Source organism: Microcoleus sp. T2B6 (assembly GCF_036700475.1).
Classification (GTDB): Bacteria; Cyanobacteriota; Cyanobacteriia; order Cyanobacteriales; family Microcoleaceae; genus Microcoleus.
On record NZ_JAUBOZ010000057.1, the window covers coordinates 1 to 49,791 of the forward strand.

General features: G+C 44.1%; 42 protein-coding genes. 28 read left to right on the forward strand and 14 right to left on the reverse strand.

What is annotated here, in order from left to right:
• Positions 1 to 515: 515 nt before the first annotated feature.
• From QUA00_RS22395 to QUA00_RS22405, 3 genes are all read left to right on the forward strand, one after another.
• The gene (locus QUA00_RS22395; RefSeq protein ID WP_333261801.1) at positions 516 to 1,268 is read left to right on the forward strand and encodes a transposase; all 753 of its coding nucleotides are present in this window, start codon (positions 516 to 518) and stop codon (positions 1,266 to 1,268) included.
• Between the two features lie 88 nt (positions 1,269 to 1,356).
• The gene (locus QUA00_RS22400) at positions 1,357 to 1,674 is read left to right on the forward strand and encodes a zinc ribbon domain-containing protein (protein WP_333411191.1); all 318 of its coding nucleotides are present in this window, start codon (positions 1,357 to 1,359) and stop codon (positions 1,672 to 1,674) included.
• A gap of 347 nt (positions 1,675 to 2,021) precedes the next feature.
• Positions 2,022 to 2,576 carry a hypothetical protein gene (locus tag QUA00_RS22405; protein WP_333147405.1) on the forward strand — a complete coding sequence of 185 codons (555 nt, stop codon included), beginning with the start codon at positions 2,022 to 2,024 and terminating at the stop codon, positions 2,574 to 2,576.
• A gap of 28 nt (positions 2,577 to 2,604) precedes the next feature.
• Here the strand turns inward: QUA00_RS22405 and QUA00_RS22410 are convergent, their stop codons facing one another.
• The gene (locus tag QUA00_RS22410; protein ID WP_333147403.1) at positions 2,605 to 3,762 is read right to left on the reverse strand and encodes a transposase; all 1,158 of its coding nucleotides are present in this window, start codon (positions 3,760 to 3,762) and stop codon (positions 2,605 to 2,607) included.
• Between the two features lie 84 nt (positions 3,763 to 3,846).
• Positions 3,847 to 4,098, reverse strand: coding sequence for a hypothetical protein (locus tag QUA00_RS22415; RefSeq protein ID WP_333147401.1), 252 nt, complete (start codon positions 4,096 to 4,098; stop codon positions 3,847 to 3,849).
• A gap of 232 nt (positions 4,099 to 4,330) precedes the next feature.
• Between QUA00_RS22415 and QUA00_RS22420 the strand changes: the two genes are divergently transcribed.
• Entirely contained in the window at positions 4,331 to 5,161 is an 831-nt protein-coding gene (locus tag QUA00_RS22420; protein WP_172186670.1) for a ParA family protein, read from the forward strand.
• A 111-nt stretch (positions 5,162 to 5,272) separates the two neighbouring features.
• A complete protein-coding gene (locus QUA00_RS22425; RefSeq protein ID WP_333411167.1) occupies positions 5,273 to 6,418 on the forward strand; it encodes a ParB/RepB/Spo0J family partition protein in 1,146 nt (381 codons plus the stop codon).
• A 334-nt stretch (positions 6,419 to 6,752) separates the two neighbouring features.
• Here QUA00_RS22425 and QUA00_RS22430 read toward each other — a convergent pair whose 3' ends face one another.
• The 3 genes from QUA00_RS22430 to QUA00_RS22440 all read right to left on the reverse strand — a co-directional run bounded on the left by QUA00_RS22430 (position 6,753) and on the right by QUA00_RS22440 (position 8,377).
• The gene (locus tag QUA00_RS22430; RefSeq protein ID WP_190655503.1) at positions 6,753 to 7,442 is read right to left on the reverse strand and encodes a hypothetical protein; all 690 of its coding nucleotides are present in this window, start codon (positions 7,440 to 7,442) and stop codon (positions 6,753 to 6,755) included.
• Between the two features lie 165 nt (positions 7,443 to 7,607).
• A complete protein-coding gene (locus QUA00_RS22435; protein ID WP_015179643.1) occupies positions 7,608 to 7,943 on the reverse strand; it encodes a XisI protein in 336 nt (111 codons plus the stop codon).
• Positions 7,931 to 8,377 carry a XisH family protein gene (locus tag QUA00_RS22440; RefSeq protein ID WP_015179644.1) on the reverse strand — a complete coding sequence of 149 codons (447 nt, stop codon included), beginning with the start codon at positions 8,375 to 8,377 and terminating at the stop codon, positions 7,931 to 7,933. Before QUA00_RS22440 ends, QUA00_RS22435 begins: the two co-directional genes overlap by 13 nt.
• Positions 8,378 to 8,669: 292 nt before the next feature.
• Between QUA00_RS22440 and QUA00_RS22445 the strand changes: the two genes are divergently transcribed.
• Together QUA00_RS22445 and QUA00_RS22450 are read left to right on the forward strand one after the other, a co-directional pair.
• Complete coding sequence (locus QUA00_RS22445; protein ID WP_445305758.1) at positions 8,670 to 9,644, forward strand: IS630 family transposase; 975 nt, start codon at positions 8,670 to 8,672, stop codon at positions 9,642 to 9,644.
• Between the two features lie 123 nt (positions 9,645 to 9,767).
• Positions 9,768 to 10,517 carry an HIRAN domain-containing protein gene (locus QUA00_RS22450; RefSeq protein ID WP_015179645.1) on the forward strand — a complete coding sequence of 250 codons (750 nt, stop codon included), beginning with the start codon at positions 9,768 to 9,770 and terminating at the stop codon, positions 10,515 to 10,517.
• 276 nt (positions 10,518 to 10,793) lie between these two features.
• Here QUA00_RS22450 and QUA00_RS22455 read toward each other — a convergent pair whose 3' ends face one another.
• Positions 10,794 to 11,078, reverse strand: coding sequence for a hypothetical protein (locus QUA00_RS22455; protein ID WP_333411168.1), 285 nt, complete (start codon positions 11,076 to 11,078; stop codon positions 10,794 to 10,796).
• Positions 11,079 to 12,369: 1,291 nt separating this feature from the next.
• Between QUA00_RS22455 and ltrA (QUA00_RS22460) the strand changes: the two genes are divergently transcribed.
• The 6 genes from ltrA (QUA00_RS22460) to QUA00_RS22485 all read left to right on the forward strand — a co-directional run bounded on the left by ltrA (QUA00_RS22460) (position 12,370) and on the right by QUA00_RS22485 (position 22,098).
• Complete coding sequence (ltrA, locus tag QUA00_RS22460; RefSeq protein WP_333411169.1) at positions 12,370 to 14,139, forward strand: group II intron reverse transcriptase/maturase; 1,770 nt, start codon at positions 12,370 to 12,372, stop codon at positions 14,137 to 14,139.
• Positions 14,140 to 14,500: 361 nt separating this feature from the next.
• Positions 14,501 to 15,106: a Uma2 family endonuclease gene (locus QUA00_RS22465; protein WP_333411170.1), complete on the forward strand. Its 606-nt coding sequence runs from the start codon at positions 14,501 to 14,503 to the stop codon at positions 15,104 to 15,106.
• Positions 15,107 to 15,169: 63 nt separating this feature from the next.
• Positions 15,170 to 16,513 (forward strand): helix-turn-helix transcriptional regulator, encoded by a 1,344-nt coding sequence (locus QUA00_RS22470; protein WP_333304838.1) that lies wholly within the window; start codon positions 15,170 to 15,172, stop codon positions 16,511 to 16,513.
• A 1,135-nt stretch (positions 16,514 to 17,648) separates the two neighbouring features.
• On the forward strand, positions 17,649 to 19,268 hold the full coding sequence (locus tag QUA00_RS22475) for a hypothetical protein (protein ID WP_333411171.1): 1,620 nt from the start codon (positions 17,649 to 17,651) through the stop codon (positions 19,266 to 19,268).
• A gap of 116 nt (positions 19,269 to 19,384) precedes the next feature.
• Entirely contained in the window at positions 19,385 to 20,737 is a 1,353-nt protein-coding gene (gene dnaB / locus QUA00_RS22480) for a replicative DNA helicase (RefSeq protein ID WP_333411172.1), read from the forward strand.
• A gap of 161 nt (positions 20,738 to 20,898) precedes the next feature.
• Complete coding sequence (locus QUA00_RS22485; RefSeq protein ID WP_333411173.1) at positions 20,899 to 22,098, forward strand: transposase; 1,200 nt, start codon at positions 20,899 to 20,901, stop codon at positions 22,096 to 22,098.
• Between the two features lie 35 nt (positions 22,099 to 22,133).
• On the opposite strand, the gene QUA00_RS22490 is transcribed toward QUA00_RS22485, so the two are convergent.
• Together QUA00_RS22490 and QUA00_RS22495 are read right to left on the reverse strand one after the other, a co-directional pair.
• Positions 22,134 to 22,709, reverse strand: coding sequence for a site-specific integrase (locus QUA00_RS22490; RefSeq protein WP_333411174.1), 576 nt, complete (start codon positions 22,707 to 22,709; stop codon positions 22,134 to 22,136).
• 43 nt (positions 22,710 to 22,752) lie between these two features.
• A complete protein-coding gene (locus QUA00_RS22495; protein ID WP_333411175.1) occupies positions 22,753 to 22,935 on the reverse strand; it encodes a hypothetical protein in 183 nt (60 codons plus the stop codon).
• 415 nt (positions 22,936 to 23,350) lie between these two features.
• Between QUA00_RS22495 and QUA00_RS22500 the strand changes: the two genes are divergently transcribed.
• Together QUA00_RS22500 and QUA00_RS36900 are read left to right on the forward strand one after the other, a co-directional pair.
• On the forward strand, positions 23,351 to 23,560 hold the full coding sequence (locus QUA00_RS22500; protein ID WP_332946630.1) for a hypothetical protein: 210 nt from the start codon (positions 23,351 to 23,353) through the stop codon (positions 23,558 to 23,560).
• Positions 23,533 to 23,790, forward strand: coding sequence for a helix-turn-helix domain-containing protein (locus QUA00_RS36900; RefSeq protein WP_445252098.1), 258 nt, complete (start codon positions 23,533 to 23,535; stop codon positions 23,788 to 23,790). The genes QUA00_RS22500 and QUA00_RS36900 overlap by 28 nt, the downstream gene beginning before the upstream one ends.
• A 246-nt stretch (positions 23,791 to 24,036) precedes the next feature.
• Here QUA00_RS36900 and QUA00_RS22505 read toward each other — a convergent pair whose 3' ends face one another.
• Positions 24,037 to 24,480 (reverse strand): hypothetical protein, encoded by a 444-nt coding sequence (locus tag QUA00_RS22505; RefSeq protein ID WP_333411176.1) that lies wholly within the window; start codon positions 24,478 to 24,480, stop codon positions 24,037 to 24,039.
• A gap of 435 nt (positions 24,481 to 24,915) precedes the next feature.
• Between QUA00_RS22505 and QUA00_RS36905 the strand changes: the two genes are divergently transcribed.
• From QUA00_RS36905 to QUA00_RS22530, 6 genes are all read left to right on the forward strand, one after another.
• Positions 24,916 to 25,017, forward strand: a complete 102-nt coding sequence (locus QUA00_RS36905; protein ID WP_445305757.1) for a transposase — start codon at positions 24,916 to 24,918, stop codon at positions 25,015 to 25,017.
• Between the two features lie 430 nt (positions 25,018 to 25,447).
• Entirely contained in the window at positions 25,448 to 27,187 is a 1,740-nt protein-coding gene (locus QUA00_RS22510) for a helix-turn-helix transcriptional regulator (protein WP_333411177.1), read from the forward strand.
• 530 nt (positions 27,188 to 27,717) lie between these two features.
• Positions 27,718 to 31,158 (forward strand): plasmid replication protein, CyRepA1 family, encoded by a 3,441-nt coding sequence (locus QUA00_RS22515; RefSeq protein WP_333411178.1) that lies wholly within the window; start codon positions 27,718 to 27,720, stop codon positions 31,156 to 31,158.
• A gap of 729 nt (positions 31,159 to 31,887) precedes the next feature.
• Positions 31,888 to 32,238 (forward strand): hypothetical protein, encoded by a 351-nt coding sequence (locus QUA00_RS22520; RefSeq protein ID WP_333147495.1) that lies wholly within the window; start codon positions 31,888 to 31,890, stop codon positions 32,236 to 32,238.
• A gap of 10 nt (positions 32,239 to 32,248) precedes the next feature.
• Entirely contained in the window at positions 32,249 to 32,524 is a 276-nt protein-coding gene (locus QUA00_RS22525; RefSeq protein WP_333411179.1) for a helix-turn-helix domain-containing protein, read from the forward strand.
• A 937-nt stretch (positions 32,525 to 33,461) separates the two neighbouring features.
• On the forward strand, positions 33,462 to 34,571 hold the full coding sequence (locus QUA00_RS22530) for a hypothetical protein (protein ID WP_333411180.1): 1,110 nt from the start codon (positions 33,462 to 33,464) through the stop codon (positions 34,569 to 34,571).
• Positions 34,572 to 34,674: 103 nt separating this feature from the next.
• On the opposite strand, the gene ltrA (QUA00_RS22535) is transcribed toward QUA00_RS22530, so the two are convergent.
• Together ltrA (QUA00_RS22535) and QUA00_RS22540 are read right to left on the reverse strand one after the other, a co-directional pair.
• Positions 34,675 to 36,390 carry a group II intron reverse transcriptase/maturase gene (gene ltrA / locus QUA00_RS22535; protein ID WP_333411181.1) on the reverse strand — a complete coding sequence of 572 codons (1,716 nt, stop codon included), beginning with the start codon at positions 36,388 to 36,390 and terminating at the stop codon, positions 34,675 to 34,677.
• A 601-nt stretch (positions 36,391 to 36,991) separates the two neighbouring features.
• Positions 36,992 to 38,371 carry a transposase gene (locus tag QUA00_RS22540; RefSeq protein ID WP_333411182.1) on the reverse strand — a complete coding sequence of 460 codons (1,380 nt, stop codon included), beginning with the start codon at positions 38,369 to 38,371 and terminating at the stop codon, positions 36,992 to 36,994.
• 659 nt (positions 38,372 to 39,030) lie between these two features.
• On the opposite strand from QUA00_RS22540, the gene QUA00_RS22545 reads away from it, so the two are divergent.
• The 4 genes from QUA00_RS22545 (at position 39,031) to holA (ending at position 45,102) form a co-directional block, all read left to right on the forward strand.
• Positions 39,031 to 40,458 (forward strand): DEAD/DEAH box helicase, encoded by a 1,428-nt coding sequence (locus tag QUA00_RS22545; protein WP_333147735.1) that lies wholly within the window; start codon positions 39,031 to 39,033, stop codon positions 40,456 to 40,458.
• A 405-nt stretch (positions 40,459 to 40,863) separates the two neighbouring features.
• Positions 40,864 to 42,369: a DNA polymerase III subunit beta gene (gene dnaN, locus QUA00_RS22550; RefSeq protein WP_333411183.1), complete on the forward strand. Its 1,506-nt coding sequence runs from the start codon at positions 40,864 to 40,866 to the stop codon at positions 42,367 to 42,369.
• Positions 42,370 to 42,733: 364 nt separating this feature from the next.
• Positions 42,734 to 44,149 (forward strand): DNA polymerase III subunit gamma/tau, encoded by a 1,416-nt coding sequence (gene dnaX / locus QUA00_RS22555; protein WP_333411184.1) that lies wholly within the window; start codon positions 42,734 to 42,736, stop codon positions 44,147 to 44,149.
• On the forward strand, positions 44,146 to 45,102 hold the full coding sequence (holA, locus tag QUA00_RS22560; RefSeq protein WP_333411185.1) for a DNA polymerase III subunit delta: 957 nt from the start codon (positions 44,146 to 44,148) through the stop codon (positions 45,100 to 45,102). The genes dnaX and holA overlap by 4 nt, the downstream gene beginning before the upstream one ends.
• 253 nt (positions 45,103 to 45,355) lie before the next feature.
• Here holA and QUA00_RS22565 read toward each other — a convergent pair whose 3' ends face one another.
• Both QUA00_RS22565 and QUA00_RS22570 read right to left on the reverse strand, forming a co-directional pair.
• Positions 45,356 to 45,553, reverse strand: coding sequence for a hypothetical protein (locus QUA00_RS22565; protein ID WP_333411186.1), 198 nt, complete (start codon positions 45,551 to 45,553; stop codon positions 45,356 to 45,358).
• A 3-nt stretch (positions 45,554 to 45,556) separates the two neighbouring features.
• Complete coding sequence (locus tag QUA00_RS22570; protein ID WP_015179671.1) at positions 45,557 to 45,682, reverse strand: hypothetical protein; 126 nt, start codon at positions 45,680 to 45,682, stop codon at positions 45,557 to 45,559.
• A 140-nt stretch (positions 45,683 to 45,822) separates the two neighbouring features.
• Between QUA00_RS22570 and QUA00_RS22575 the strand changes: the two genes are divergently transcribed.
• Positions 45,823 to 46,269, forward strand: coding sequence for a DUF6932 family protein (locus QUA00_RS22575; RefSeq protein WP_333411187.1), 447 nt, complete (start codon positions 45,823 to 45,825; stop codon positions 46,267 to 46,269).
• On the forward strand, positions 46,266 to 46,799 hold the full coding sequence (locus QUA00_RS22580) for a helix-turn-helix transcriptional regulator (protein ID WP_333411188.1): 534 nt from the start codon (positions 46,266 to 46,268) through the stop codon (positions 46,797 to 46,799). The genes QUA00_RS22575 and QUA00_RS22580 overlap by 4 nt, the downstream gene beginning before the upstream one ends.
• A gap of 334 nt (positions 46,800 to 47,133) precedes the next feature.
• On the opposite strand, the gene QUA00_RS22585 is transcribed toward QUA00_RS22580, so the two are convergent.
• Entirely contained in the window at positions 47,134 to 47,736 is a 603-nt protein-coding gene (locus tag QUA00_RS22585; protein ID WP_333411189.1) for a hypothetical protein, read from the reverse strand.
• A gap of 640 nt (positions 47,737 to 48,376) precedes the next feature.
• Here QUA00_RS22585 and QUA00_RS22590 point away from each other — a divergent pair.
• A partial coding sequence (locus QUA00_RS22590; RefSeq protein ID WP_333411190.1) for a DEAD/DEAH box helicase occupies positions 48,377 to 49,791 on the forward strand: 1,415 nt, incomplete at its 3' end.

Here is a 49,791-nt window from a genome sequence, read left to right on the forward strand (position 1 = left end):
AAACAAAATGGTACACCGCATATTTGTCTATAAGTGTATCATTTTGTCTATTTATTCGCTACCTAGGGACTAGCTCCATGCTATCGGCTGTACCTGTCTGTACGTAACGACAGATGCGGGTTCGATCCGCAGTAGCAAGGAGCGCGGATTTGGTCTGGGTGGAATGTGGCAGCGGGTCGAGCAGATTAGCGCTCAGCTAAAGCCGCAGGAGCCTCACGCTGTACCCTATACGGGTCAGCGTTGAGAGGAATGCGGGTCAAAGAGGGGGGTTCAACACCCCCTTCTTTGACAATTTCTTTTGTAATGTTCGTAGGAATTCTCTAAACACATCGCTTTGGGTTCGAGATGTTAACTCGCAATACTTGACCAGAACCTCTTTTTCTTCTGAAGTAAGCCTAAACGTTGTTGTTTCTGTTTGTTTCACGATTGTATTTACATTAAATATGCAGTACAATTGTCTCATGAAACTAGCCTACCAGTTCAAACTACTGCCAACGTCCGACCAAAGACGCCGTATGAGCAAATGGCTCGATATGCTACGGCATCAATACAATTTTTTGTTGGCAGACAGATTTGATTGGTTTGAAATGAACAGGTGTTCAGTTAATGCCTGTCCACTGGTATGCAGTATTGCATCCCCAAGGGAACATCCTGAGTATTACGGACAGAAACGCTCACTTGTGTCTCTCAAGACAGAAAGAGAATGGTACAAAGATATCCATGCCGATGTCTTGCAGGACATGGTGAAGCGAGTAGACCTGGCATTTGCTCGTTTTATCAAAGGTGATATCAATGGTAAGCGGAGCGGGAAGCCTCGATTTAAAGGCAAAAACCGCTATCGCACTTTCGCTTATCAGCGAGTGAAGTCTGACTGCATCCAAGGGAATCGAATTGAACTTCCCAAGCTAGGAAAAATCAAATTCATTCAACATCGCCCTATTCCTGACAGTTTTGTCATTAAGAGAGCATTGGTTACTCTCAAAGCAGATGGTTGGTATGCGACACTGACTCTAGAAGATGCATCAGTCCCTGACACTCCTACTATTGGCATTGAACCGACTGAAACTAACAGTATTGGCGTTGACGCGGGATTGGAATATTTTGCCGTCTGCTCAGACGGCACGATGGTAGAACCTCCTAAATTTTATCGGCAAGCCGAAGAGAAATTAGCCAAACTGCAAACCAAAAGAGAGCTAAGAAAAAAAGGTTCTACTGCACGTCGCAAACTTGGGTCACGCATTGCATGCGTTACATCAACAGGTAGCTAGACAACGCAAACAATGGCATTTTGAGCTTGCAGGTGAGTTGGTCAACAAGGCTGAGGTTATCTTTGTAGAAGACCTTAAAGTTTCCAATATGGCAAAACGCAACAAACCCAAGCAAGATGAATCGGGTAAGTTTTTGCCTAATGGTCAATCCGCAAAGTCCGGGTTGAACAAGAGTTTTGCTGATGCGGGGATAGCTGGGTTCTTGAACGAAATCCTTCCGTACAAGGCCCAAAGAGCTGGGCGGTTGGTCGTGAAAGTTAATCCTGCTGGAACATCTCAACATTGTGCAATGTGCCTCAACAGAGTTTCAAAGGAGTTAAGTGATAGGTGGCATGAATGCTCTTGTGGTACATCCATGCCTCGTGACCTGAACTCTGGAATTCTAATAAAGAAAGTGGGGCCCTAGCGTTCGCCTCACTATAAAACGCGAATCCGGGAATTCTCGGAGGAGAAGCCCACACTCTAGTCTTTGATTGAGTGTGGGAGTACGTCACTTGGAGATTCAGAGCGAACTGGGAGGGGGAACAAAGGTTATTATTGTTGTATCTGTTAGGATTATCCCAATTTAGTAAAAACAGGAGTGCGAGCCGGAGTTCTCTTTCGCGAGATAGAAATGCAAGCGAGCAGGATGCTTGCACTCCTAAAAAACGCTCTTAGGTTAAAACACTGACTGAGAAAATTCAGGTAAATGGCAATGTGTTTATCTAAATCTAAATATAAAATTAGAGCGACGGAGTGAAAGGTGCAACTATTATGTCTTATAGCGAATTTTCCCTAGATGATATTAAGCATAAACTCGGCTTAACAATTAGAGAAGTATCTGAAGTCTTTACGGCTGTAGAACCGATCGCACCCAGTCAGCTTTTAAAGGAAACCTTAGCCGAAAATATTCCCTTAGCCTTGGGAATTGACACGGAAAAAGCGCGATCGGAGATGATAGTCGCTCCGGTATTGATTGAACTCCGCAGGCGGTGCGATCGTCAAATCAGCCTCTTTTCCGGTACGGAATTTAATATTGATCGAGTCAAAGGACTGAATGGCATTTGTGACTTTATGATTAGTCATTCACCAGAACAATTATCTTTAAATGCTCCCGTGTTTACACTTGTCGAAGCCAAGAATGACAATATCAAATCGGGAATTGCCCAGTGCATTGCAGAAATGTTGGCAGCCCAGATTTTTAATATTCAAAAAGATAACAGCATTTCCTGTGTTTATGGTGCAGTGACAACAGGCAGTATCTGGAGGTTCATGAAACTAGAAGATAGGACGGTTTATAGTAAACTACCCGCTACCAACCGCGTATAGCGGTATAGTGGGGGCTTTCAATAGCCCGCTATGCATCACCGCTCAAAGAACAGCAAAGCCCCGAACCTTCAGGCTGGTTTACAACAACCCCAAGAGCCGAAATATTTTTCGCCCCGTTATAATCTGCATCGCCAACATAGCCACAATGTCCACAAACAAACTGCTTACCTTGCCGATAAGATTCACCCCGAACCGGGTGGATATGGTTGCAGTTATGGCAAGTCTGCGACGTGTATCTAGGGTCGATCAACAAGATTTTTACGCCATATTTTATCGCTTTGTAAATCAAGAATTGCCGCAATTGGAAGAACGCCCAACTATTACTCAACCTCCGCTCTTTTTTGCTGCGAGGAAGGCTATTGGTTCGCTCTCTGATTCCGGTCAAATCTTCCAAAGCAATAGCTTGGCTACTCGACTTAGCCCTAGTTATCAGTCGATGGCTGATGGTGTGATTTACCAATTCCTGAAAGCGTTTTTCCTTGCCCGACAACCGTTTCAACAATGCTCGACATCTGCGTCGAGCACTGCGTGTGCCTTTCGTAGCTTTTTGTTGGATATCCGCTCTAAGTTTGGCGTAATGATTTCTAATTGCGGTAATTTCTTTGCCGCTAAATTTATCCCCTTCGGATGTAACAACAATGTCAGTTCGCCCCAAATCACACCCCAAAACTTTGTCGGTTTCGATTGGTTCTGGTGGTACAGATTCAAGCTGAATGTTCAGATAGTAAGTACCATCTTTACGTTTTACTAGCGTGGCTGTTTTGGGGACTTGCCCCTTCAACAATCCAAGCTGATAGTTGCCAATAGCAAGTGGAAATCGCTCTCTACCGTTGATAGTGGTCAAACTTACAGTCCAGTCTTTCTCTCTGAAAGAGAAGGTGCGGGGGTCGTAAGTGGCACTTGTTGGAGCAAAGTTTTTAACTGGCTTGCCATCTTTCTTGGCCGTTTTCCTGTTACCAGAAACCCGTCTAATCGCATGAATCGCCAACTGAGCAGACAAGCCGAATCTAGTTCTGACATCGTGATAAACCAAGGACTGTATCGCCAACTCGTTTGTCAGAGTTGGAGGAGCAGTTTGGTTCACGTATTCGCAAGCATTAGCAAACGCCAGGAGCGTCGAATCGATTTTCGTCGATTGCTCCGGCGTTACTTCGAGCTTGCAAGATACTGTCAGGACTTGTTTCATGACGCCACTATATCTCAACGCGTGAAACTATGACAATCAAATAATTTGTTCGTTTACTTATACACCGCCTCACTTGTTTAGCGCCTACGGGATTATCGATTTGGTTGGTGGTGCAATGGCTCTCTCACGCGCATTGCTCACGCCACCATACCGAAACGGTATGGTGGGGGAATCCTGCTGTTTTAGTTGAAAATATTCAACTAATTCTAGGTATGTTAATGCAAATTGTTCAGTTGACTCGCCCAACCCTTCCGTGCCTTTGAAGTTCCCTAGTACATTGTACGATCGCACCGTCCCAAGACTGCGATCGAAGTTAACTCGGCGGTTAGATCCCATACCTCAAATATCGATATATGACGTTCCGTGTTTCAGTCTAGCGATCGAACTTAAATTCTTTTCAACAATCTTCCCCGTACTAAACTTGACGAGATTCTGCTCGACCGACTAAATATTAAGTTGCTGTTTCAACGTGGAACCCAACAGTGGTTTACCGTGAGGCTCTCATATATCGATATCTGATGCCTACTCTCGATATATGATACTTAAATCATCTACTTAATTCAAAACCATGCAAATTCGACTAGCAGTCATCAGCAATGCTGGCGGCACTGGCAAAACCACACTTTCAGTTCACCTCGCCTACGAACTGGGGTTAAGGGGTTTGAAAGTAGCCATTATGGATCTCGACCCCCAAGGCTCCCTGACCCTTTTTTGCGGTCTAAATCCGCCAGAGCCAGAACACACACTGTCCGCCATAATGCGAGAAAGCTTCAATGGCTCTTGGCCTCTTACTCCTAGCTGGAGTCCCCACACCAATAATGTAACCGTTTGTCAAGGCGGAATGACGCTGACACAAACAGCAGACGAGTTAGTTCTGCACAAGCGTGGCGCTTATCTTCTAGGCGATTGCCTGAGCGACTATCCAATGGATCACGACCTAATTATCTTCGACTGCCCCGCTACCCTCGGCCCCTTGCCCTTGATGGCACTAACTGCTTGCACTCATATAATAGTGCCCGTACAGCTCGAACCAAAATCAATTCAAGGAGCAGCTCACCTGCTGGAGTGGTACTACCACCATTGCAAACAATTACGCCTCAAGCCGCAACCAGAAATCTTAGGGTTTGTACCCAACCAATACGATACGAAACGAGCCGTCCACCGACAACTTTTAGAGTCATTGCCAGCCCAGCTAGAGCAGATGAATATCCGCGTTTTTCCACCTATTCGGGACAGTGCAGAATTTGTCAATGCCAGCGGTCAAGGGTTGCCCTTACACATTTACCGCCCCCTTCACCCAGCTTTAGGCGACTTCAAAGAAATTGTTAAGCACCTGGCTACCTTAATGGGAAATGAAGTTGCTCCGGCTGTTGCCAAAAAAGGCAAAAAAAAGAAATAGTATTTGATTCATACTCACAACTTGCTTGCTTAGCGAAAACAAGTCCTTCGTTTCTGACTAAGAGCCATGAACTCACTTTCTCCAATCCCCAATCAAAAATCAAAAATCGCTATGGCCACCCGTAAAGCTCCCGACTTGGGAAATTATTTTTCATCCGCCAAGCAGTCAATGCACCTCTCTGAAGCTGAATCCGAGATTCAGGAACTCAAAGCAGAAATTGAAGAACTGCGAAAATCGGGTTCAACGGAATTGGAATCTCAATTGACTGCACTGCGAGAACAACTAGAATCCGCCAGCGGTATCCTCTCCATTTCACTCTTACAAATTCAGCCTAATCCTGAACAACCCAGACAGACTTTTTTGCCAGAAAGTATCGAGTCCATGTCCCGTTCCCTCGCTAGTGACGGACAACTGCAACCCATTATCTTGATTCAACGGGGGGATTTGGTGATATTCGATGGAGAGCGGCGCTGGCGCAGCGCTAAAAATCTGGGCTGGCAAACTTTGCAAGCTGTGATCGTTCCAGAACCCGCGGCTTTGCACCGCAAAGCACTGCTGACTTCCCTGCACCGGGAAGATCTCAATCCCCTCGATAAAGCAGAAGCTATTGTGCGGGAGTTGTCTGAAAATACGGGTTTGGAAGCTGCAACTATCCCCCGCATTCTCTCGACAGTGGTGCGACGCTTGAACGCGCAAAAACGGATGAACTTGGTTTCCGAGTTGGTGACGGTGGCACCTGACGAGCAGCAACAGGGTTTGGCCGCTGTGGGTTTGGATGAACAAGAGTTGGCCGTTTTGCGGACACTGTTGGATTTGCAGCTCAATCCCGCTTCTATCGATGCCAACATTTTCCCGATGCTGTCTTTGGCTGATGACCTTAAGACTGCTATCAGGCAATTAGGACTTAAAGGGGTTCATGCAATGGCTCTTTCTAAACTCTCTGCTAAAAATTTAGTCTTGCCAGAGGAAGAAGCGCAGCCGATTAGAGTTCAAGCAACCGATCGAGTTATTGCCGAGAAATTGTCGGTGACTCAAACTCGTAAATTGGTGCAAGAAATTATCAATTCTAATCTGGATGATTTCCCAGGGGCAGCCCGCCAATTCAAGCAGGTTAAGTTGGCAGCCGGGAATTTGAAAAAGCTCTCACCTCAAGTGTTGGAGCAAGCTGAGGTTGACCAACTTGTGGAGTTGCAGGAGGTTTTGCGCCAAAAGCTGGCGGAAATTGAGGCGGTTTTAAAGCAAAATACTGAGAAATAACGGCAAAGTTTCGATCGGTCTGCTTGCTAAAATCGATCGAGTGGAAACACTCGCCGTTTTCATCGCTCCGTATGCCTCTAATCTTGGCAAACCAGGGTACGAAAAAACCGCTGAGATACGAGCGGGAAGGGGGTTGGTTGATGATTTCTGCGGCGTGGGCTTCGTCGTCGGGGATGGGGCCGATCAGGTCGAGTTGTAAGGCGTCGATTAGGTCTTGGCGGACTTGGGCGGGGGTTGTTGGGGTTGCATTGATATTCATTATATGCCTTTACCTTTAATTAGATTGTTTAATAATTAGTCCAAACTTTAATGCCTAAATGATTCCTTACTTGTATCAAAGGAATCTTTTTTTTTGAGTCATAGCTTGCACAGATGTATGAAGGTTTCCTAATTGAATCTTTGTTTTTTTGCCAATAAAACGCTGACCTGTAGTAATCACTGTATAAGGTTTGACTGTCAGCACTTGAGTGCTGGTGTTATACGAATTCGGCTTCATCAATTCTTCATAAGTAGTGACAAGATTAACTGTTCGCAGGTATCCAGGGTCTTCCAACGACAGTTTTTCTCCTTCTTTTTTGATATTTTTATAAGCTTTTTCTAAGTTAGAAAATAAAATTAGAGCTATCCCCATAGATTGTGGATTCACTGTACCAGGAATCGCTACCCATTCGAGACTTCCCAGAATTTCCCCTTGATCCTCTTTTAGGTGAGTAAATATCCAAGGCATATCTACCAAATTAATTGTTTCGCTTTGGGTAATCACTCCAATTTCATTAATTACGACAGGATTATAGCTTTTATTTATAACTTTAAGCAAAAAATAATTTATTAAAGGCTGTTGTATTGCTGGCAAGCTATCACGCTCACGTTCAACTGTAACTATTATTTTGATTCTATCTTTATTCAAGTCATAAATAAATCTAATTACAGTAATTAATATAAGTAAAGTAGTAGTAAACGCAGTATATTCTTGAAATTGAATCGGTGTTAAAGATGATAGCCACGATTTTAAAATATCAAACATTATGTAATTCCTCTGCGCTCAATGCTTCGGCAAGAGCTAGATTGGTAAAGTCATATAGCTAGGGCTAGCTAGTAGGGTGCGTCAGTTGTAAATCCTTGGCTAACAGCGATAATTTTCTCCCTGATGCACACTACTTGTATTGTGCTTAGCACGACCGGCATTGTTTTATGCGGCAACAAGGACTTGATCGGGTGACAGAAAAGCTAAGATGATATCGTTTTGAGGAATGCCTTCCTCAATTAAATCTTGGGTAATGCCGCATTCCATACCGTCATATTCAATGTAGATTTTACCAGCTTCCAACGTGATATAAATGAGGTTTCCTCTGATTCGCCGCCCCCGATCCCAACCAACTTGCATCAAGGCGTAGCGATCGTGAGTTTCGTCAAACACGGGATCAAGTCGGATCTCTCCGTGAGAAGGCTTTAATTGGGCATATTTCCCGATTACCTGTTTGACAATTTCTCGGTATGTGGTTGCATTATCCGTTAAGTTATCCATTGTTGAACCTCTATTTTTTCTAAATCGATTACTACCAAATTTAAGGGTATTTCTGTAATGGCGAGTTCGCCAATAGGTTCGCTGAAAATGCCGTTATAGGCCAGAGTGGGAACGGCTAAATAAATTATCCGTTCTGGGTCAACTTGGCCTAGCAATAACCGATAGAGTATATATTGACCAAGAGCTTGTTCCAGATCGGCAATAGGTGACACTCCTCGAAATTCTTTAATTTCAATGGCGATGCGGGTATTTTCTCGCTTTGCGCCAATAAAACGCCCTTCTATTTTGTTGTTGACTTCGGACGCTGCCGCTGCCAAGTCTACAAAGAGAAATCGCTCTCCGTAAGAAATTACATAGGGGTCGTTAGTGATTTCCCAACCATCTTTTATCAGCGCTTCTTTAACGATATTATGGATTGTATCTCTTGCCGGCATTCTTTCCTCAAATTGTCTCGGTTCGCTTTTGCTGAGTAGATGTAATTATTCGTAAATTTTGTTTGGCGAATATGCCATTTTTTATTAACGACTTGACAAAGCAGGAGATAATGTGTTACGGCAAGCGCCCCAAGCTGAACAAAACTCCTATTTGTGTGATAATTGCAATTTTATCATAGATGAGATTTGCATAAGTAGTTAGACAGAATTAATTACACAAATACATAGTAGAATGATATTCCAGGCAAAATTATGAGTTAATTAGAATTTCATATGTTTATCAGGGAAATAAATCCTCTTTCGTCTAAATTGCTCGACTCGAATTTATCGCCAAAGCCGACATCATCAGGTACGTCAGAGAGCACATTGCCTCATATTAGCTTCGCAAGGAGTAAAAAAAGGAGAGTTAATGAATATTTTTAAAATAAGTTATAAGACCCTCTATAACTGGTTCAATCGGTGGGAATTAGAGGGAATGATAGGACTTTATAATAAACCAGGAAGAGGTTCTAAGCCACTATTTAACTCTTCGCAGAAAGCCCAAATTAAAGAAGGGGCTAAACAAGAGCCAAGGCAATTAAAAAATGTTAGCCAAAAAGTTCAAGAAACCTGGGGCATAACTCCCAGTACAAAAACAATTCAAAGAATACTAAAAACTCTAAACATGAGTTGGCAACTCCTTCGTAAAGGAGTTGCCGGAACGCCTCCAGCCCAGGAATATCAAGAGAAAAAGGCGCAATTAGAAGAATTAAAGCAATTGGATGATCAGGGTAAAATTGATTTATATTACTTGGATGAAACGGGATTTTGTTTGATTCCTTGTGTCCCCTATGGCTGGCAGGATATCGGAGAATATTTAACAATTCCTAGTCGTAGTCAGCGAATGAATGTACTAGGAATCATGAATCGAAATAACCATCTTGAAACTTATATTTCATCTCAAAGTATTAATTGCGATGTGGTTATTGCCTGTATTGATGCTTTTTTCCCCACAGTAGATAAGCCAACGGTGATTGTCACCGATCAAGCTTCTATTCATACCAGTGATGCTATTGTTGACAAAATAGAAGAGTGGAAACAACGTAATATTACTCTTTTTGAGTTGCCTTCTTACTCACCTGAATTAAATTTAATTGAAATTTTATGGCTGTTTATTAAGTATGAATGGATTGAAATATCTGCTTACAAGAGTTGGGGAACTTTTGTTACATCTGTGGAAAAAATCCTGAAAGAATTTGGAGAAAACTATGTAATTAATTTTCTCTAGCTACTTAGTGGATATTTTTAATCGAATTCCTAACACTCGTATCTCACCGATTGCAGCCGAGTTTGCCCAAAAAATTCTTGAATTCAATCAACACAGACTGCTTAACTTGAGGAAAACGCTACCGTGAAAACACACTCAACGCTTTTTTTGGCTTGGCAAGATCCAAACAGCCGTTCCTGGTTTCCCATTGGCAGGCTAACATTTGACGGAACCAACTACCAATTTACCTACACGCAAGGCGTTTTAGAAGCTCAACAGAAGTGCGGTTTTGAACCCTTGCCCTCGTTTCCGCGCTTAGGTAAAGTATATACATCAACCTACTTATTTTCCGTATTTGCTAATCGGTTGATGCCGACAAATCGCCCCGATTACTCAAGTTTTATTCACTGGCTAAATCTGACTCAAAATGAAAGCGATCCAATTGCCATGTTAGCTCGCAGCGGTGGGCGGCGAGAAACAGATACTCTAACTGTTTTTCTCATTCCTGAACCAGATTCAGAAGGGCGGTATCGCCTCCACTTTTTCTCGCATGGGTTGCGCTACTTGCCACAATGTGCGATTGAGCGAATTAACTGTTTAGAACCTGGAGAAAAGTTGTGGTTGGCTCACGAATTTCAAAATCATTATGATTCTAAAGCATTGACTTTAAATACAGAAGACCACTACATTGTCGGGTATTGTCCGCGATATTTGAAGAGTGAGATTTTTGAACTTCTCTTGAGGAATCCTAGTTTTGTAGAAGTGCGTGTAGAGCGAGTAAATCAACCGCCAACACCGTTTCAGTTTCGCCTGCTGTGTAATATAACTACTCAATGCTATAATGACTTCCGCCCATTTTCAAGTCATGAATATCAGCCGCTCAGCAGCTCTTAGGTACTGGAAAACCCTTGCAACTTCGAGTTAGACTCCTCTTGGCAAAGTTGAGCCAAACATTCATCACTGCAAGTCGCTCAGGAGCCTTTTCGCAATCCGGCTTGCTCGATCGGCGCTTTCTTCCCCAATCCGGTCTCACCGGAGTGCTACTGAAGTGGGGACTTATAGCAATTTAGTATCAATTGCTACATTCTGCACCAAATATCCGAGAGAGCCCAACTGCTAAAAGCCGATCAACTGCTTGCGAGCGATCGCCCTCAAGATCTCAAAGCGGTTCTATACTGGGCTTTTTTCTTGTTGGTGCAAAGATTCGGCTTCTTCACGAAGTTGGGCAAGCGCTTCTTCGGATAAGTTTTCAAGCATTGAATTTAGCTGCTTTTTATTACCATTTTCGGGGCTGCTGGTGGCGAGAGATTGTGTCGGCATCAAGCGAGGATTCGCGCTGTAAAAAATTTTCAAAGAGCTGAAAAAATGTATCAAGCGCTTGGGATTCATCTTCTGAATACAAAAGGATAATTCGCGCCCAAGACTTGGTAGATGGCTGGTTAAATTGTTTTTCAATCCAGTCTTGAAATTCTGCAAATTCTTGTTCCTGTTCAGTAACAGGAATTCCGAGTTGGCGACAGGCTAAAGTGTAACCATCTAAAAAAGCTTGCAGACTAAAGATAGAACGCTTGCCGAGATAAAGGGCGGTTCTAGTTTGGATTTTATCTAAAAGCTGATCAAAATTGTTTTCTGCTGTAATTGGGGGTGTAGCTTGAGGATTTTTCCAGGCATATTCTTTGAGGGATGGCAGGGTGGATTAATTGTCGAAAAAATAAACTAAGCTGATTGGGCTATTTGTTGATGCTACGTGAAGGATTTAACTGGTTGATCTCGGTTAGAAAAACCGAAAAGCAACTCACTGATATTTTCAAGTTGGTTAGCCATCAATCTTAAAGCTTGAGGAAGAGTATTCGTACCACTCATCCGAGCTCTCTTATACTAAAAGTGGAATAATAGTGAGGAAGGCGTTAAGAGATATGGAATATTGAGCGAATTTACAGCACTCTTTGACTTGATGGCTTCTGAGTGATGGCAACAAAAGCGAGCGCCGCAAGAGTGAGAAATGAGCTATGACAAAACCCAAGAGGTATCCCGACAATTGGCACTCTTATTGCGCTCTCCGTGAAAGAAAGTGCGCTCTGGCGCTGTACTAAATGCAACCAACAATGCCTCCGACCCGGTAAGAAAAGTGGCTTAACCAAGTCCGAACGCTGTGCCTTAACTTTGAGTGTGATTCGTTTAGCCTAAAGTGAGCCGAAAAGCTTACGGGACGGTTAGCCTAGCTGCAATCAGCTAGTGACAACTGATTACACTTGTAGGTGAGTCCAAGAGACAAGTCTTACCCCGCAGGTGCAGCGGTGAAAGCATATCCCCTATGTTGTTGGGTAGCAACCAACAACATAAAGCGGGGATAAAAGGCAGAACTACTGATAGCCGAATTTGGTAACTGCCGAGCAAGAACTCATGCGTAGCGTCAGCAAAGATGTGTTTGAACCATCGTAAAAGGCAATGGTCTAACGGCTGAATAAGACCAAGCCAAAAGGCAAGGATAGGGTATTGGCAAATCCAATATTGACCAATAAGCACTACCCAAAAACCCGGTGGAGAGCATCGCGCTAAAAGTTCAACCAATGTGTAATCGGAACGAAGTAACCCTTATATATTTCTGGAAAAGGTCGATGCCCAGTAGGTTGCTAGCCATAAGGTATATGAGGGAAGGATTGAGTCAAAAGCGAATGCCTTATTGTAATAACAAGGATATGCCGACAGACTCACGGTAACTTTAACGAAAGGGTTGCAATTAGCAATGAAAAAGTCTAAAACGCTGAACAATCAGACGGTGGAATGGAACCAAATCAATTGGCGTAAAGTCGAACGATTGACGTTCAAGTTGCAAAAACGAATCTTTCAAGCGAGTAAACGTGGTGATGTTAAAGCAGTTCGCAAACTCCAAAAGACCCTGATTAGATCCTGGTCGGCAAGATTGATTGCAGTTAGAAAGGTAACACAGGATAACCAAGGTAAAAATACGGCAGGTGTAGATGGTGTCAAATCACTAACTCCAAAGCAACGTATCACCTTATCAATTAACCTGAAAGTCACAGGTAAATCAAAACCCACACGACGGGTAATGATTCCCAAACCTGGCACAAATGAAAAGAGACCTTTAGGTATACCAACAATCAATGATCGTGCACTGCAAGCATTGGTCAAGCTAGCGCTAGAACCCGAATGGGAAGCTCGTTTTGAGCCAAATAGTTACGGGTTCCGACCAGGACGTTCATGTCACGATGCAATAGAAGCAATTTTTACCGCTATCAATCAGAAAGCCAAATATGTGCTAGATGCTGATATTGCCAAATGCTTTGACCGCATAAACCATGCCACGTTACTCAAGAAGATTAATACATTCCCAACTTTAAGAAAACAAGTGAAAGCTTGGCTTAAAGCCGGAGTGTTAGACCAAGGCTATCCTTTTCCTACCAACGAAGGCACACCACAAGGTGGCGTTATTTCACCCCTTTTGGCAAATATAGCCCTACATGGAATGGAAGAAAGAGTCAAACAATATGCCGAAACATTAAAAGGGAACGAAAGTAAGACGATTAAACGTCAATCCCTGAGTTTGATTCGTTACGCTGATGACTTTGTGATACTCCACAAAGACGTAAACGTAATACAGGAATGCCAAAAAATAATCGCAAACTGGTTAAGTGACATCGGACTGGAGTTGAAACCTAGTAAAACAAGATTAACCCACACCCTCGGCAAACATGATGGAAATGTTGGGTTTGAGTTTCTAGGATTCCATATTCAACAGCACAAAGTAGGCCACTATCGAAGTGCATCAAACAGATATGGAGTTCTTGGTTTCTGCACACTAATCACCCCTTCAAAACTCAAGCTCAAGGAACACCTAAAAAAACTTGCAGAAGTAATAGACACTCATAAGACCGCGCCACAGGCAGCTTTGATATCAAAACTCAACCCAATCATCAAAGGCTGGTCAAACTATTACTCCACAGTATCGAGCAAAAACACTTTCTCAAAAGCAGATATGCTCACATACAGCAAGTTAAGAGCCTGGGCAAAAAGTAGGGGGGAAGGTAGCATCAATAAGGACAAATACTGGAGAACAGTAGGTGACCGTAACTGGTGTTTCAGTACGGAAGAAGGATTAGAACTAGCGGTACACGGCGCAACGCCAATAGTGCGACACACAAAAATAAAGAACACTTCTAGTCCCTATGACGGCAACTGGACTTATTGGAGCAAGCGACGCGGAGAATACCCTGAAACGCCGTCTAGATTGGCAAAATTACTCAAAAGGCAGAAGGGTAAATGTACCCACTGTGGTCTGTACTTTACACCTACAGACATCGTAGAAGTTGACCATATTAAACCTAAAACTCTAGGAGGAAAAGACACCTATGAGAACTTACAACTTCTACACAAGCACTGTCACGATGTTAAAACAGCCAATGATGGTTCACTGACTCGTACCTATGACAAAGGTAAAGTTACTGAGGAGCGGAATGAAGCGAAAGTTTCACGTTCCGTTCTGAAGGAGAGGTAGGAGTAGCAATGCTCCTATCGACTCTAACCAGTGCACCACCGCAACCGGATACCGGAGGACAACCGTCCAGAAAACTTAATAGCCCTTTGTACTGCGTGTCACCTTTCTTATCACAATCGCGGGCAATCCAACGTCTCGCCTGGACAATTATCGCTGTTCCCCGATGATGACATTGATTGGAATATAATGGATGGTTCTCTGGAATCGGCACGGGGCGATTTATCAGATCGCAATCCGCCTCCATTAGTTTGACAAGCTCGAAGGCGGTCATGCAATCGAGCGAGTATAATAAACTTAACAGAACTCTACTCCCTACCCCACGAAACTTCTAATTAAGCTACCTCCCATTAAAAAATAACCTATGACATACACCCCATCCAAACTACTTAGCTTTGAGGAGTTTATTGCCCTATATGGGGATAATACACGATATGAACTCATTGATGGAGAACTCAGAGACATGGAACCTACTGGTCCTCACGAAGCGGTTGCAGGTAGTATTGCTGGTAGAATTTACGTAGAAATTTTTCGTGGTAATTTCAATTGGTTGGTTCCCAAAACTTGTTTAATAAAACCCCTATACGCTGAGGCCACAGCACTGCGTCCTGATGTAGTTGTTTTAGATAAAGCAGAACTTAGTAGTGAACCCCTTTGGCAAAAAGAACCAGTGATTTGTAAAGATAGTACAATTAAGCTGGTTGCCGAAGTTGTCAGCACTAATTGGCAAGATGATTATGCAAGAAAAGTGGAAGAATACGCTTTTTTGAAGATTGCAGAATATTGGATTGTGGACTTTCGAGGCTTGGGGGGTTTGCAATTTATCGGCAATCCCAAGCAACCTACTTTCACGGTCTGCCAGTTGAGTGATGGAGTTTACCAGCAGCAACAATATCGCTTGGGAGAGCCGATTTCTTCTTACCTCTTTCCCAATTTACAATTGCAACTTGACGACATTATGCCGACTTAAAATTCTAGAATTTATTAAAACTACAGTGATTAAAATACTAGGTTCTAACTATTGACTAAAACTATGAGTGACAGCACCAGCTCAGAAAGTCTGGCTGAAGTTAGAGATACCCCAGACAAACCCATTACAGAACCTCGTCTGTACCAGAGTAGACCGATCGCCCCTGTCGCGACACCCCCTCCTATGGTATCCAGTCTCCACGCACAACTGAGAACAGACTTGTGGCAGCAATACCCTTCAGGTGTCGGGTACTTCCAACACCGAGCCAAGGGCAACCCCAACAACATCATCGAGCACTACATCGCCAACCCCGGCGACATCACGCTGCTGCCTTTAGAAGAGGCCATGCAAATTATTGACAAGTTTGGGCTGACCGCTGCCAAGTTACACCTGATTTTTGCCGCTCATATTATGAGACAAGAAGAGCCGTGGGAAAGCTTATTCACTCTCGAAGGCAGTGACTTAATCAAGGAAATGGGCTGGGACAAACGCACAGACTTGCCCGCGTCTAAAAAACTGAATGAACTAGCTAAAACAGCGTATGCTCTAGGTTGCCTAGCAATCAAAGCCACATGGGTTGAAGGCAAACACAAAAAAGGTGGAATTAGAGCCAGCGTTGACACCTCGCGAATGTGGAATATTCAAATTCAGTTAACAGGTCAGCAGAATCTGGAGGGCAAAATAGAGCAGCCTGATGAAGTCTACATCACAGTCCAACCGGGGCTCTGGACTCATGCCTTCTTGAACAAAGCAGGTTACTTCGCCAAAGAAGCCTTGTATCAGTTTGGCTATTTAGCCCAGGAGATTCTCAAAATCGATGCCTACCATGATGAACTGGCTTTGCGCTTAGCACTTCATCTGACGATGGAAAGCCGATTTCACACCAGTGGCAGTTACAAAGTGGAAACCCTTCTAAAAGCGCTCCTATCCCAAACGGTAATCGATATAGCCCGGTCTGACCGTAGAAAAGCTTACACGCTGATGAATAGCTGGAATCACACCCTGGAAGTGCTGTTGAAACTCCAGCGAGCGTTTCAAATCGAGTTTGACCAAGAGACCTACCCAGAATGGCTGAGACCCGGTAGCAAGGATCGAAAAAAACGAGGATACTTTGACACGCTATTGGCAGCCAAAATTACCATCCATCCGCCAGCACCTATCCCCCAACTCCTGGCAAGCAAAGCTGAACTCAAACAGGTTCAACCCCGCCTGAAAGAAGCTCCCAAACCTAAACTGACAAGCAATGAGATAAAAGAAGCAAGAACAGCCAAAGGTTGGACTCAAGCACAATTGGCTGGCTGGCTAGGGGTGTCGCAGCGTTATGTATCCATGTTGGAACGTGGGGAGCGAATCCCTGCACCAGAACTGGAATCCCAAATCTGGCATCTGTTAAGCATTTCAGATTGACATATTTAGGACTTACGCACAGCCTCAATATACGGTGTGAAAGTAGGGGCAACCCCCCCTGAAGAGCCTCTATCCTGATGATGCTTAGCCTTAGTCCTAATTTGACATACTCCCCGCTAGTCAAGAGACGGGGATTCTACGCTCAAACAGCGACAGCAAGCAGAGCTTGACTAACATCGCCATCACCTTAGTTTTTTCCCCGGTTCAAGGGCTGTAGCCTCTGTATTCTCGTCCATCAAACTCAGGTGATGACCACTAGCCCTGTCTGGCGTGAGGAACGAGGTTACTAAGTTTCAGCGTTTTGATTGTGAGTCCAAGTTCCGAAAAACAATTTTTTTTGATCGAAGTCTCAAAAACCCGAACGTGAAATAGCGGTTTTATCCTTTTTCTCCGGTTCTGATTTAACACGCCAGACAGGGCTAGGTGATGACCACCCGTGTGTCCAGGACATAACTCTCACCAAAGCGACCCTACAAACCCACCTTTCCCGGCTGGTTTTTTTTTCGGCAAAAGATGCTCCGACTGTTCTGAAACTTGTTCTAAAAAAAATAGGTATTTAAAATCGCTCTCAAATCCATACCCCATATAAGTTTGACCGTTAGAACAAAACCTCTAGAATGCCGCGACAAAACCTCTAGAATGCCGCGACAAAACCTCTAGAATGCCGCGACAAGTCATTTTTGAAACTCTTACCACGTAAAGTTTTCAGCCTTTAGAACAACTCTGATCAGTTTTATTAGACTGATTCGCCACCAAATCCCGTATCGGCTGGTCTGGCAGGATTGAAAAAATAGTCGCGCACCCTTTCTCATCTTTTAGCGGGGCGGTCAGTCTCAACACTGCTGGACTTAGGACAACTGCATCGCTACAAAAAAGCGATCGCAAAAGTACAAGACCTTAAAACCGCTTCGCTAAAGTTTGCCAATAGTTCAAGCGACGGCGCTATGAATCGAGTTCCGGCGGAACTACCACACCTGGTTGTTGAAGCCAACCCGAAATCCTGTTGAGTGCAGCGAGCGCTGCATTCGCGCTCAATAGCCCGCGGTCAAATTCACAACAACCGCTCTGGCAAACCTTGCGGCTGTCACAGTCGCATGAAGGGACATTTACGCTCATTTTTACCCCGGAATAAAAAATGGTTGCAGATACAACTACCTGGCACAAACCGCCATTCGCCCGACACGCCGCAGTTTACGAAGCCCTAGCCGACATACTAGAAGGCGCTACCCCCAGCGCCCTCAAACTCGCCCTCTACCTGTACAGAACCTGCATCGGCGGCAAACCAGAGGAAATCGACATCAATTGCATCCCCTTGGGCGAAAAACGAGCCACAAGAGTCCGAAACGGCAAGCCCTACAGCCCCAACACCAGGCGGGCAGCCCTCAGACAGCTCGAAAAACTCGGCTTGGTCAAAATTCTCAAAAACTACGGGTGCGGCATTTTCCGCATAGCAGTGCAACACCTGGGCGACGTTCGTCCCTTCACTCACACCAATTCAAAATTCCAAAAACTGAGCAATCCGTCAAAAAATCGACTGAACCAGCCAAAAATTGAGCAAACAGGGGGTTCAAACCCTGATGGTGCCGTACTCTTTACAGAGGATAAAAAAGAACAGCAAAGCACTAAAAATGTTGCTGCTGTTTTTTTAAATTTTTTTCAAGAGGAAGAAAATTTAACATCACCAGATAAAAAACCACAGCTTGTAACTGGGCTCAAATCTAAAAGCACTGAATTAAATAAAAATTTAGAACAAGAAGTAAAAACCCCTAGTGAAAATAAATGTTCCGCCCCAACCGCTGAATGTCTGAGAATTAATTCAGATAACAGTCAGGCAGTCGATGTGGCAATGCCTTGCACTTCAGAACAAAGAGGTTTGACCTCTAAACCCCCGCAAAAACTGCTGACAGAACTCAACAGCCTCGACAATCCAACAATCTCTGCCGCCAAATCACCAATACCTACCAATAAAGCTGTTCCGTTAAGTCCTGAAATATCTTCGCCCGTTACTCCCCAAGTTCCTGAAACTGTCCAACCAATTGCAATTGCCAACCCCGATGCGACTGAAACTGTCAAAGCCGTTCTAATTACTAATTCTGATGCGACTGAGATTATCGAAGCGGTTGCAATTGCCAATTCCGAGACCACTGAAATTGTCGAAGCTGTTCCAATTGCCAATTCCGAGACCACTGAGATTATCGAAGCGGTTGCAATTGCCAATTCCGAGACCACTGAGATTATCGAAGCGGTTGCAATTGCCAATCCCGATGCAACTGAAATTGTCGAAGCCGTTACGCGAGCCACAGGAGGCATGAATTCTGAATTAAAAATTTGTGTGCTCCAGCACAGCTTAAACGAAATCCAAGCCGCCATAAACTTGCTGCAAGTCCGAAGCCAAACAAAGCAAATATCCAACCCTTCAGGGTGGGTCGTTGATTGTTTGCGCGGTCGCTGGTGGGAGAAAACTAACGGTTTTCAAAACTCGAACCCAACAAATGTTGTTTCGTCTCCACCTTCAACAGGCTCTTCTCCAACTCCAAAAGATTCTCCTTCTGCACAGACAACAAGAATAACTGAGGATTATGTTGACCCTCATTATATGCCATTAGAAACTCATCGAACGTTATGCGAACAGTTCCAGCAACTAGGCAAAGAAGCTTTTGCTGCGCTAGGTATTCAGCAGCAAATTTACTTGCAGTGGATGCATCGATTTCCTCAGCACGTCAAACAAATTTTTAACAAATTATCTACTACTTAGTTATTTAACTTAGCTGTGAAAACAGTGATGATTTAACCCATGTAGACAGCATCTAATCCTTTAGACAACTTTTAGTACAGTTTAATTAACAACAAGCTCAAAGGAGAATACCAGACATGGCAGTCAGTTTTGTTGACAAAATGCCGATCAATATTGATGCAGAGGAAGCAATTTTAGGCGGAATTATGATCGACCCAATCGCGATTAACCGAGTCGCAAATATTCTGCGTCCCGAAGCGTTAGCAATTACAGTCCACCAACACATTTATCGGGCCGCTTTAGCGCTGCACTCTAAGGAGCAGCCCACAGATTTGATGAACGTCACCACCTTCCTCGACGACCACAACCTGCTGGAAGTAGTAGGGGGTCAAACCAAACTGGTAATGCTGGTAGACCGAACTGTTTCAGCCGTCAACATCGACCAATATGCCTTGCTAGTCGTAGACAAGTTTGTCCGGCGCGAACTCATCAAAGTTGGTAATGACCTCGTGCAGCTTGGCTACGAGACTTCCACCGAATTGGATGCGATACTAAATAAAGCCGAGGAAAAGATTTTTGCCCTCAATAAGTACAGAGAAGAGCGACAAAAAGCTATTCGACCTCTCTCCGAATACTGCGGAGAGCTTTGGCGATATCTAGATGAAATTGAGGAAGAGCGCTTGGAGACTGCTAACTACTTTCCTGGAATCAGCACGGGGTTTTACGACCTCGACGACCTATTGGGAGGGGGATTTTACCGAGGTGAATTGATTGTCATAGGAGGTCGCCCCGGCAGCGGCAAAACAGCTTTGGCTTGTGCCCTTGGCTACAACATTGCTTCCCTTCCCACGAACGGTCGAGTTTTGATGTTTTCGATGGAAATGCCAGGTCGGGACTTGGCAGCGCGACTAATGGCACTTGAGAGTGGGGTGTCGGTGAAAGATATCAGGAAAGTTAACCTAGCTGGTAAGTACGAAGTGCTAGCTTCGGCTTTAGGGAAAGTTAGCGATGCTGATTTTTGGATAGACGAAAGTTTGGAACCGTCTCCCTTGGAGATTCGTTCCAGAGTTAGGGAGTTTGTTTGTGAGCGCGGCCCCTTGGGTTTGGTAATTGTTGATTACTTGCAATTAATGGTGAATTCGGCGGATGAAAATGTTGTCAATAAAATTAGCGAAATTACGCGGCAGATGAAGATTTTGGCTCGCGAGGTTGACGCGCCGGTTGTGCTGCTTTCTCAGCTCAATCGGGGGGTAGAGACTCGCACGAACAAGCGTCCGAGTTTATCGGATTTGCGTGGCTCTGGTGGAATTGAACAGGATGCGGATGTTGTGCTTGGAGTTTACAGGGACGATTATTACAATCGGGATTCTCCCGATAGGGGAATCGCTGAAATTATTGGATTGAAAGGCCGCAATAGCGGAACGGGAACGGTTAAGTTGCTGTTTGATGCTGAATGCTGTCGGTTTCGGAATATCTATAAACTGCCGTAATATTAAAGGACAGGAAAGTATTGAGCTCTGTCGCCTTACCAAAAAATTGGGTCTAAAGCCCCGTCCTTCTAGGACGGCTTTAATTTCCACTTATTGCAAATAATTGTTAAATATACGTATTTTGTAACTAAAAGCTTTCGCAAAAGTGATAAAATTTTGTCATGATAGTTCTAGAGTTTAAGTTAAAAGGCAAAGCCGAGCAATATCGGGTCATCGACGAGATGATCAGAACAGCTCAATTTGTCCGAAACAAAACTCTTAGATATTGGATAGACAATCAAGGAGTTAAGCTAATTGATCTGTACAAACAATGCGCCATTATGGCAAAAGAGTTTGAATGGGCAGGCAAGCTTAACTCAATGGCACGTCAGGCTTCTGCCGAACGTGCCATTTTTGCTATCCAACGTTTTTTCGCTAATTGCAAAGCAAAAACACCAGGCAAAAAAGGCTACCCAAAGTTTAAGAAAAATACTCGCTCTGTCGAATACAAAACATCAGGATGGCTACTTTCTGCCGACAAAAGATGTTTGACATTTAAGGACGGCTTTGCTGCTGGAAAGTTCAAATTAGTCGGTAGTCGGGATTTGCATTTCTATGCACCCGATGAGATTAAGCGAATCAGAGTTGTGCGTCGTGCCGACGGATACTACGCACAACTTTGCATCAATGTGGAGCGAAAAGAGGAACTTATTCCGACTGGTAAAGCTATTGGAATAGACGTGGGATTGAACCATTTCTATACCGATAGCGATGGTGAAACAGTCGCGAACCCTCGCCACCTCCGAAAAAGTGAAAAAGCTTTGAAGAGATTGCAAAAGCGAGTTTCTCGAAAGAAGAAAGGCTCTGGCAATCGAAAAAAAGCGATCAACAAGTTAGGAAGAAAGCACCTGAAGGTTAGTCGGCAGCGTAAAGACTTCGCCATAAAGACGGCGTTGTGCGCGGTAAAATCTAGCGATTTTGTAGCCTACGAAGACCTTCAAGTACCGAATATGGTCAAAAACCATAAACTTGCTAAGTCGATTAGCGATGCAGCGTGGTCACAATTTGCTCAATGGTTAGAGTATTTTGGAAATGTGTACGGCAAAACAGTAATTGCTGTTCCACCTCAATACACCTCGCAAGATTGTTCAAGTTGTGGCAATACTGTCAAGAAAACGCTATCAACCAGAACCCATATTTGCGATTGCGGTGCGACGTTAGATCGTGACTACAACGCAGCTCGCAATATTTTGGTTAAAGGGTTGAAGCAAGCAGGAATTAATTTGAATTTAAATACGGTGGGGCACACCGAAATCAACGCTTGGGGACAGACCGATCTCTACTCTTTGATGGCAGCATCAACGAGCAAATCGACTGATTGATCCAAGAATCCCCGCGCCTTCAAGGCCGGGGAGTGTCAATTCAAGAGCCCAATCGCCTTGACAAGCTGTTCCGGCTGTACCTCCAAATAGCGCTGGAGACTCGACAAATTTTTGTGTCCCGAAATCTCCATAATCACCCGCAGCGGCACCCCAGCATTGCTCAAGTTCGTGAGTGCTGTCCGCCTCATGGAATGCGTTGAAGCTCCCTTAATTCTTACCCGCTTGCAAGCTTCTTTAAAAATCACATCCGATGCGGCGCGAGTCAAAGGCTTCGTATTGTCTCGCCCCGGAAACAAAAAACCCACATTTGGATTGTAAGCCTTTAAATACTTAGCCAGCATAGGATGGAGCGGCAGCGTTCGCGTTGCTGATTTCCCCTTTGTCGTCGCTTTCCGCAACGTGACTGACCCCCCAACAATGTCGTGAGTTGTTAAAGCTAACGCCTCTGAAATGCGGCAGGCACAGTAAAAAGTTACAGCAAACAAAAGCCTGTCCCTTGCTGTCATAAAACCCCGGTCAAACAGTCGGTCAATTTCTGCGGGCGTCAAAATCTTAGCGCGCCCATTCCCTTGAACCTTCACGGCGCATCCTTGACGGGTAAATTCCTTCATTATTGGACGAAAGGGGCATTACGTCAAGTAGGCTAACTGGCTTCTATTCTTTGATGGCCAACCAAATCCGGCTCAATCGCTTTCTGGGCAATCGGAGGCGCTTGTTGCAACTCACTTCCCGCTTATTGCTATTCAACTGACTCGAATTCTCGGGAAAGTTGATAACCGGCAAGGTAGCGATCGCGTCGATGAGGTCTCCGAAGGTAACAGGTTCAAGGGCCACCATAACAGCACGATTAAATATAACTTGCGCTCGTAACAATTTAATTATACTATTTTTTGATTCAACTTGCAAGTTTTTTTGCTATTTTCGTTCCTCATTAATAAAAAGTTATGAATCTTTTGGAAAAGAGCTTCCCTCACTCATGCAAAAAAAATGCCATTGCAGTCGGCGAGCAAAAGCATTGTTATAAGTTTCAGAGGGTAAACGAGCGGGCTGGTTAATTGGTTGGTGAGCGAAACTTTTCGCTCGCCACTCTTAACGCCGAACGCGCACCTTTTGTTCAATAAATACAAGGCTAAGGCTCAATCCCTAAAGGCTAATCGACCAGTGTTATACCAATTTTCTAAAGTAGTGCTACAATTAGTAGAGGTCATTTTTGTAAGTTAGTACCCAAACAGAAGTCGGAAAAATGTCAGGAGTGGTTAAAATTGATATCCGGGAAACAGAAGAAGAACTGAAAGCTCTTCTGGGGAGAGAGAAAGACGCTCACCGCCACGAAAAACTGCTTCTTCTGTATTGGCTCAAAACCCAAACGGTAGAAACCGTATTGTCTGCTGCTGTGCGGCGCACGGGAAACATCGTACCACGGTACAAAAATGGTTGTCTAGTTATAGAAAAGGAGGAATAGAAAAATTATTATTCCAGAAACCTCGTTCGGGAAGACCAAAAATAATGAATCCTGAAACTATAGAGAAGTTATCAAAGGAATTGCAAGACCCAGAAGGATTCAGTAGCTACAAAGAAGTACATCAATGGTTGACAAGCTGCTGTGAAGTAAAAGTGGCATATCGGACAGTACAGAGCGTGGACAAGATATCGGCTAAAAGGGAAATTAAAAGTCCCGCGTCCCGTGAGTGAAAAACAGAAAAGTTGCGAGTAGTAGAAGAATTTTAAAAAAACTGTCATCTCTAATCAAAAGCAGTCGCTCGTCAGAGTGAGAGCTTTTTAAAGCCGTGGAAAAAAGTGCGATATTGGAGTGAAGATGAAAGTCGGATGGGGTTACATACAATTCAGAGAAGAAAGTTAACTCATCGCGGAATCAAACCGCAAGGAAAAGTACAATGGGATTTTATTTATATGTGGCTGTACGGAGCAGTAGAGCCGCTAACAGGAGAAGGATTTTTTTACGAGTTTACTCATCTGGACTAGGGAATTTAACGGCTGACGATTGACATAATCAATCAAGACTTCATTTTCTTGAAAATATCCAGCATAAAAGCTGTCATGAAGCCGAACAGCTTTATAATCAAGCCAGTGACACCCCTCCCCTTTTGGTCCTCTAATCCGAACTTTCCCTCCGTCTACGCTGGTTTCTTTAATGGGAAATTCGGCTCTTGGTTCAACCAATTGTTGGTTTTCTACCAATCTATGTAAAGTGGTATGACCTATCTTAACTCCCGTCTGTACTTCAATTTCTTGGGACGCCTTGGAATATGATAAGTTGGCTACTTGTCGCCGGCAGCATTTTTCAAAAAATGGAGCTAATTGAGTCGATTTTTTGAGGTTTAATTGTTCCGCTTGTTTTTCAGTTATTGTTAACTCACCCACACAGCTTTTTACGGTGCGGGGACGTCCTTTTTCTGTTCCCGTTGTTTCTTTGATAAAAAAAAAGCGACTTGGGGTCCCACCATTTCAAGCCATTGTTTTCTAAGGTGTCTTTCTATGCTTTCTTTCGCTATCTAATGCCTCGGGGGGAGTGTTTTTATATAAAGTTTTGGCAATTTCAGCAGTATAGGCTTCTAAACGTTCTTGTTCGTCCGGTGTCATGTTGGATTCCTAAAAATTATTCCTTGACTATTGTAACTCTTGAGCCATTCTATTATTCGCCGAATATAAAATAACTCATTGACCCTAAAACCGATTTTTCGGCAAAGTTCTAGTAGGGAGGTTGAAAAATTTTACAAAAATATCATACTTCTGCATATTTGCAAAACCGGGATGCTCCCTTTCATAACTCTTTAAATCTCAGTATACCGTCTTAGTGTGCTTTTACTGTTTCAGCCTGCCTACAGTCCGGAAGTCAACCCAATAGAAAGACTCTGGGGATATATAAAAGAACAATTGAAATGGTTGAGGTTTGAATAAATAGAAGAGTTAAGACCGGCGGTGCAAAAAGAGTTAAAAAAGTTGACTAATGAATTCATTGCTTCTTTGACGGGATGGCAATTTATTTTAGACGCCATATTTGTAGCAGGACTTTAGGAAAATAGTATTAGTGTCGGGCCTAAATTAACAGCGATAGAGCAGGAAATTATTACGGGAAAATGTTAAAATAATAGCGTTAGGGTAAACTGTAGTAACGAGCGAATTGGGACAGTATATGGGAGAGCTTTCGATCGTGAAGTTAGTGGAAAAACACATTATTTTTCGCCACCACTGGAACGCAAATGCTTTGGGGATACAGGGCCTGGTAGTACGGAAAGTTCGGGTTACTCCTTACAAAAAGGTTCGAGAAAGCAAGTGAGATATTTGTCTATCAAACCTGTAACTATTATTAGCATTAAGAGGCTAGGCTATGGAGTTATATACTACCACCACCACCACCACGATAGATGGCGACCGCATTCAAGAGTACGCCAAGAAGCTACGCCAGAGTAATTTTTTAGAAACTTTGGCCTTGAATGTAGCAATGGGGATTCATGCCGAAATTACTAAAAGGGATGAAACATTAGAAGGCTTTAGTCCTAAGTGTGTTGATGAACTCGAAAAATTTCTCAAAGAGCAGATAGTTGATGATGCTTTCTACTTGACAAAAGCAGAGGAAATATTAAATCATCTGACCCTCTGGCTTCAGGCAGGTAGAACCGAGGAAAATTTATGGAAAAACGTGGCACTTGATTCAGCTTTAATTTTTCTAGAGCCACTCGATTTATCCAATCGGACACTAGATGAGTTAACCGCTATGCTGGGGCTGGCTTCAAAAACAGTTCCCGCAACCGAACCCCAGCTATTTATCAGCACCACAATCACTCAAATACTCACCTCAGCCCCTCCTAGAACGGCTTGCAAGTCCTTATTACGAATTTGGGATTGGCAAGAAGATGCCCAGAAAAATGTGTTTTTTCGAGATAATTACAGCACGGGTTTTGTCAAGTTAGCCTTAAAGGATAAAGACCCAGTTACTAAAGAATATTTTTACTTTACAGGCAAGGCCGCCTGGGGAATTATTGAGGAATTTGGCAGTTTGGGGAAAGATACCGCCAAACTCCACTGTTTACTATCTGCCTATGTTTTTCAAGAGGCTGTGCCTTGGAGAACTGAAATTAAGCTAGCTGGAACTGGGAAAAATGGCGGCACTAACCTCATAGACTTAATGGGTTGGGGTGAGCGTAAAGATATGACCACTTCCCAGAAGTTACTCAGGATAGAGCAATGCCTGAAGGTTCTGAGAAGGCTGGACGCTACCATTAAATGGAATATCGGGAAGCTAGGATGCGATATGAATTCCCTCATTTGGGACGTTGCTGTGGAGCGCTACGGGCAGCGTAACATTTTCACAGATGAAATTGATGAACCAACAGAAATAGTAGCCTTCATTCGGGCGGGTAGATGGGCTGAGTTTTTCTTTAATAAACCTGGCAAGAATGCTACGCCTCCAGTTGCCTTATATGAGTTTGGTTGGATTTCAGAATCGACGCTTAAAATGAACCCGTATCATGATGAGCTAGCATTCTTAATCGCCATCAATATAACAACAGAAAGCGCCATTCATACTAATGGGAAATACACGGTTAAGACCGTGCTAGAGATGGCGATGCCGAAAAATGAGATTGAATTAACGCGGTCTGTTAAGTACAAAGCTCAAGATTTAAAGCAACGTTGGGATAAAGCCTTAATGCAGCTAGCTGAGTTAGATTGGCAGATTATATATGACTCTGAAACCTACCCAGAATGGTTGCGTCCCGGAAGTACAACAGGTAAACCCAAAGATTGCAAAAAAAGAATTATTGATTTACTGCTAGAAGCTGGCGTCACCATCAAGCCTCCCGGTAAAATTCCTGCCTTGATAGCTGCTAAAAAATCAGCATCTTTGCCCCGGAAACGAAAATCAGCATCTGCTGCCCCGTTAGAGTGGGAACCGATACAGAAGGCTTGTGAAGCAAAGGGTTGGACGAAGCAAACAGTCATCGCCGAAAAGCTGGGTATATCTCAGCAGCTAGTCTCACAGCTTCAACGCGGCAAGCCAATTAGCCCCAAAACCGCCGCCCACCTCAGAAAAATCTTGCCTCAAGTGCTACCGGAACTGTCAATCTAGCTTCCCATCCCCTTAACTCGAACTCCAGCCCCAAGCTTAGTAAGGCTGGAGTTTTGCGTAGTAAGGCAAAAATGACCTCAAAATCACCTTCAAACTCTTACCAGACAAGGCTTACAACTTTACTACGGACACACCCGGATCTAGCTACCAAAACACCCGGATCTAGCTACCAAAACACCCGGATCTAGCTACCTTTCAAATTTGAAACCCTTTCACAGTAAGTATTTCAGCACTTTACTACGCACGGATTAACTATTAATTAATTATCTTTGATCGGCGTGCAAGCAGCGATTTTCAGAACATGAGACAAAGGGATGTTCCCCACTCAAGGAATAGCCCGGTGAAGATTTATCGAGATAGCACAGGCATTGACCTTCAAAATCAGTCCTCACAGAGACTCATAGTCCACTTAACCCCATCTGACCCGTTCATGAGGCGCTCTGGCGGTAGCCAGATTCGGGTGCAACTTGGAGCGCATTTCGCATTGCTACTAGACCAGAAGGTCAACACAGCCAACATGGGGGTGCGTTATGGTCTTGTCTAAGTCCGCCCTCACTGAATGGCAAGAAAGCGGCGTAGACTCCGCCATCTTCGCCCTCAACGTGCAAACTCTTAGTGGCGACGCCCCCTACGCCTACCTCCTCTACGAAATTAACGCCGCCTCCGGCAGAGTCCACCCCGACGCACAATGGCGGTGGGCCAGAAAACACTACAGCCACATCGAGCACGGTGGTTGGTGGTGTTCGGGCCTTGACCCCCTCAACAACTGGCAGCCCATGTATTGGGGCTGCTTCAAACCCTATCAGCCCCGCAACAGCTTCGACCCAAACGGTAAAACCAAGCCCGTAAAATACGAACACCCCCCCAAAACCCCCACCAGAGCCTTCTTCCTGCAAGTCCCAGACCACATCTGGGCAAAAGTCGCAGAACGCTACGGCGTCCCCATCGACCCTGAAAACCCAGAGGACTTAGAGATGGGGAGTACAGGAACGGGGGAGACGGGAGACGAAAATCTCCCCTCTGCCCCTGTGCCCCTCCCCGGCGTCACGAACCCGCCTCAATTCTGGGAATGGGTTTGGCTCAACAACATCCCCGTCACCATCGTCGAAGGCGTAAAAAAAGCCGCCTGCCTGCTCACAATGGGCTACGCGGCCATTGCCCTCCCCGGCGTCACAATGGGTGTCAGAACCAAGAACGCGCTAGGGGAGAAGTGCAACCCCTATCTCATCCCCGAACTCCAACACTTCGCCACCCCAGGGCGGGAAATCTACATCGGCTTTGATCGCGACAGCAAGCACTCTACCGTCCTCAACGTCAACCGCGAGATTGACAAACTCGGCCGCCTGTTCACCACCGCCAAATGCTCCGTCAGCGTCATCACTCTGCCAGGACCGGAGAAAGGCATCGACGATTTCGTGGTAGCCAGAGGCGAGGATGCGCTCATTGCCCTCAAAAACGCAGCACGAGGCTTCCAATTTTGGCAGGATAGGGAATCATGGCTTTTAACCTATCCCGCGTCTTTAACGCTAAATTCTCGCTATCTGGGAGAACTCCCCTATCCAGAGGCCGGCTTAGCCTGCATCAAATCCCCCAAAGGCACCGGCAAAACCCGCTCCCTCGCCCACCTGGTTTCCCACGCCCTCAACACGGGCGAACGCCGCGTGCTAGTCATCACCCACAGGATTCAGCTCGGCCGCGCCATCTGCGCCGGGTTGGGAATCAACTACATCGACGAAACCAAGAACTCGCCGGAAGGCAAATTATTCGGGTACGGCTTGTGTGTAGACAGCCTCCACCCCCACTCAATGGCCCGTTTCAACCCCGAAAACTGGTCTGGGGCGATCGTCCTCATTGATGAGTGCGAACAAGTCATCTGGCACGCCTTGAACTCCAGCACCTGCCGCGAAAACCGCGTCGCCATCTTGCAAACCCTGCAAGAACTCATTCGCACCGTCTTAACCACCGGCGGCTTAATCGTTGCCCAGGATGCTGATTTATCTGATTGCGCGATCGACTACTTGAAGGCGCTTGCTGGCATCCCTCTCGAACCTTGGATTGCCGTCAACGAATGGAAACCTAAAAAAGAGCGGGACGCGATCTTCTACGCCACTCAAAGTCCCGCACCACTATTCGCTCAAATGGAGCAAATTCTGTCGCGAGAAGTCACCGGCTGCGACCTTGAAAGTCGCGCCCTCTGCTGCCCGCTCGAGCGAGAAAGATCCCACATTATGGTTGTTGAAGACTCCCAAAAAGTCAAAGGAAAATGGTCGTGTCGCAACCTAGAAACACAACTGCAAAAACGATTTCCCAACAAGCGCATTCTCAGGATTGATAGCGAGTCAGTAGCCGACCCCAACCACCCCGCTTGTGGCTGCGTTGAGAATCTTAATGCCACCATTCAAAACTACGACATCATCATCGCTAGCCCCACCATTGGCACAGGAGTTAGCATCGACATTCGCGGTTATTTTGCAGCGGTATTCGGCATTTTTAAAGGAGCAATTGCCGTCAACGATGCCCTGCAAAGTCTCGCTCGAGTCAGGGATGAAAATGTTCCAATCTTTGTCTGGACAGCGCCCTTTGGCATTGGCAAAATTGGCAACGGCAACGCTTCTTATCGATCTCTCCTCGCTTCCCAGCAGAAGGTTATCAAAGCCAATATTCGCTTGCTGCAAGGAGTTGACTTCGACATCGACGCGGCCCACGACCCGGTTCACCTGAGAACTTGGGCAAAAATGGCTGCTAGAATTAATGCCGGAATGTGGCATTACAGGGAGGCGATTAGGTACAGCCTAAAAGCTGAAGGGTTTCAGGTAAAACTGTGCCGAGAAAATCAGCTAGAACAACTCCTTTTAGAGGGATTAGCGCAGCAAATAGCAGCCAGCGCGGTTAAAAACTGGAAGCTATTGCAGCAGGTTGCCCAGAAGGTTGATGCTGGGTTAAATGAATTAAATCTCCGAAATGTTGGAGCTGCTCTGGCTAAGAAAGAGGCTGAGTCAATTCAGCGAGAGAACTGCAGGGTAGAAGCGGATGCTGTTGCTGATGCTCCTGATATTACTCTGTCTGAGTATCTGGAGTTGAAGGACAAGCGCTCCAAGACTCGGGGCGAACTCAATCAAGAGCGCAAGTACCAACTGCAAGAGACTTATGGTGTGTCGGTGACGCCCGAGCTGAAATTGAAGGACGACGACGGCTGGCTGCCTCAAATTCGCCTGCATTACTATTTGACCCATGACCCAGAGTTTGTCAAGAAACGAGATAAAAATCACTTGGCAGGCCATCAAGAAAGGGGTCAAGGGAAGGTTTGCCCGCAAGATTTGCGCTTCCTGAAAGCTTCTGTGGAAGCTCTCAAGAAGTTGGGGCTGATGGAGTTCTTTGACTCAGACAGGGAGTATCGAGGGACTGACCCGGAGGTGATAGCCTTTGCTCAAAGGGTCAAGCAGTATTCTGCGGACGTGAAAGATTTTCTGGGTATCAACGTCCACCCTAATGCCCACCCAATGGAGGTGGTTCAGTATGTTTTGAAGGGGAAGCTGGGCTTTACCCTGCGGCTGGTTCGCCAAGAAAGGTCGGAGGAACGAGATGCTTTGGGCAGGCCCAAGCGCATTCGAGTTTACCAGTTCCAGTTCCCCAACGACGGCAGGTCGGCGATTTTTGCAGCTTGGCAGCAGCGGGATGAGAAGGCCATCTCTTTGGCAGAAGCCGCGGCTCCCTGTTTGGAAGGGATTCCAGGCGGCACAGGGTCGGATAAAGATATGAAGATATCCGGGGGTGTGCCACCAATTGATGAAGCTGCGAACGCAGGACACTCATTGAAGGTGGGCGCGCTAGTGCGGTTTGTTGGTGAGGTTCAAAAATATGTGGTTAAAGCTGTCTCAGGCGCTCGAGTGATGGTGCAATCGTTGCTTTCGGGTGCGATCGTCCACACTTGCGATCGCCGCTTGGAGCTGGCGGATGGAGGAGCGACATGAGAACGCTGCCAAAAAGTGTGATTCGTTTTTAGTCCAGCGCGACCTGAAAAGGGTCATCTGTTCTACAGAGCCTACTCTGCTAAGGTATTTACAATCCTTACCCTCATGTAAAAGACTCATCTGAAGTCCGGTCGCGTCTCAGTACAGTATTGGACGCTCGCGGCGCCCGCTCGCCGAAAAAATACTCTTCAAACGTCAGCTTGACGGGAGCTCACGGATTGAACGATCGCCCAATTGTGTGCGGTCTTAGACAATATTGCCTTGAAAGACAGCTATACCCCTGTCGCAGGAGTTCTGTGGAGGGCGCAGTTCGCGCTGTTCAAAGTAAGTAATGCTGTGAGCGATCGCCAATAAACATATCTCAAGCCAATAAATAATAACTCCGACAGGTATCCGGTAAAAACTTGAAAGATTCCAATCCCTCACAAGTTAAATTAGAGATTTGTTTGATAGAGGATATCGTCTTTCCAAACGCTTCATCTCTGTTGGCATATCTGTCAGTTGTCGCGCGCTCAGCAATCGATGCTACCTAGCCTCCCATCATATCTTTGAAGTGCGTGAATATCAGACGATTGTGCTTGCATCCGCTTGCAATTAATGCAGGCTCTAATATTAGAGATTTTCATTGATTGATTTAAAGAAATGTCGCTCTGCAATTTCTCTATCGAGAAATTGGCCTGAAAATTTATCAAAACAAATCAGGTGCAATAGATGCACAGTTAAAAACTCATGTCAATCCCAAAAGGAAAGCGAGATTTGATTTCAATTTTGCCACTAAAACATTTGAAGGATATGCCGCCTGCAATTGAATTGCCTGCCAACTTTGCCAAAATTCATCCCCCGCGCTTTAACTGTGGCGAAATGGTGCGCTGGACGGGTGTTAGCGAAGAAGCTGACAGAGGAATGGTTATCGGCAAATTTTACAACTACGAACAATGTCAATGCTGTTGGATGTGGTGTTACATCATTTGCCTTACTCCTGATTCCAAAAGTGCAACGTGGTGTCAGTTTGATACTGCCTGGGAGGAAGATTTGGAGAAGTTTGAGGATGATAAAAAAGCAGCAGAATCTGACCGATAGAGAACGCAATTTGATTGCAATTTACAGTCAATGCCAATTGCGAATGACACCGAGGCAGTTTTATGCAAAGTGGGGAGTGAGTTATGAGGAAATCGCTTTTATTTGTTCTCGTTCAGATTCTACAGTGCGGCGTTGGTTTAAAACGGGTAAAAATCGCAGATTTCCTACTGCTGTCGATTTGCGTCATTTGGCTTTAATGGATTTTTTGCTGGAGCATTTTGAGGAAATTCCAGAGACATTGGTGGCTTTCCTGTGTCCGCCTTGCGAAGAGAATAGCCTGGATTAATAGTGGCGCGTATAACGGAAATACTGTTAACGGAAAGACTGTTTAGGGCAACGACTGTATACGTTGTCGCAATCATATACTGCTGACTTGTTCCAACAGTTTTGGTGGCTGCTATACATACACCAAGCTTTTTCAGCATCAAAAGATAATTTGAGCTTGTCTTAGCACAAACCTCGTCAAATATCAATGTCACCGTGACCTGTCTTTGACAAGATTATTCAATTACTGTCTTGGCAAGCAATGAAACAAGAGCACAATCTGTTACTTTTACTGCTGAGGTACTAAAATGACCTACTCTGAAAAATTGCACCCGTGGTGTATCATTAGCCTGCTTCCTAATTGTCAGCGTGTTATTGTGGCACGATTTCGTAAGAGAAACGATGCAGACGATCATCTACGGGTTTTGAAGCGGTTAGTTAAAACGCGCACATTTGTGATTATTTTTGACATCCAACCAAAGCCTACTGTGCCTAAAGAATAATGGCGAATGCAGCGAAGGTTTGAAATCGAATTAATCGAGATACCTGCGTTAGTTGAATAACCGAGTTTCCAGCGATTTCTCCCAGCGACAGTACCTACTGATAGCTGGGAGAATTTTTTATCAATTGAATGCTCTTAACTAAATAAATTGTTAGCATCCGAGTTTTTAAATTGTACTAACTACAAGTTTTTATCATAGTCTTGATTGACGCTTTAGAGCTATCGCATTTGTACGGATAATTACAATTGTATGAGTAAATATACTCTGATTAATAGCTGTGCAATCGTAGATATGGCTAATAGTAGTATAGCTTGCGATCGCAACAGAGCCTCCCTCTAACAACAGCTAATTTATTTCCTGCAATTGGTGGCTCAAGAATCCTTTGTTAAGGACACCTGCAAATTTAAAGCTACCCCCTAGCGGGAGAAGTTAAGTGATAACTAACTTCTTGGCATTATGAACGCTAACAACTCTCTTATAAACCCCCACCACACTTTTCCTGAATCAGCAAGCCCGGAATCCCCTCAAATAAAAGAAGTAGCTGCCGTAATTTTTCCTTTCCTCATTCCCGCACCTTCTCAACAATATCCCTTCACGTTAAATGATATCGTTAAAACTGGCAACCAATACGGTACTGTTACTTCTCTCAACAAAAATGAAAAACCTGTGACAATTACTTGGGACGCAATTTCCGGTCAAGATTCATTTTCTTGGACTTATAACCTCGACGAAATCCGCGTCCTCAAAATCTCTCTCGTTCCTAAGTTTATCCCTAAAAAGACTGCTGGAGAACTTCCAGCTTGCACAACTATCGTACTCGCTAATTCCGAACAAATACAATTTAGTAACGCAACTCGTTTCAAAGTAGAATCGCTGAGCGAACACCACATTCTTATCTCTACTCTCGATCAATCTTATCTCTTTCCCATCAACTTGTTTCCCGGCTACCTGACAAGTTGTACTATAGATATTCCTGCACCCCAGCAATTAAAAGACACCCGCTGTTTGTCTGTCAATGAACTCAGAATCAGAGCTAAGACGCATTTAGCTCTTGAAGTGCCCGATAATTTCTTAGAATTCGCTATGCCGCTCCAAAAACAGCAGTTAAAAGAAAAAATAGCTCAACAATTGAGCGAAGAAAATTACCAACTTCTCGACTTTGACGTAGCTTGGGAAGAAGCCTGGAAGCAGCAGTTAGAAAACCTAGCCAAGAAACAAGGATTCTACGGATTTAGAGAGGGAGATTGCATTTTACAGCACCGAGAAGGAGTTCAACGAATGGGGACAGTCCAACGCTTGAACGTTGAAGAGCCACGTCCATTTCACATCCATTGGAACAGCGGAGAACTCCTAAGTTACAGCTTGACAGAACTCAAAGGTTTGGGTATTGCCCGCATCGAACCTATTGTTAAATTATCGCCCAATGTGGCTTATCAAATTAGCGAAGACGGCTCCTACTTTAGAGCTTGGATTGGGTTCCGTAGTGACATACTCCTACACCAACTGAGTACAGTATGGTATAGGCTTCTTTGCAGCCCGATGAAGGGTATAGTTAGAGTCGATTAGGGAGTTGCCCCCCTAACCTCTCCTTCAGAACGGAACGTGATACTTTCGTATCATTCCGCTCCTCAATAATCCCACCTTTGTTACAGGTACGATTCAAGACCAACTATCGGGTTTTGACATCTTCTTTAGAATGTATTGACCCGTCTGTTGCTGTCTTTGCGTCGTGGCAGTGTCTATGCAAAAGTTGTAGGTTATCGTAGGTATCTTTTCCACCTAACGATGTTGGTTTAATATGGTCAACTTCTACAATGTCTGTACTTGTGAAATACAAACCACAGTGAGAACAAATACCCTTTTGTCGTTTGATTAATGATGCAACTCTGTTAGGAGTTTCTGGGTACTCGCCTCTTCGCTTGCTCCAGTAAATCCAGTCTCCATTGTACGGACTAGCCTCACCTTTGACCTTTGTATGCCTTACGATTGGCGTACTTGCATGGGTGAGAAGTTCTAATCCATCCTCTGTACTGAAACACCAATTTCGGTCGCCTACCGTTCGCCAGTATTTTTCCTTATTGATGTCCCCTTTTCCCCTCGTTCTTGCCCAGGCTCTTAACTTGTCATAGGTTAGTTGGTCAACCTTTGAGAAGGTTTCCTTACTAACAACTGTCGAGTAATAGTTTGACCATCCCCTGATTACTGGATTCAGCCTACTTATTAAAGCAGCTTGTGGGGCGGTTTTATGGGTATCTATTACTTCGGCAATCTTGGCTAGATGAGTCTTAATTTTGGCTTTTGAGGGTGTGATTAGTGTCGTAAAACCTAGTGGCTTTCCCTGTGATGTATTTGAGCTACGGTAGTTCCCTACTTTATGCTGTTGTACATGGAATCCTAAGAACTCAAACCCAACCTTACCATCAATCTTAATAATGGTGTGGGTTAATTTTGTTTTACTTGGCTTTAACTCCAATCCCATTTCACTTAACCAATTAGCAATTATCTCCTGACATTTCTTGACTACGTTCACATCCTTGTGAATGATTACGAAGTCATCAGCATAGCGGATTAGGTTGAGGGATTGACGATTCATCGCTTTTCCCCCTTTTAGTGTTTCCGCATACTGTTTAATTCTATTCTCCATACCATGTAGTGCAATGTTCGCAAGTAACGGAGAAATTACCCCGCCTTGTGGTGTACCATCATTAGTAGGGAATAATTCACCCTGGTCACAATACCCTGCCTTGAGCCATGCTTTAATTTGACGGTTTAAGGTGGGGTATGTACTTATTTTGGAGATTAACGCTTTATGGTTTATACGGTCAAAGCATTTAGCAATATCAGCATCAAGCACATATTTGACTTTTTTACTAATACTATTAAATATTGCTTCAATCGCATCGTGACAGGAACGCCCCGGTCTAAAACCGTAAGAATTCGGCTCGAAACGAGCCTCCCACTCTGGCTCTAACGCTAGTTTAACTAGCGCTTGCAATGCGCGGTCGTTGATTGTGGGTATTCCTAATGGTCTAGTTTCAGTCGTTCCGGGTTTGGGAATATTAACCCTACGAGTGGGTTTTGCCTTTCCGGTTAACTTTAACTTGCCTACCAGGTTGATACGTTGCTTTGGGGTTAGTGATTTTACGCCATCCACACCTGCTGTATTTTTACCTTGGTTATCTTGTGTTACCCTACGTACCGCGATACATTTTGCAGACCAAGACCTAATCAGGGTCTTTTGAAGTTTGCGAACTGCTTTGACATCACCACGTTCACTCGCTTGGAATATGCGCTTTTGCAACTTAAAAGTCACCCGTTCTAGCTTTCGCCAATTGATGTCTTTCCACTCCACCGTCTGATTGTTCAGCGTTTTAGATATATTCATTGCTACTTGTTCTATTCCATTGAAATTACCGTGTATCCGTCAGCATATCCCTCGCATTACCAAGGGCATCGCTTCCGATACAATCCCTCTCCTAATTACCATTCGTTAGCAACTTACTGGTTATCGACCTTACCAGAGATAATTAAGAGTTACTTCGTTCCGATTACACATTTGTTTAAGTCTTTAGCGCGATGCTCTCCACCGGGTTTATGGGCGGTGCTTATAAGTCGAATTTTGACTCGCTTATGCCCTATCCTTGCCTTTTGGCTTGGTGTTAATCCGTCTTTACCGTATTTCTCAACGGATTTATCCATGATTCAGCCATTTACACCATTGAAGGTCACGATGGTTCAAACACATCTTTGCTTTCGCTACGCATGGACTCTTGCTCGACAGTTACCGGATTTGGCTTCTAGTAGTTCTGCCTTTTAACCCCGCTTTAGCTTAATGGTTGCTACCCATCCAACTAGGGGTTATGCTTTCACCTCTGCACTTGAGGGGAAGGACTTACCGCACGGCGGTTCACCTCCAAATGTAATCAGTTATCACCAGTCTTATCAACTGGGCTAACCGTCCCATAAGCCTTTCAGCTTATTTTAGGTTAAACGAATCGCACCAAAATTTCCTTCGCGGTACTATCATCCATAGTTCCTACTACAGATAGATTCCCGCTACGGCGTTTTATACTGGGGAAAATGTCCAACCCCAGTCTTTTCAAATTAATCGCAGCATTAATATCACGATCAACCATCAAAGAATTTTGCTCATCCCAATAGTCTCGAATACCGCAATCGGTGAAAATAATTTCATTCCGATAGCTGAGAACCATTGAGGTGTAGGCAGGCTTTTGCGGAATGACGACTGCTCCAGCTTTTTCGGCTATGTAGTCCAGCGTCTTAAAAAATTGACCAAACGCAGCGTCTAACCAAGACTTATTTAGTCCTGATTTGGCTGATTGACCGTTTGGAAGGTAAGTTCCATCATCATCTTGCTTGACTTTGTTTCGTTTAGTTAAGCCCTTCAAGTTTAAGTCTTCATGAAAAAAGAATTTAGCTCCCGATCTCACCAAATTTTGAGCAGTCTTATAGTGAAAATCTTGACGAGAACGAGCTATTTTTTGATGTTGTTTTGCTTCTTTTTTAGCTAATTTACGTCGAGACTTAGAACCTCGTTTCCGTTTATTTCGTTTTGTTGAGATACGGTCTAACTTGGCTTGGTTTTTACGAAGCGGTTTTAACGAGGGTAATTTCTCGCCTGACGACGTTGCCAAATAGACATCTTCATTCAGCACTGCATCCAACCCAATTGAATTATCCCAATTTGGGCTAATTTTGTCAGGTGTGAACTCGGGAACAGAAGAGTCTTCGAGCATTAATTGAATAAACCAACCATCAACCTTTCTGGTTACACTAGCTTGCTTGATGGTAAATCCGTCGGGGATTGAACGGTGCATCCGAACTTTTACAACCTTCAACTTCGGTAATCGAATGTAAATCCAATTCTTGCGAACCAACTTAATCCAATCGTTGTTAGCCGTAGAAAAAGTCATCGTCCGGTAATCCGCTTCAGTCTTAAATCGAGGTCTACCCGATTTTCCACCCTTGCTATCACCTACGATAAACCGTTCAAATGCTTTATCTACTCGCTTAGATACATCTTGCAGGATAGTTGAATCTACCTGTTTAAAGTCCAATAGCTCGCCACTATGAAAAACTTTTACCAAGTCTTTCTTAATGACGGGCAATTGTTGTTTTTGCGAGTAGTAGTTGGGCTTTTCCCTGGGTGCAGAGATACTGGCTATCAATGGACAAGCATTCACAGTAGTGCGATTCATCTCCCACCAATCAAAGCGATCACCTAACTGTCTGTTATACCAATAACGGCAAATTCTCAGCCAGTGGTTAAGGGTTAACTTTTGATTAGTGTCGGGATAAAATTGATACTGGTATGTTGTCTTCACTGCGCTACGACTTTTACGCATTTATTTAGCAATAATGTACCAGAAAATGTTATTTTGTGTCAAGTAATTGAAAAATTATGTCGAAAAACAAAATTGGCTCATTAAATAAAGATTTTGTTCGTCTCGTCATCCACCTGTTCAGTGCTCAAGATTATACTTTTGAGGTCGTGAGCAGGTGGAATCCTCGCCTCACAAGCCTTTCATCCCACACTAACCTTCGATCGTCGGTATAGTGTGGGGATTCCCGTCTGGCTAGCTAAAACACTAGCTAAAGCGTGGCTAATACCTGTCAAAAAGCTAGTCGGACACCTGAGCAACTTAATTGAGTGCCAAATTTATGAACTGCAACATACAGGTTCTAAATATGAGTATGCTGTAGCATGTCCCCGACATAAAACATTAAACAAGCGTCTTGAAGCTCTGGAAAAAGTTGTTAAACTTGATTTAGAAAGGATGCCATTTAGGAGATGAGTGGGAAGTAGCGAGCACTCCGTAGGGTGTAAACGGTGCTTTTTTGCTGGGACAAAAAACAGAAAAAATTCCTATTTGTCTTAAAAGTTTTATTAACAAGACTTAGGAATCTTCCTTGCCCGGAATCTAAAAAACCTACTCTTGAAAGACTTCCCCGTCAAGCTAACGCTTAATCAGAGGTTGATAAAATTAGTAATGGACGCTAACTAATGATTCAAACCTTACTCGAACAACCCCAGAAACTTACACAATTTCCCTTCACGCTCAAACCGCAACAGCAGCAAGCCATCGACAAATTAAGAAGCTTTCTAACCACTACCGAGTCATTCTTCTTGCTGTGCGGCTACGCAGGAACTGGAAAATCCACAATCGTCTTTCAAATTATCCAAGAACTCTTGAGTCAAAGCAAGCGCATTGTCCTCACTGCACCTACTAACAAAGCCGTCGGTATTCTCAGAAAAATGGCAGCCTCTCAAGGTATTTTCGGAGTAGACTTTCTGACAATACACCAACTTTTAGGCTTAGGCATAGTTCGCAAAGAACAAGAGAAAGTCTTAGAACAGACAAGCTGTTGTTACCTCCACCTCTACGATATCATTTTTCTTGACGAATGTTCGATGGTTGGAACTCAATTATGGTCTTGGATTGAGCGTAGATTTGAACGTACCCTGTTCAACCACCGCAAATTAATTCTCATGGGCGACCCAGCTCAGCTTAACCCCGTCGGAGAAAAACGCTCGCCTGTCTTCAGCATTACCAATAAAACTATGCTAACCGAAGTTGTCAGGCAAGCTGGAGAAAGTCCCGTCCTCGACTTCATCACCGAATGCCGTTCTTGTGTCAAGAATAAAACCGATATGTTCTTGCCACATTCTACCTACACTCAAGGGAACAAATCTAACGGTGCATTCAAAGTTAAGCCAGAAACACTCCTGCAATACGCCCTCAAAACCATCAAGCGCGAATTCACTTCCAACCCTGACTGCTTTCGGATTTTGTGCTGGACAAACAAGCAAGTCAACTATTACAATCAGGCCCTCCGAGAACAAGTTTACGGTCAAACAGCCCCCAGATTCATACCGGGAGAAAGGCTGATTACTAAGAAACCAATCATGGCCCCTGATGGTAAGACCGTTATTTTGCCCACTTCAACTGAATTTACCATTAAAGAAGTTGAAACGAGCCAACACTACGGCTATCGAGTATGGCTTTTAAAGATTGTGACCGATGACGGTTTATTTCGGCAAATCTTTGTGCTGCATGAATCCGAAAATAAACGCTATCAGGCTGAACTTAAGGAAAAACTCAAGAGTGCCAAGCGCAGCGGATTTTTATGGCGCAAGTATTATTGGTTTAAGGACGACATATTTGCCGAAATTGACAATTGCTTTGCCCTGACTATTCACAATTCTCAAGGCAGCACTTTTGATGAAGTGGGTTTGGACATTAATGACATTTTGACTCGGCTATTGGTGGGAAAAGAAATGAGCAGCAAACAAAAACTTAAAGAATACCACCGCCTCTTGTATGTCGGAACGAGTCGCTGCCGCCAACGGATACTATTTGTTCCTCCAATTTCATCCAGAGTTCAACTTGCATTAGGATACTTAACTAAATCTGGTTCAAGTAACTTTTGATGATAGGCAGTAGAAAGTAGGGAGAAAATAGCAATAAATCGGTTTGTGAAAAAGGCGACATCTCACTTAGAATAATATATCAGTAGGGCGAAGCATGACCTCCGTAAATATAAGACGTTCACCAATAACTTATATGCCGGAATGCTTCGCTCTCTTTTTTTCGACAAGATGCACTCCCAAAAACTGCTACTTAGATTACGATTTTATTAATCAACAAGCTCAAATTTATCATCCTAAAATAAAGGTTGATTATTACCTTTAATTGTTAAAAAATAATTACAATAATCCACCTGCTCTCAACCATATTGGTTCCACTCTTTCCACACTTCGACTCTCTTTTTTCAGCCACCGCTCGCGAGTGCTGCTACCGCAGCGGCAAATCGAACTTCTGACACACAACTAATTATGGCAAAATCTAGACTTACAGAAACACCCCCTCAGCAAAAAGTAGTACAGAGAGCAACCAAGAAAAAACGCTCTCCTGAAACAGCGACTAATTCCGCTAAGGCTGAAAAATCTGTTACAAAAATCACAAAAGGTTCTTCAACTTCTGAACCGGAAACAGCACTTTCAGAACAAGTAGAACCCTCTGAAAAATCCACAGAATATACACCAGTTTCAGCCACAGATGCTTCTGATTTAGGAGCTAAATCAAACGATGAGACATTGCCGGAGCCTTCTCCTTCCCCTTCCCCTTCAATCGTTGAATTTGCCTGTGATGCCAGAGAATTAAATGATTACATCCAAACTCTCAAAAGCAGCATTTATAGCAATAACAACCATGTCATTTTATCCAATATTCTCATAGAAGCAGATGCCGCAACTAGACAATTGCATTTAACTGCTTATAACCTGGAATTTGGGATACAAGCGAGTTTTGAAGCTAATATCAATCAATCTGGAAAGCTCACTCTCCCTCCAACCATACTCGCAGACATTCTCGGAAAATTTCCGAAAAGTCGCGTTACCTTAAAGAGTTCTTGGGAAATTATCAAAGGAAGTGACGTTCCATCAGTCAGTGCCACTCTGACTGCATCAAGGAGCAAGCACGTCATTCGTGGGCTAACTGCGGACGAATTCCCTGCTATCAAGAGCCTTGAACAAAAACTTGTGACCATTCCTGCTAGCGTGTTAATTGCTGTCCTCAAAGCCAGCTTATTTGCTGTAAGTTCTGAAGAAACCAAACGTATCTTAACTGGAGCTAACTTTCAACTAAGCCACGACGCAGAAAGGGGACTTTCTCAATTGAGAGTTTGGACAACAGACGGACATCGGATAGCAATGGTTGTAGGATTCAGTGAAAGCAGTGATTCCGATATTTTGAACACTCGAAACGTGCAATTTACAGTACCCACTAAGGTACTCCGGGTATTAGAGCGGACTTTGAATCCCACTGACCGAGTAGCTATTTACTATGAGACTGAGCCTGACAATAGCAATAACTTTGTTGCTTTTGAGTGGAACAATTGGCGGCTGACAGCGCAGTTATTAGAAGGAAAATACCCGAATTGCGACCAGATTATTGCTCCTTATCGGCATGAACTTAGCCATCAAATTGTGGTAGAGAAGCTCAGCTTTTTAAAAGCCTTAGAGCGGTTAGCTTCTCACAGCGATAAGTCCCATGTTACAGCAATTTTTGAATTCGATTTAGATAGTCAACAAGTGCGAATTTCACTAAATAATACTCTCAGTTCTGGTACTGAGATAGTTGATGCCAAACTATTCGGTTGTGACTTTCGGATCAAGTGCGACATCCGCTATTTAATTGATACAGTTAAAGCTGTTTCTAGTTCGGATTTGCGGATGTTAATGGCAACTCCTACGGCTCCCATACTGATTGCACCGTTTGGAATACCAGCGTCGGGTACAGAGGCTAAGGAGTGCGAATACATTATCGCTCCGCAAGAATAAAAGGTGGGGAGCGGCATCTAAATTTGATGCCCTCTCCTGCCCCAATTCGGAGCCTATTACTGTATAAATTAGGATAATTTAAATTCCTATTTTAACATAAAAATTATCTACAAGTGTGTTCAATACTCTCGCACCAACAACTTATATTAATACTAATTATCAAGACTCATGCAATAGTAGCCGTAGGGTGTGTCGCCATTAAAAATTCCTAATTTAGACAAACAATCTCACAGATCCGCACCTGACAAACAGAGCCCACAAACAAAGCTAACAATTCTGTAGCAAGATTTTTTAGAAATGGCATAACTTCAGGCATGCCTCCCCTATCGGGGAATAGTTACCAGAAGTATTCTAACGACTCAAAATGTACCAACCACTGCACCTCAAATACCGCCCCAAAAACCTACAAGAATTAGTGGGTCAAGACACCATCAAAACCACCTTGACCAATGCCATCACCTCCGACAAAATTGCTCAAGCTTACCTATTCACTGGCCCCAGAGGAACAGGCAAAACCTCAACCGCTCGCATCCTTGCTAAATCCCTCAATTGTTTGAATAGCAAAAAGCTAACCGCCACTCCTTGCGGGGAATGTTCAAGCTGCAAAACCATTGACTCCTGTTCAAGCTTAGACGTAACTGAAATCGATGCTGCCTCTCACAATGGCGTGGATGATGCCAGAGAATTAATACAACACAGCAACTTTGCGCCAGCGATGAGCCCTTACCGCATCTGGATTTTAGACGAGTGCCACCAACTCAGTACCAGCGCTCAAAATGCTCTCCTCAAATGCCTTGAAGAACCTCCGGCTCATGTGGTATTTATTCTCTGTACGACTGAAGCACATAAAGTCCTGCCGACAATTATCTCCCGCTGCCAAACTTTTAACTTCCGAGCCTTGTCAGTTGATGCTATTGTCGGACAATTGCACAAAATTAGCTCCGCTGAATCTATTGAGATCGCAAGTGAGGCCATGCGGGTGATCGCTCGCACCTGCGACGGGGGGTTAAGAGATGCCCTACAATTACTTTCTCAGCTTTCACTGCTAAACTCAGAGATTACCCTAACTCAAGTTGCAGAAGTATCTGGCAGTATCAGCGAGCAAGAGTCGATCGCCCTTCTCAAAGCCATTCATTCTGGCGATACCTTAAGCGTACTGCAATCTTCGAGAACGCTCATTGACAGCGGCAAAACCCCCAAACAGATTCTCAGTAGCTTGCTAGCAGCAATGAGAGATTTGCTCATTGTCAAATCAACGCGCCACTGCCAGAATTTAATTGCAGGGCCAGTAGGCTACTCACAACTGCGCTCGCTCGCTCTTCATCTCGATTTTGAAACAATTGATGCGGCTTGTACACAATTGCAAAAATCAGAATTTCAATTGAGAACTAGCACCAATGCTGCTACCTGGTTAGAAGTCGGCCTGCTGAACTTGATGCTGTCAAGCAAACCCGCTGCCCCCGAAACGCGGTTGCCGGCAACTTCCCAATCTAATCAGCCTGACAAATTTGATAAAACCCCTCAAAAAATAGAGGCAGATTCTCCTGACTTTGAGACAACTTGGGCGCAAGTAGTAGCAGCAGCGAAACCAGGAAATCGTAGCCTCTTAAACCGCGCTCAAATTGCCGAACTTTCGGCTGATTCATGTGTGTTAGCAGTAGAAAGAAAATACGCGAACAAGTTTCAGAGTCACCTTGAATCCGTGCAGCGGATCGTTACTAAAGCTTTAGGCCGCTCTGTTACTGTAACTGTCAAACAACAGGAGGAGTTAGCAGCATGATTAGCATCCTAATTGGGAATGATACCTACGCAATTGAACGAGAAGTTGAAAATTTTAAGACTCAAACTCATCCTCTATGGCGAGATTTTAACATCCACCGCTTCCATGCTTCTTCCCTGGATGCAGCCCTCTCTGCTGCTGCTTCAGTTCCTTTCGGCGGTGGAAACAAACTTATTGTCGTTGAAAATTGCGATTTCAAGCAATTTGGAGAAATGGGGCTAGAATTGCTGCAAATCTTGCCCCAATTACCTGCTACAACGCACTTAGTTTTCACTGCTGCTGTTATCGACAAGCGACTCAAGGTAGTTAAGCATTTGTTGCAGTTTGGTAATCTCAAGGAGTTTACTCTCATTCCTCCTTGGCGTACTGATTTGATTGAAAGTGCGATCGCTGCTACTGCTAAACAGATGAATCTCTCAATTGCCAGAGATGCTGTCAGTTATTTAGCGGTAGCGATTGGCAACGATTCTGCTAGAAGAGTCAATGAACTGGAGAAATTAGCCATTTATGCAGCGGGATCTCGCATTAGGAAAGAAGCTGCTAAAATCCTCGTTCCAGCTACCACAGCCAGCAGTTTCCAACTTGCCGAAGCTCTTTTAAAAGGTCAAGCATTGGCGGCAATTAAGGTGCTTGATGAATTGCTATCTCGGGCAGAGTTTCCTTTAGCAATTATTGCCACTCTCCAAACTCAGTTTAAAACTTGGCTGTGGGTAAAAGCTACTATCAATTCTGACCAACAACGTTCTGATAGCGAAATTGCTAGTATGTGCGGAATTAGTAACCCCAAACGGCTGTATTTCCTTAAGCAGGAGGTTAAGGAAGTATCTGCGAACTTCTTAAGTCGATCGCTCTCCATTTTGTTTGATTTAGAAATTGCTCTCAAAACAGGAGATAAGCCTGACTCGATGTTGCCTGCTTTGCTCAGCATCACTCAACTCACTCACCTTAAATAACAGGAAAGCGCTGCCGAGTTAATTCGGCAGCCTTTCATTAAAGGCGTTGTTAAAAAAGCTGTTGTTTCATTACTTATCCAAGTTATTTTTTAACATTTTTGGCGTAATATAATGTACAATAAGTCCAGATTTGTTGCCAAATTTTACTGGAACTAAAGTCTAAGAGAGTCGCTTGCATCGAGCGGACTAAATAAAGTTTTGCTCGCTTTCCGCTTACCATATTTTTTCTGTAAGGTAATTTCGTCAATGCGAGTTACAACCGACCCAGCAGGTGGAGTTGTATTGTTGGCCCGGATGCTTGTTGCAAGTCGTAGCTGTATGATGTGACGTTGCCAAATACATCTGTCATCGATTTGACCTGTTCCAAGGCATCATAAACTACTGATTGACTGTTACCTTGGGAAGTTCTGATAGCGACGATTAGGCCCTCCGAATCCTCGTCGTATTCCATCGTTTAGGTGTGAGTTTGACCGTTGAGTCTAAATGTAGTTGTGGCGACTTCTATTTGACCGTATTGAGTCGGAATATTGGGAACATTCGGTGTCGAATTAGACCTGAAAGTTAACTCAAAACCCTGCATCGCACCAGTCGCTTCTGTTACAACTTATTAATTATCACTCATAGCGATGGCTTTTTGCCTGCATATTCAGGTATGCTGAGGAAATCAATAGCTATAAAAACCAACAATAAAATTGTGTTAAAATGTAAAGGTGTGAGGGCATGATTCCCGAATTTGATGAGAACGGCAACTTGCCACCAGGAGTGTATTGGGCCGAATGGGAAGAATTCAAAGATCGCTTTGGAATAACACCACTTCGTACTCGCATGATAGAGGGTTTGCAAATGGCAATGGAGCAGCTAAAGGCAGCAGGATGCCGAACAATTTACATCAATGGTAGTTTTATTACTAGCAAACTAGCTCCTCGAGATTTTGATGCTTGTTGGGATAGAGAAGAGGTTGATATGAATTATCTGAAAACTCATGCTCCTCGACTGAGAAATTATGCAGATAGAGCCGCACAGAAAGCTCTTTATCGCGGTGAAATATTTCCGTCCGACCAGCCCGTCGGTAGTTACGATCTAACTTCCTATGAATTATTTCAACGGGACAGAGAGCTGCATCCTAAAGGAATTATTGCTATAGATTTAGTAAGGTGGTCGCCATGATTAGAAATAAAAAGCAATATGAGTATACCCAAGAGTTAGCGAAAAGATGTGAATCTACGCTAGCCCAGTATGACGCCCAAGATGAAGAGGTGAAAAAGAACGATCCTTGGTGGTTAGTGATGCGTGAATCTATCCAAAGTCATCTGGATACTTTTAGGGCAGAAATAGCTGAGTATGAAAGATTGGTGGAGTGCGATCACACTCAAGACCTCAAAATTGAAGTAGATTCGATTTTAGAGCTGCCAAGAGTCTTAATTAAAGCTCGAATTGCTGCGAAAATGACTCAAAAAGAACTTGCAGATAGACTGGGGCTGGAAGAAAATCGAATTAAGCAATACGAAGACTCAGATTATCAATGTGCGAGTTGGGTGGAAATTATCGATATTACTGAAGCTTTAGCGGTTGAGCTGAAAACAGCTAGTTTTGTGGTGGATTTTCAGGAGATGGAAGGGAGGAAAAGTTCTCTGGCTGAGTTTGTAGAACGACAGCGAAAGCAGTTAGAATTTAAAGCTCAGAAAGTCGAAAAATAGTCATTATTTATTGTCCAATACGGTTCATTTAAGACAGTCCGTTCAGTAAAACGATGTGAAAAACAGACGGGATTGCTTTCCTACCCTTCACCGAACGCCTTCGGCGAACGGATCGCGAAAGCTAACGCGAAGACGCTCGCAATGACAAAAACAGTTAACCCAAGCGTATTGAGTTATTGTCTAGATATCGCAGCAGTTTTTGAGGGTACAATCGCACTCTCATCTCTATTTGTATAAACTTCCGAGCCGCAATAAACTTACCCACTCTCATCATTATTACACTTCCCAGTGAAAATCAGTTAACCGATCTACTCAAAAAACGTTTAATAACAGCTCAACTTTCCTGCATCATCCAAACAAGAAAGCCCAAGATTTGCTCAACAGGAGGTAGTGGATAATCTGTAAGGTCAATGGACGCGCATTGCTCTTCTAGTTTAAGAAACCGCCAAACTGTACCGCTAGTTACCGTTCCGTAAATCGTCGATATCGGCTGTTGCTTTTGTTGGTTAAAGCGTTGAGCTGCAACCATTTCTGCAAGGCATTGCCCAAGAGCCGGTTTAAGGTCTTCTTTTTTGGCTGACACCAATATAACCGCAGGGGCTTTGATAAATAGTTGCTCCGGGGAACGACTAAGAAGAAAGTCAACATACCCTGTGAGTTCAGCCTCCGGTTCTACATTGAATTCTTCGCCTGAAAAAACGCTAATCTGTCCTTGAAGTTGGCGTTTTACTTCTAGTAACACAGGATTGATAATCCCCTCCGAACGAGCTTTTTCGCTACTCACCGCGATCGCCCAGGGAATCGTTTCTTTAAGAATATCCTGTAGTAAAGGGCTAGGAGTGACAGGGGAAATTTCTGGTAAGAAACGCGAGCCTTCAATGATTGTGAGATGGAAATCATCTACAGCTTTGCTGAGAGTAAATTTACTGTAAGGCATAGGTTTATTATTCTTAATTGGATACTATAACACTTCGGGGTTAAATGAGGTACATCTGGTAATTGGTAATTGGTAAGTAGTAGGACACAATTAATTACACAAAACTTTGGGCGACAAGCCTTGTCTAGTAAAGAATCAGCAAAAAATCAGTGTGTAATTAATTCTGTCCAATTACTTAATTGGTAAGCTGTCGCGTCTTTAAATTATATACTTCAATCCTTGTAGAAAAAGCGTAAAAATTTCTCCCTCTCTCCCCTTCTCCCTTTCTCCCCCTCTCCCTCTCTTCTTTGCTACATTCCAACCTTCAACTCCGAACTGCACTCTCTTCCCCTCTCCCTCTCTTCCCCTCATTCCCAATAGACACTTTAAATGCGTAGCAGCTTAATGGGCAGTTGACGCCTCACTTGCTTGAGAACCGCTATATACATAGCAAGTGTACTGTGTTAATGCTAGCGTCTCACGGGGCAGGGTAATCGCGCAGTGAGCCAGAGACCTACCGTTTCCCTAGTTCCTGAATCCAAACCCATAATTGCCACCAAATTCAGTCCGACTCCCAGTTGGTTTTTTTGGAATTTCCTCTCTCCTTCTTTTTCCTACCTATCGGTAGTAAGAGAGAAAAGATTCATTCTTAGAGTGACCAATGCCTCCCAATTATATCAACCTTCTTTCCCAACTAATAGCCAGACATGATTTTCACCCAAATAACTTTCCAGAAGCAAGCCATTTGCAGCCAACTGCAACAGCCGAATTGTGTGAGTTTTTAGGCGAAGAGGTTATTTATCAGACAATCGCGACTGCTACAACTCCTAAGCTCTACAAAATTCCTCAAGACTTGCCGCCTTCAATAATTTCTGCTTTGCACTGCCAAGGCATTCAACAGCTTTATTCGCACCAAATTAAAACACTCAAAGCCGTGCGCCAGGGCAAAGATGTCATCCTCAGCACAGCAACAGCTTCTGGCAAATCTTTAAGTGCGTACTTGCCTATTTTAGAGGGCATTCTCCAACATCAATTTACTGCACTCTCTATTTATGGCTTGAAAGCTTTAACAGCCGACCAAAGTCAAAAACTTGCCGATTTGCTCCAACTGATTCCTGAGCCTGCGCGCCCGCGCCTTGCCCTTCTAACTGGAGATACTCCTCCCAAAACCCGAGAACAATTATTAGCTGCAAATCCTAGCATAATCAGCGCCACACCAGAGTTAATTCACTATGCGCTGAAAGGCGTTCACTGGAGTCAGCCTTGGCAGCACTTTTTAAGTCGCCTCCGCTATATTGTCCTAGATGAAGCTCACACTTTTAACGGAGTTTACGGAGCTAACATGGCTAGCTTAATTCGCCGCTTAAAATTGGCAGTAGACGAGCGCGGAGGTTGTTCTCACAAACTGCAATTCCTGATGTTGAGTGCTACCGTTGGCAATCCCGTTAAATTAGCGAAGTTACTATCTGGTAGAAGTCGAAAGCGAAATATCAATAAACCCGAGCGGTTAGTTTGGATTAACTCTAGCGGAGCTGCTGTCCCTGAACGGCAATTAATTGTTACTAAACCGACTCATGATGCTAATTCCGATGTTGCTCGCATCATTATGTTTTTGTTGCAGCAAGGGCAAAGCGGAATTTGCTTCGGTAACGGCCGACAAGCAATTAAGAACTTGTGGGCAACTTTTAAGCAAGAAGCTGTCACTCAAACTAACTCGGGAATTGAGTCGCAAGTAGCAATTTTCTACGGCAGCTTAACAAGCGAGCGCCGCATGGAAATTATTAACTCTTTGCAGTCAGGAACAGTTAAGTGTATCCTGAGCACTAGCGCTCTCGAAGCGGGTATTGATTTGCCTCAACTTGATTTTGCTATTATTAGGGGATGGCCGGGAAGCTTGCAAGCTTTTAGGCAGAGGGCTGGCAGGGCTGGTCGCGCAAACTCCGGTTTAATTGTCTTCATTCCCATTGCACAATCACCTTTGGATAACTATTTTGCCGAACGCCCTGAATTGTTGCTGTCGGCCGAATCTGAATTGGTGAGCTTTAATGCCAATTATCCCATAGATATTGCCAAACA

What these genes read in the sequence shown, in the direction of transcription:
- QUA00_RS22435 (WP_015179643.1), bottom strand. Translation starts at nt 7,943, where the DNA reads ATGGATAACTTAACGGATAATGCAACCACATACCGAGAAATTGTCAAA.
- QUA00_RS22400 (WP_333411191.1), top strand. Translation starts at nt 1,357, where the DNA reads ATGGCAAAACGCAACAAACCCAAGCAAGATGAATCGGGTAAGTTTTTG.
- QUA00_RS22520 (WP_333147495.1), top strand. Translation starts at nt 31,888, where the DNA reads ATGTCAATCCCAAAAGGAAAGCGAGATTTGATTTCAATTTTGCCACTA.
- ltrA (WP_333411181.1), bottom strand. Translation starts at nt 36,390, where the DNA reads ATGAATATATCTAAAACGCTGAACAATCAGACGGTGGAGTGGAAAGAC.
- QUA00_RS22515 (WP_333411178.1), top strand. Translation starts at nt 27,718, where the DNA reads ATGGTCTTGTCTAAGTCCGCCCTCACTGAATGGCAAGAAAGCGGCGTA.
- QUA00_RS22545 (WP_333147735.1), top strand. Translation starts at nt 39,031, where the DNA reads ATGATTCAAACCTTACTCGAACAACCCCAGAAACTTACACAATTTCCC.
- dnaB (WP_333411172.1), top strand. Translation starts at nt 19,385, where the DNA reads ATGGCAGTCAGTTTTGTTGACAAAATGCCGATCAATATTGATGCAGAG.
- QUA00_RS22405 (WP_333147405.1), top strand. Translation starts at nt 2,022, where the DNA reads ATGTCTTATAGCGAATTTTCCCTAGATGATATTAAGCATAAACTCGGC.
- QUA00_RS22465 (WP_333411170.1), top strand. Translation starts at nt 14,501, where the DNA reads ATGACATACACCCCATCCAAACTACTTAGCTTTGAGGAGTTTATTGCC.
- QUA00_RS22575 (WP_333411187.1), top strand. Translation starts at nt 45,823, where the DNA reads ATGATTCCCGAATTTGATGAGAACGGCAACTTGCCACCAGGAGTGTAT.
- QUA00_RS22540 (WP_333411182.1), bottom strand. Translation starts at nt 38,371, where the DNA reads ATGCGTAAAAGTCGTAGCGCAGTGAAGACAACATACCAGTATCAATTT.
- holA (WP_333411185.1), top strand. Translation starts at nt 44,146, where the DNA reads ATGATTAGCATCCTAATTGGGAATGATACCTACGCAATTGAACGAGAA.
- QUA00_RS22570 (WP_015179671.1), bottom strand. Translation starts at nt 45,682, where the DNA reads ATGCAGGGTTTTGAGTTAACTTTCAGGTCTAATTCGACACCGAATGTT.
- QUA00_RS22585 (WP_333411189.1), bottom strand. Translation starts at nt 47,736, where the DNA reads ATGCCTTACAGTAAATTTACTCTCAGCAAAGCTGTAGATGATTTCCAT.
- QUA00_RS22580 (WP_333411188.1), top strand. Translation starts at nt 46,266, where the DNA reads ATGATTAGAAATAAAAAGCAATATGAGTATACCCAAGAGTTAGCGAAA.
- QUA00_RS22495 (WP_333411175.1), bottom strand. Translation starts at nt 22,935, where the DNA reads ATGGTGGCCCTTGAACCTGTTACCTTCGGAGACCTCATCGACGCGATC.
- QUA00_RS22430 (WP_190655503.1), bottom strand. Translation starts at nt 7,442, where the DNA reads ATGTTTGATATTTTAAAATCGTGGCTATCATCTTTAACACCGATTCAA.
- QUA00_RS22485 (WP_333411173.1), top strand. Translation starts at nt 20,899, where the DNA reads ATGATAGTTCTAGAGTTTAAGTTAAAAGGCAAAGCCGAGCAATATCGG.
- dnaX (WP_333411184.1), top strand. Translation starts at nt 42,734, where the DNA reads ATGTACCAACCACTGCACCTCAAATACCGCCCCAAAAACCTACAAGAA.
- QUA00_RS22395 (WP_333261801.1), top strand. Translation starts at nt 516, where the DNA reads ATGAGCAAATGGCTCGATATGCTACGGCATCAATACAATTTTTTGTTG.
- dnaN (WP_333411183.1), top strand. Translation starts at nt 40,864, where the DNA reads ATGGCAAAATCTAGACTTACAGAAACACCCCCTCAGCAAAAAGTAGTA.
- QUA00_RS22420 (WP_172186670.1), top strand. Translation starts at nt 4,331, where the DNA reads ATGCAAATTCGACTAGCAGTCATCAGCAATGCTGGCGGCACTGGCAAA.
- QUA00_RS22565 (WP_333411186.1), bottom strand. Translation starts at nt 45,553, where the DNA reads ATGGAATACGACGAGGATTCGGAGGGCCTAATCGTCGCTATCAGAACT.
- QUA00_RS22530 (WP_333411180.1), top strand. Translation starts at nt 33,462, where the DNA reads ATGAACGCTAACAACTCTCTTATAAACCCCCACCACACTTTTCCTGAA.
- QUA00_RS22510 (WP_333411177.1), top strand. Translation starts at nt 25,448, where the DNA reads ATGGAGTTATATACTACCACCACCACCACCACGATAGATGGCGACCGC.
- ltrA (WP_333411169.1), top strand. Translation starts at nt 12,370, where the DNA reads ATGAAAAAGTCTAAAACGCTGAACAATCAGACGGTGGAATGGAACCAA.
- QUA00_RS22415 (WP_333147401.1), bottom strand. Translation starts at nt 4,098, where the DNA reads ATGGGATCTAACCGCCGAGTTAACTTCGATCGCAGTCTTGGGACGGTG.
- QUA00_RS22490 (WP_333411174.1), bottom strand. Translation starts at nt 22,709, where the DNA reads ATGAAGGAATTTACCCGTCAAGGATGCGCCGTGAAGGTTCAAGGGAAT.
- QUA00_RS22425 (WP_333411167.1), top strand. Translation starts at nt 5,273, where the DNA reads ATGGCCACCCGTAAAGCTCCCGACTTGGGAAATTATTTTTCATCCGCC.
- QUA00_RS22470 (WP_333304838.1), top strand. Translation starts at nt 15,170, where the DNA reads ATGAGTGACAGCACCAGCTCAGAAAGTCTGGCTGAAGTTAGAGATACC.
- QUA00_RS22410 (WP_333147403.1), bottom strand. Translation starts at nt 3,762, where the DNA reads ATGAAACAAGTCCTGACAGTATCTTGCAAGCTCGAAGTAACGCCGGAG.
- QUA00_RS22475 (WP_333411171.1), top strand. Translation starts at nt 17,649, where the DNA reads ATGGTTGCAGATACAACTACCTGGCACAAACCGCCATTCGCCCGACAC.
- QUA00_RS22440 (WP_015179644.1), bottom strand. Translation starts at nt 8,377, where the DNA reads ATGCCGGCAAGAGATACAATCCATAATATCGTTAAAGAAGCGCTGATA.